Source organism: Paraburkholderia dipogonis (genome assembly GCF_042680985.1).
GTDB classification, from domain to species: domain Bacteria; phylum Pseudomonadota; class Gammaproteobacteria; order Burkholderiales; family Burkholderiaceae; genus Paraburkholderia; species Paraburkholderia phytofirmans.
Genome location: NZ_JBHUFR010000011.1, coordinates 344,668 through 385,753, shown reverse-complemented (window position 1 = coordinate 385,753; position 41,086 = coordinate 344,668). Strand labels below are relative to the sequence as shown.

At 63.8% G+C, this 41,086-nt stretch carries 33 protein-coding genes; 13 read left to right on the top strand and 20 right to left on the bottom strand.

The features are described from left to right. Positions 1 to 345: 345 nt before the first annotated feature. From ACFSNN_RS17165 to ACFSNN_RS17145, 5 genes are all read right to left on the bottom strand, one after another. Entirely contained in the window at positions 346 to 1,218 is an 873-nt protein-coding gene (locus ACFSNN_RS17165; RefSeq protein ID WP_166799239.1) for a tyrosine-type recombinase/integrase, read from the bottom strand. A gap of 1 nt (position 1,219) precedes the next feature. Further along, a complete protein-coding gene (locus ACFSNN_RS17160) occupies positions 1,220 to 1,411 on the bottom strand; it encodes a hypothetical protein (RefSeq protein WP_166799240.1) in 192 nt (63 codons plus the stop codon). Positions 1,412 to 1,552: 141 nt separating this feature from the next. After that, positions 1,553 to 2,080, bottom strand: coding sequence for an Arm DNA-binding domain-containing protein (locus ACFSNN_RS17155; RefSeq protein WP_134456720.1), 528 nt, complete (start codon positions 2,078 to 2,080; stop codon positions 1,553 to 1,555). 215 nt (positions 2,081 to 2,295) lie between these two features. Beyond that, positions 2,296 to 3,705 (bottom strand): HdeD family acid-resistance protein, encoded by a 1,410-nt coding sequence (locus ACFSNN_RS17150; RefSeq protein ID WP_134456721.1) that lies wholly within the window; start codon positions 3,703 to 3,705, stop codon positions 2,296 to 2,298. 207 nt (positions 3,706 to 3,912) lie between these two features. Next, positions 3,913 to 4,839, bottom strand: coding sequence for a recombination-associated protein RdgC (locus tag ACFSNN_RS17145; RefSeq protein ID WP_134456722.1), 927 nt, complete (start codon positions 4,837 to 4,839; stop codon positions 3,913 to 3,915). 220 nt (positions 4,840 to 5,059) lie between these two features. On the opposite strand from ACFSNN_RS17145, the gene ACFSNN_RS17140 reads away from it, so the two are divergent. Next, positions 5,060 to 5,608 carry an ester cyclase gene (locus tag ACFSNN_RS17140; RefSeq protein WP_134456723.1) on the top strand — a complete coding sequence of 183 codons (549 nt, stop codon included), beginning with the start codon at positions 5,060 to 5,062 and terminating at the stop codon, positions 5,606 to 5,608. Positions 5,609 to 5,693: 85 nt separating this feature from the next. Then, entirely contained in the window at positions 5,694 to 6,014 is a 321-nt protein-coding gene (locus tag ACFSNN_RS17135) for a hypothetical protein (protein WP_134456724.1), read from the top strand. Between the two features lie 16 nt (positions 6,015 to 6,030). On the opposite strand, the gene ACFSNN_RS17130 is transcribed toward ACFSNN_RS17135, so the two are convergent. The 5 genes from ACFSNN_RS17130 to msbA form a co-directional block, all read right to left on the bottom strand. Then, positions 6,031 to 7,290 carry a glycosyltransferase gene (locus ACFSNN_RS17130; protein WP_134456725.1) on the bottom strand — a complete coding sequence of 420 codons (1,260 nt, stop codon included), beginning with the start codon at positions 7,288 to 7,290 and terminating at the stop codon, positions 6,031 to 6,033. A 5-nt stretch (positions 7,291 to 7,295) separates the two neighbouring features. Next, a complete protein-coding gene (locus ACFSNN_RS17125; RefSeq protein ID WP_134456726.1) occupies positions 7,296 to 8,642 on the bottom strand; it encodes an O-antigen ligase family protein in 1,347 nt (448 codons plus the stop codon). Next, positions 8,642 to 9,769, bottom strand: coding sequence for a glycosyltransferase family 9 protein (locus ACFSNN_RS17120; RefSeq protein WP_134456727.1), 1,128 nt, complete (start codon positions 9,767 to 9,769; stop codon positions 8,642 to 8,644). Before ACFSNN_RS17120 ends, ACFSNN_RS17125 begins: the two co-directional genes overlap by 1 nt. A gap of 344 nt (positions 9,770 to 10,113) precedes the next feature. Continuing rightward, positions 10,114 to 11,190 (bottom strand): glycosyltransferase family 4 protein, encoded by a 1,077-nt coding sequence (locus tag ACFSNN_RS17115; RefSeq protein WP_134456728.1) that lies wholly within the window; start codon positions 11,188 to 11,190, stop codon positions 10,114 to 10,116. A gap of 114 nt (positions 11,191 to 11,304) precedes the next feature. Further along, positions 11,305 to 13,098, bottom strand: a complete 1,794-nt coding sequence (gene msbA, locus ACFSNN_RS17110) for a lipid A export permease/ATP-binding protein MsbA (protein ID WP_134456729.1) — start codon at positions 13,096 to 13,098, stop codon at positions 11,305 to 11,307. 200 nt (positions 13,099 to 13,298) lie between these two features. Here msbA and ACFSNN_RS17105 point away from each other — a divergent pair, with 200 nt between their 5' ends. After that, positions 13,299 to 14,060 (top strand): glycosyltransferase family 2 protein, encoded by a 762-nt coding sequence (locus ACFSNN_RS17105; RefSeq protein WP_134456730.1) that lies wholly within the window; start codon positions 13,299 to 13,301, stop codon positions 14,058 to 14,060. A 36-nt stretch (positions 14,061 to 14,096) separates the two neighbouring features. On the opposite strand, the gene dnaE is transcribed toward ACFSNN_RS17105, so the two are convergent. Further along, a complete protein-coding gene (gene dnaE / locus ACFSNN_RS17100) occupies positions 14,097 to 17,675 on the bottom strand; it encodes a DNA polymerase III subunit alpha (RefSeq protein WP_134456731.1) in 3,579 nt (1,192 codons plus the stop codon). Between the two features lie 331 nt (positions 17,676 to 18,006). On the opposite strand from dnaE, the gene ACFSNN_RS17095 reads away from it, so the two are divergent. Together ACFSNN_RS17095 and gluQRS are read left to right on the top strand one after the other, a co-directional pair. Continuing rightward, positions 18,007 to 18,870, top strand: coding sequence for a sulfurtransferase (locus ACFSNN_RS17095; protein ID WP_134456732.1), 864 nt, complete (start codon positions 18,007 to 18,009; stop codon positions 18,868 to 18,870). A 31-nt stretch (positions 18,871 to 18,901) separates the two neighbouring features. Next, positions 18,902 to 19,792, top strand: a complete 891-nt coding sequence (gene gluQRS / locus ACFSNN_RS17090) for a tRNA glutamyl-Q(34) synthetase GluQRS (protein ID WP_134456733.1) — start codon at positions 18,902 to 18,904, stop codon at positions 19,790 to 19,792. A 214-nt stretch (positions 19,793 to 20,006) separates the two neighbouring features. Here gluQRS and ACFSNN_RS17085 read toward each other — a convergent pair whose 3' ends face one another. From ACFSNN_RS17085 to ACFSNN_RS17075, 3 genes are all read right to left on the bottom strand, one after another. Further along, complete coding sequence (locus ACFSNN_RS17085; protein WP_134456734.1) at positions 20,007 to 21,476, bottom strand: DEAD/DEAH box helicase; 1,470 nt, start codon at positions 21,474 to 21,476, stop codon at positions 20,007 to 20,009. 348 nt (positions 21,477 to 21,824) lie between these two features. After that, complete coding sequence (locus tag ACFSNN_RS17080; protein WP_134456735.1) at positions 21,825 to 23,261, bottom strand: aldehyde dehydrogenase family protein; 1,437 nt, start codon at positions 23,259 to 23,261, stop codon at positions 21,825 to 21,827. Between the two features lie 26 nt (positions 23,262 to 23,287). After that, entirely contained in the window at positions 23,288 to 24,940 is a 1,653-nt protein-coding gene (locus ACFSNN_RS17075; RefSeq protein ID WP_134456736.1) for an acetolactate synthase large subunit, read from the bottom strand. Between the two features lie 33 nt (positions 24,941 to 24,973). On the opposite strand from ACFSNN_RS17075, the gene ACFSNN_RS17070 reads away from it, so the two are divergent. Beyond that, positions 24,974 to 25,216 carry a hypothetical protein gene (locus ACFSNN_RS17070; protein ID WP_134456737.1) on the top strand — a complete coding sequence of 81 codons (243 nt, stop codon included), beginning with the start codon at positions 24,974 to 24,976 and terminating at the stop codon, positions 25,214 to 25,216. On the opposite strand, the gene ACFSNN_RS17065 is transcribed toward ACFSNN_RS17070, so the two are convergent. The 3 genes from ACFSNN_RS17065 to purT all read right to left on the bottom strand — a co-directional run bounded on the left by ACFSNN_RS17065 (position 25,206) and on the right by purT (position 27,228). After that, entirely contained in the window at positions 25,206 to 25,574 is a 369-nt protein-coding gene (locus ACFSNN_RS17065) for an MliC family protein (RefSeq protein ID WP_106306566.1), read from the bottom strand. The genes ACFSNN_RS17070 and ACFSNN_RS17065 overlap by 11 nt on opposite strands. A gap of 91 nt (positions 25,575 to 25,665) precedes the next feature. Next, the gene (locus ACFSNN_RS17060) at positions 25,666 to 25,878 is read right to left on the bottom strand and encodes a DUF6726 family protein (protein ID WP_116119374.1); all 213 of its coding nucleotides are present in this window, start codon (positions 25,876 to 25,878) and stop codon (positions 25,666 to 25,668) included. A 135-nt stretch (positions 25,879 to 26,013) separates the two neighbouring features. After that, a complete protein-coding gene (gene purT, locus ACFSNN_RS17055) occupies positions 26,014 to 27,228 on the bottom strand; it encodes a formate-dependent phosphoribosylglycinamide formyltransferase (protein WP_134456738.1) in 1,215 nt (404 codons plus the stop codon). A gap of 253 nt (positions 27,229 to 27,481) precedes the next feature. Between purT and ACFSNN_RS17050 the strand changes: the two genes are divergently transcribed. Beyond that, complete coding sequence (locus ACFSNN_RS17050; protein ID WP_134456739.1) at positions 27,482 to 28,033, top strand: META domain-containing protein; 552 nt, start codon at positions 27,482 to 27,484, stop codon at positions 28,031 to 28,033. A gap of 264 nt (positions 28,034 to 28,297) precedes the next feature. Then, on the top strand, positions 28,298 to 32,629 hold the full coding sequence (locus ACFSNN_RS17045; RefSeq protein ID WP_134456740.1) for a DNA translocase FtsK: 4,332 nt from the start codon (positions 28,298 to 28,300) through the stop codon (positions 32,627 to 32,629). A 208-nt stretch (positions 32,630 to 32,837) separates the two neighbouring features. Here ACFSNN_RS17045 and ACFSNN_RS17040 read toward each other — a convergent pair whose 3' ends face one another. Then, entirely contained in the window at positions 32,838 to 34,133 is a 1,296-nt protein-coding gene (locus ACFSNN_RS17040; protein WP_134456741.1) for a lactonase family protein, read from the bottom strand. 239 nt (positions 34,134 to 34,372) lie between these two features. Here ACFSNN_RS17040 and ACFSNN_RS17035 point away from each other — a divergent pair, with 239 nt between their 5' ends. Continuing rightward, complete coding sequence (locus ACFSNN_RS17035) at positions 34,373 to 34,525, top strand: DUF3096 domain-containing protein (RefSeq protein WP_007175701.1); 153 nt, start codon at positions 34,373 to 34,375, stop codon at positions 34,523 to 34,525. A 256-nt stretch (positions 34,526 to 34,781) separates the two neighbouring features. On the opposite strand, the gene ACFSNN_RS17030 is transcribed toward ACFSNN_RS17035, so the two are convergent. Further along, the gene (locus tag ACFSNN_RS17030; protein ID WP_134456742.1) at positions 34,782 to 35,027 is read right to left on the bottom strand and encodes a hypothetical protein; all 246 of its coding nucleotides are present in this window, start codon (positions 35,025 to 35,027) and stop codon (positions 34,782 to 34,784) included. 240 nt (positions 35,028 to 35,267) lie between these two features. Between ACFSNN_RS17030 and ACFSNN_RS17025 the strand changes: the two genes are divergently transcribed. Together ACFSNN_RS17025 and ACFSNN_RS17020 are read left to right on the top strand one after the other, a co-directional pair. Next, on the top strand, positions 35,268 to 37,148 hold the full coding sequence (locus tag ACFSNN_RS17025) for a glycoside hydrolase family 15 protein (RefSeq protein ID WP_134456743.1): 1,881 nt from the start codon (positions 35,268 to 35,270) through the stop codon (positions 37,146 to 37,148). A 180-nt stretch (positions 37,149 to 37,328) separates the two neighbouring features. Next, positions 37,329 to 38,606, top strand: coding sequence for a polyhydroxyalkanoate depolymerase (locus ACFSNN_RS17020; RefSeq protein ID WP_134456744.1), 1,278 nt, complete (start codon positions 37,329 to 37,331; stop codon positions 38,604 to 38,606). Between the two features lie 92 nt (positions 38,607 to 38,698). On the opposite strand, the gene ACFSNN_RS17015 is transcribed toward ACFSNN_RS17020, so the two are convergent. Beyond that, positions 38,699 to 39,331 carry a TetR/AcrR family transcriptional regulator gene (locus ACFSNN_RS17015; RefSeq protein WP_012432273.1) on the bottom strand — a complete coding sequence of 211 codons (633 nt, stop codon included), beginning with the start codon at positions 39,329 to 39,331 and terminating at the stop codon, positions 38,699 to 38,701. 242 nt (positions 39,332 to 39,573) lie between these two features. Between ACFSNN_RS17015 and rsxB the strand changes: the two genes are divergently transcribed. Both rsxB and nth read left to right on the top strand, forming a co-directional pair. Next, a complete protein-coding gene (rsxB, locus tag ACFSNN_RS17010; protein ID WP_134458946.1) occupies positions 39,574 to 40,407 on the top strand; it encodes an electron transport complex subunit RsxB in 834 nt (277 codons plus the stop codon). Between the two features lie 19 nt (positions 40,408 to 40,426). After that, a complete protein-coding gene (gene nth, locus ACFSNN_RS17005; protein WP_134140550.1) occupies positions 40,427 to 41,071 on the top strand; it encodes an endonuclease III in 645 nt (214 codons plus the stop codon). The last annotated feature ends 15 nt before the right edge of the window (positions 41,072 to 41,086 follow it).

Below are 41,086 nucleotides of genomic sequence, written 5' to 3'. Positions count from 1 at the left end.
GCGGCACCGCTGAACGTGAGGGTGCGCGTCTGGGTGGTCCACCGGGTCATGCATGCCTCGCGTCAGCGGGTCGGGAAAAAGGGGAAAGCGGTTTGGACAACCATTGCGTCCGCGCATCGCCGGTAACTTCCGGCGTACGCGGCTGGATAACCCACGACATTGGCTGTCCCTCGGAAAGTTATGGTTCTAAGTCTTACCGGGCCTCGGTATTACGGAATCCTACAAAATATCCAGAGATGCACTCCATGCTCGCAGTGTCGGCGTGCCTATGCATTATCAAATCGGCTCAAGCCGGTGTACAGCTAAAAACAGTCACAGATTCGTAAAACAAAATCCAGATAGGTATTACGCATAGCCACGCAACGGCTTGATTGACGCAGGACAAATCCCGACAGACAGTGAGGTATGGCAAGGCGTGAAAAAAAGCCCCCGCGAGGCGGGTGAAAGCAGCGACCGCCGGGGAAGGCAGACGCTGCAGAGAGTTGGAAAGGCAGTGCAGACACTGTAGCTGTACGCGCGGCAGAGAAGGAGGGACGATAGGACGACTCCGGGAAAAAGGAACAAGTGACTTGCAAACAGAAAGGGGCGATCGTAGCCGCCCCTCGGGTTCATGCAGTGCATGACACGCGCACAGCTGCCGGTGATAGGGCCGCGGAAATCACACCCTATGATTTGCCTGTGTCGTACCACCGCACGCCCTGTTCGTCGCGATCCATCTGCGCGAGCCTTCAGAAGCCGGGGGTCCACCCGCTTGTTGCGTGCCATTGTGGAGTGCGAGTGATTCAGGCAACGGTCGACAAGCGACTCGTCAATACCGCAGGCCTGCATCAACGTTGCACCCGTCCGACGCAGGTCATGCCAGCTCCACGGACCACCGTAGAGCACCAGCGGGAGCGCGGTCATTTCTGCGTACTGGAACTTCCCCGTCCACTTCTTCCCATGGCTTTGCCGCGAGCCGATTTCACACTTCAAGATCGCGGTCGTCAATGGCTTGTCGCCATGTTTCGTGTGCGGGAGCATGTACGCCGTGTGACCGGTCAGCTTACGCAGCAGCCGCAGCGCGAATGCAGACAAGTGGATGGTGAATGCGTTGCGGTTCTTCGACTGAGAGGCTGGTTTAAACCACGTGGCTTTTTCAAAGTTGATGTGCGCCCGCCATTGTGCTGTGCAGATTTCGTTGATACGCACGAGTGTTGCCAGCGTGATCCAGACGGCCAATTCATGTTCGCGCGGAATCGCGCCTGGCGATATTCCCACGGCGAGGCCCCGGCATGGAGTTCCACGTGCTGCGGATGACCTGAAAGCGGTTACGCAGTTCAACGATCTCGTCATCTTCGAGAACGCGATCACACCAGTCCTGGTATCCCGCAGGCAACATGCGCTTGACGTCCACCTCCTCAACGGGGTTCATTCCAAAAACAGCCTCCACGGCTTGCGTCTGGCCGCCCACACGAACATCGCGTTCGCGTACACGCGCAGCGATAAGCTAGTCGAAATTTTCCCTGTGTCGATAAGTCTGCGAACTGGATGGCAAATATTGCCTGACGTGATATCAATAACCCGCGTATTGCCTGATCCGGCAACAGATGCAGTTCAATGAGACGGCGAACCCAATGTGCCCCCTCGGTGTGTTGTCCACCATCGCCTCGGGACGCCACGCTTCGAACATGGCCTTCACCGTCAGTTGTGACTGCGCATGCTCGCGATCCCGTTCGAGCAGTTCCGGCTGCTGCTGTACAACCCGTGCCTTCTCGACTTTCAACTTTTCCGCGACCAGCTTGCGCTGGCCTGCCGGATTGCCGCCGCGCTCCACACGCAGCTTCGTTTCATCGACTTTCAGCCGGATCGCGGCAAGCGCCACGCGGGGCCACGCGCCAAGCGGCATTTTCCGGAACTCCCCCTCGAAGTGGTACCGATAGCGGAAATGGACGCTAATCCCTTTCGCACCGGCATGCGCCCGACCGGACAGGCCGGTGCCGTCGTTCACGACGCGGCCGTGATCGGCGACATTGAGTTTAAGGAGCGACCCTTCGCTGATTGATTGCGACCGATTTTCCCCACCAAACACCTGCGGTGTCACGATGATACGGACAACCGGAGGCCGTGCGCCAACAACCAAGCTGTTAGATCTAAACGGAACAGATGTTGCGCACCTTGTGCGTCGCGGGAAGAATTTATCCACAGAATCTGTTCGCAAATCTGTGCATAACCATTCGGCAAAAACTGCAACCCGTTGATGCGATTGCCATTTCCACCGCAACGCCGAAGTTGGTCAGCACGCGTGTCTGGCGCGCGTCATTCGCGCACCGTGCCGCACGCCGCGTCGTCGGCAACGTGTGCGTGACGGGCCTCTTCACGCCATTGCTGACGCGAGCGAACCATTCTGCGCACCGCGAGCCGCGCCATCTTGACCCAGCCCGAAGGCCGCGGGTCGGCCAGCATGCTCAGCGCCCGCGCGTAGTCGAGCGTGAGGCCGGGTGTCCATGCCATCGTCGCGGCGCGCTTGCGCACTTGCGCGGCGACCCACAGTTCCGGCGTGGAGATCACGCGCAGAAACGGCTGCCAGCCGCCGAGATTGCCCCACACGCGCGACGAGGCGCCTTCGATCGCCGCTTCCAATGCGCGCGAGACACTACTGGAACAGTTGCGATGCGTGAGGTTGTAGGTCGTGTCCTGTCGATAGGTGTCCCAGAAGCGGGCGAGGCGTACCGGATCGTAGTTGCGGATGCGCACCTGAACCGTCGACGGACACCACGCCTTCGATTCGGTCGGGTAATCGGGCTGAAATAGCCCCGGCACGTCGTTCTCACGCGTGGCACGCAGAAGCCGCGCGAAATCGTCCGGCGACCGATCGATCTCGACGCCCGGATACAGGCTGATATAGACGCCCTCGGGCGATTCAAGCGCGGCATGGCCGGTCGATATCACGCCGTTGCGATCCACCGCCGCGATATAGCGGTCCACGATCAATTGCCGGCGCGCTTCGCCCCTGGCAGAGCCGACCGGCGTCCATACGTGCACGGTCAACGCGGCTTCGTCGGCGGCGGGCGGCCCGTCCCACTCGTGCGCAATCACACGGCTCGCGGCCAGCGCGCTCGCGGCGGCAATGCCGGCCTCCGCCGCGGAATCGCCCGCGGCAACAGCGGGGTTCGACGCGAGCCGCCGCACCCGCGCGCTCAGCAGGATCATGTTCCATCCGCCAAAGATCAGGCCGAGTCCGACACAGTACGGCACCGTGCCAACGTAGTGCGTCGGATAGGGTTGATAGAAGAAAATCGCCAGCGCGATTTCGACGGCGCCGCCGATCATCGCAAGCCGCCACGTGCGAAAGCGGACCACTTTCGCCGCGACGATCTGCAGGAGGCCATCGGCGAAAAAGAGCGTGCCGAAGATCATCGACAGAATGAAATTGCCGTGCTCGTGGCCGATCAGAATCAGCGCCGCCGCGGTGGTGAACGCAAGGCCCTTCACATAGCGCAGCGTGCGTTGCCCGCCCATGCCGGTCCAGGCGACGGCCAGCGTGGCAAGGCCTTCGAGCAGCAGCAACGAGACGAACGGGGTGATGGGAAAATAGAGCGCGCTATCGAGCGCGTCGATGAAGACGAAGACACCGAGCAGAAAACTGATGCAACCGACGATCCGCAACGATCGCCAGCGCGTGCGCAGATAATCGACGCCCAACAGAATCATGACCAGACGAACCATTGCAAGTCCTCCGTGACAGATGCGTTCTGCTGAGCGCCATCTTAACCAGTTTCGCGCTGCGGGCGCGCGAGGCTCCGGCATGATCCGCGAAGAGGCAAAGCATATTTGCCACGCCTCGCTCGCGCCAGACCGATCGGCCATGAAAAAGGCCGGCGCGGAGTGACTTCAACGCGCCGGCCTGCAACGAACCTTAAAACCAGAAGCTGCTTACGCCGCCTTGGCTTGCGGCATGGCTTCACCACCCTGCTCGCCACCCAATGCATCGAGCAGATCGCTCAGCATGCGGTCGAGTTCAGCCGTCATCAGCGTGACGTCGGAGTCGAAGCGTTCGTCGTCGTTTTGCGCGGTGGGATCGCTCGCTTCCTTCAGCACGTCGAGCGGCGCGATACGCTTGATCGTCAGCGAAGGCGTCAGCACGAACGACACGCGATCGTTCCACGTCATGGCGAGCCGCATGCATTGCTTGCCGGCTTCGATATGACGGCGCATATCTTCGGCATCCAAAGTATGTCCGACATAGCGCACGGTCGCGTTGCCTTCGGTGGGCGAGCGCAATTCGGTGTCCTGGTCGAGCGTGAAGCCGGCGGGGCCTTCGCCCGAGAGCAGCCATTCGGTCATGGCCGCGACCGGCGAGTGCGTGACGCGCACGGTGCCGAGCGGCAATTGATCGATCGACTTGACCAGCAGGCCGCGCACTTCATCGGCGACCGCTTGCGAAGCGGCGTCGATCACGAGCCAGCCGTTCTTGCAATCGATCCACACGCGCGTGTCGCGGCGAATGCTGAAAGCGCGCGGCAACAGTTCGTCGGTGACCTGTTCCTTGAGTTCGCGCATCTGCTTGCGGCCGGGTTTGAAGCCCTGCTGATCTTCGAGTTCGAGCGCGCGTTCCTTGGTCACCTGCGTGACGACCGAGGCCGGCAGCAGTTTCTTTTCGGCGCGAAACACCAGCAACATCTGGCCGTTGAGCGCATACACCAGCGAGTCGTTATCGCGCGGCGACGCCCAGCCATGGCTTTGCATCTCGACGCTGTTGCCTGGCGCGAACGCGTGCGGCGCGAGCCACTTTTGCATCTGTTCCGGGGTGACGGACCACGGAGCGGGAAGACGGTGAAGCTGAAGGTTTTTGAACCACATGGGCAGTGTCGGTACGGGCAAAGCGCACCATTCTATCTGACGATAGACGTCGCGCGGGCAGCTGGAAGGACTCTGTTACTTCGTCGCTAGGGCGTTCACGGCGCGGTGGGCATTTTCAAATAAAAGCCGAAAATCCTTTAAGCAACAGACCGATTATCAAATGCGGGTCTGCGCTGGAGAATGCGCTTCATCCCCTTCAACTCTTTGTCTGGAGCGCGCCATGTCCACCTCTTCTCTCTCCCGGATCACCCGTCATATGCTGGTCGCCGCAAGCTTCGCCGGCGCCTTGAGCGCCCACGCAGCAAACGACGCCGACCTGCCCGTACCGCACCACGTCGCTGTCGCGTCGAACTCGGCGCAGAGCGCCGAAGTCGTGCTGACCGCCCGCCGCTACGCCGCCTTCTGGAACACCGGCGACGAGGCCTACGCGAAGCTCGCACTGTCGCCCGCCTTCATCGACCGCACCTTGCCGGATGGACGCCCGCAAGGTCCTGACGGTCCGCTGCAGGCATCGAAGGGTTTTCGCGCGGCGGTGCCGGACCTGCACGCGGAAATCGACGACCTCGTGGTAGCCGGCGATCGCGCCTCGGTTCATCTGCATTTCCATGGCCATTTCACCGGGCAGTTCCAGGACCTGAAAGGCAGCGGCCAGACCGTCGACTTCCAGGCCTTCGATCTGTATCGCGTGAAAGACGGCCGCATCGTCGAAAACTGGCACCTCGAAGACAACCTGACGCTGCTCAAGCAACTCGGCGCCATCAAGCCGTAGTGGTTTAGCCGTAGCCGTTTTGAGCGCGCTTCACGTTGAAATCGCCTAGACTTTTTGACAAGCGCGTGACTAGACGGAGGCGGCCATGGCCGATCAAACCGCAGCCTGGCAGATGGTGGAATACGAGGGATTCGAGATTCACGTAGCGCCGTTTCTGAAAAACCCACCGAGCGAAGGGCACCCGCCGACCGCGGCGAATCAGCGCTACACGTATATCGGCTACGTTTGTCATCCGGGCGCGGACCCGGCCATTCCCGGCCATGCGGTGCCGTTTCACCCCGACGGCGAAGAGAGCTTCGCGGGCGAGGACGAAGCCGTCTACGAAGCCGTGCACGTGGGCCGCAGCATCGTGGAAGGCACGCATCCGGACTTGACGGTATTGCCGCTGGTGACCGGCGGCGTATGAATCCGGGGCTTGCGCTTCAGCGAGGCTCCAGCACGCCCGACGGCGAGCCCTGCTTCGCCAGCAGACGCAACGCCAGTTCCAGCATCCGCTGATTGGCGCGCGGAGGCGTGAAGGTCTCCACTTTTTGCAGCGCGGCCTGGGCGACGCTGCGGCGCAGTTCGGTGTCCGTAAGCAGGCGTTCCATGGCGAGCGCCATGGCGTCCACGTCGCCGATCGGCACCAGCAGGCCGGCCTTGCCACCTTCCAGCATATCTCGCGGGCCGGTCGGGCAATCCGTCGACAGCACCGGCGTGCCGAGCGCCATCGCCTCGCCGAGCACCACAGCGCAACCCTCGTAGCGGCTGCTCAGGACGAGCATTTCCGCCTGCCGGATATAGGGCAGCGGATTCGCACAGAAGCCGAGAAACTGCACCGATGCACCGATCCCCAGTTGGTCGGCGAGTTGCTCGAGCTCGCCCCGGTCGCGCCCGTCGCCGATCAGGACGAGCGCCGCCTCGCAGCGGCCGCGCTCGCGCAACTGGGCGTAGGCTCGCAACAAGGTCTTGTGGTCCTTCTGACCTTCGTCCAGACGCGCCACGGAAACGATGAACGACTCAGCCGGACGTTTGATCTCCGCGCGCGCCGCGGAGCGCAGCGCGTCGACGTCGATCACATTCGGCAACTCGACGATGTCCATGTCCACGCCGGTTGTCGAAAAGAGCTCCCGCGCCTCGTGCAGCATGGCGGGGATCAGCACGGTGATCGCCGAGTAACGCGCGTAATGCCGCACACGCCGGGCGATGTATCGCGCGCTCTTGCTGCCGAGCCGTGCCGCGAGGCTGAAATGGTTCACGCCGAACCAGGGCACATTGCAACTGCCCGCCATATGGCGCAGCGAAAAATCGAAATCGCAGACCAGATCGTGTTGCCTGACGAGATGCCGCATACGCAACGCCAGCAGCGGCCGGATCGCGCCGTAGGTCAACAGCTTGTGCAATAACTTCTCGCCGGTGCCCAGCTTGCGCACGCGCGCCGCCTGATGCAGCGCATACATCCATTTCGACGAAGCGAGTACGTGAACGGGAACGTCTTCGGGAATCGACTGTGCGCGCCAGAATGTCAGATCGTCGGTCGGATACGCTACCGAAAGGCTCGGCGCGAACTGGCGCCGGTCGAGCGTCTTCAGCCAGGAAAGCAACGCGGTCTCGGTGCCGCCTTTGCCGAAATCGTTGATATGAAACAGGATGCGCAGCGGAGTGCGGTCGGCTTCGACAGAGGGGGGGTGCACGTTCGTCATCTCGGTTATTCGCCCAGCTCGGCCGTTGGCGCTTCGCGCCGCTGTTCACTGCGTGCCGCCGTGGATTGCCCACGTGCAGTCCCGCTCGACGCCGCGCCCGGCGCGCGCGCCTGTTCCGCGCAACCTAGCAGCAGGCCTGCAAAAGCCCAGAATGCGAGCATGGTGGTCTGCCACATGAAATCATCCGTCGAATTTTTCGCGATCATGCCGGCCACCAGCGCGACGCCCGCGGCGCACAGCCAGGGCTTGACTCGCCGCAAGCGCCAGAAACGCAGGACGAGGCACAGCAGCAGCACGGTCTGCAGCACCACGCCGACGAATCCCGTCTGCAACCACGTGTTGATGAACAGATTGTGCGCATGCGTCAGTGCTTGCGGTTCGACCGCCAGCAAACTGGCCGGCATTTCGCTGCGATAGACGATACCGGGCAGCGGCTTGCCGAAGCCCACGCCGACCCACGCGTGGCGCTCGGCCTCGCGGATATAGAACGCCCAGAGCTTCGGACGCGTGTCGGCGGATACCGTGTCACCGATCGCGGACAGCGAACCCGGCACGTACACCTGATGACCTTCGATCGCCAGATCATGCGGCTGCTGCACCGCGGGAGGCAGCGCGGCCGAGCGCAGACGCGAACTCAGCTCGAGCGTGCCGACGCCGGCCGCGCCCACTACGACGACGACCAGCAACGCCAGCGGCAGGCGCCGCCGGTACAGCGGGAACAGCGCGACCAGCAGCGTCGCCGCGGCCGCAGGCCAGAAGAACCGGTTGAGCGTTGCGAGGCCAATGAAGAGACACAGCACGATGCCGCTCGCGCCGATCACGCGCCAGCGCGGCCGCAGCAAGAAACCCGCGAACAGCGCCATGGAAAATACCGCGAGCGTGCTGGTGTGGCCGACGCGGTTATAGAAATGCATGGGGAAAGTATTGGCGGTGGGCGGCTGCAAATGCCCCCAGTTGAGCGCGCTGATCACGGCGACCGCCAGGCAGGCGATCCAGTTGACGGCCACCACGGGCTCGGGCCGCCGCAGTTGCGTGCCGAATAGCCAGAAGCCCCAGAACGACACCAGCGGATAGAGCACTTCGTCGCACCACGCGTGCAGACTGATCATCGGATACATGGACCACGCGACCGAGGCGAGGCTCCAGCCGGCCCAGCCCGCGATGGGCAGCGCCAGCGGCCAGCGCCACAGCGAGGGCCGCTCCGGCGACCGGGCCGCCGCCGCCACGCCGAGCGCCATCAGGGCGAGCGCATTGAAGACGATCGCCGTCATGTGGCCGAACATCACCACGAACAGAATGACCGGACAGGCAACCCAGAACACGCGCTCCACTCGCGCAGCCGTGTGAGTCATTACACTTTCACCAGAACATTTTGCAATGCGTTGTATACCGACTCGACCGACAGCCGGCCCATACAGTCGGCATGGTCGCCGCGCCACGCGACGCAGGTCGTCTCGTTGCGATCACAGCGTCGCACCCATGCTACCTCCCGGCGGAAAATAAAAGGCTGATCGCGGCACGGCATATCGGCGATCGTAATCGGCACGAAGGGCACCTCGCGCCAATAGCGGCCCGCGCCGTGAATCAGCGCGTTGCCCGGCCCGAACAGCGCGAGGGTGGGCACCCCAATCAGACGCCCCAGATGCGCGACGCCGGTATCGGGACAAACCACGGCTTGCGCGCCGGCAAACAGATGCCATAACTCGCCGAGACCGAGCCGCGCGGCCAGATTCGGATGATGCGGGTCCGGGTCGATCGCGCGAATCAGTTCCGCTTCACCCGGGCCGCCGGTCCATACCGGCAGATAGCCGAGTGCTTCAACGCGTTGCGCAAGCTCGCGCCAGCGCGCGTTGGGCCAGCGTTTGACGCTCGTGCTCGCGCCCGGATGCAGCACGACGTAAGGCTTTGTTAGCAGCGACGGCTCGGGCAGCGCCGCGTGTTGCGGCGCGCTCCAGTCGGCTGGGCGATAAGCGCGCGGCGGCGGCCCGTCAATCAGTTCCGTGGCGAGGTCGGCCCAGGCCGCCGCCGTGTCGGGATACGGCAGGCTGCGGTTGAGCGGCCAGTTTTTCCAGGCCGGGCGGTCGCCCGCGTGCCCGATGATCCAGCGGCAGCCCGCGCCCAACGCGAGCCAACTGTGACGGTTGTCGCCGAGCACCATGCCGAGGTCGTAAGGTCCGGAAAGCAGAACGTTGCGCACGGACTTGAAATCACGCGGATCGAACGGCAAGGCCGTGACGTCGAAAGGCCGGCCGGCATACAACGGCACGATCGCCTTTGGACAGGCAAGGACGATCTGCGCCTGAGGGTATTGTTCGCGCAGTTTGGCGAGCAACGGCGTGAGCAGCAGCGTGTCGCCCAGCAATAGATGATGCGCAATCAGGATACGACGCGGGTGCCGTGGCTCGCGGCGCAATGGCTTGATCAGCAGTCGCGGAATGGCCCGCGCAAAAATACGAAGACGCCCGGCAAGCCGACTCATAGGCTCATCGGCGCGTGGGTTCCCGCCGCGATCTTGCTGTACGCCGATACCCGGCGTGAGGTCGCGTTCGCCATGCACAATCTCCAGCGGTATTCTTTCCGAAGGCCTCCAGTGCAGCGGCGACGGCCCCGTCACGGCGGGCTGGCGCGGCTCGGACGCGGCGCCTCTCGCCCGCCGCCTGTCCAGGCCGGCATGGAAGCTCGATGAAATAAAAGGGGTGTTCGGCTCGAATTGAGTTCGAGCGTTGATAGCACAAAATTATAACATGTGGCCCTGCCGCCGAACGACGCAAAACCGCGCCAGCAGGGCCGCCCGCGCCTTACGCGGCAACGCTGCGGCGTGTCCTAACGCGCGGCGTCGATCTGCCGCGCCAGCGTCAGCAGCGCGCTTGCGTGAGCGGCCACGCTTGCGTCGTAAAGCACCGCATCGCGGGCAAGCTCGGACGGCGCGCGACGCGTGCCGTCGCGATGCGCGCGCACCGCCCGCTCAAGGGTGGCACGCAGGTCGGCGAGGTCGTGCGGCGCGAAAACGAACTTCGCGTGCGGTGCGATCGCATCGCAGCAGCCGATGCTCGACGGAAAAATAACCGGCGTGCCGCACATCACCGATTCGATGCCGACCAGGCCGAACGGCTCGTACGTCGATGCGAGGATCGTGAAGTCCGCGGCCTGGTAGCACTCGGCGAGCTCTTTCACATAGCCGATGTAGCGCAGCCGTTCGGACGTGCGCGCAGGCGGCCGCCCGGCCACGGCCACCACCACGGGCAGCGACGTGTCACTGAGCGCGGCTTCGATGAGCGGCAAGCCCTTGCGCTCATGGCTGCTTGACGGAAACAGCAGGACGATTTCGTGGTCGGCGAAACCATATTTATGGCGCAACGCGGCGCGTGTGACGGCGTTGGTGGGCGCGAAGCGAGTGGCATCGACGGGCGGATACAGCACGCGGATCTTCGCTTCGTCGACGCCGTATAGTTCGCGCAGTTCGTCGTGCATCAACTGTGAATGCGCCACCACGACTTTCGAGCGCGCGTACTGGCGGCGCTCCAGCGCGATCTGCCAATCGTCCGAGCGCTTCCGCTCGCGGTCCGTGGCCCGTAAGAAGCCGAGATGCGTGCCGCCGCAAATCGCCATCTCCGATGAATCGACGCGGTTGCAGCCGATCAGCACATCGACCTGCGCCGCGCGCCGCGCCGCGCGCAAGCGCCACGAAAACCAGCGATCGCGCAGCTTGCCCGGCAGGAACGAGACGTTGATACGGTGCGGCTCGACCAGTTTGAATTCGGGCAGCGACGCGTCGAAACGGCGCGCGAAGAAAGCCGGCTCCACGCCGAGCGCGGCGAAGCCACGCACCAGATCCATGGCGTAGCGCTCGAGCCCGCCGCTGTGCCGCAGGGCGTTACTGGAGAGTCCAAGTTTCTTCATTCAGACAGCGCGCGCCTGCGCCTCGTCAAATATTAAAGAGGGAAATCATGCGCGGTCCGGGTTGGCGGACCGCGTGAATGGAAACCCGAATGGCGGATCGACGTGCCGTGCGCTTCAGGCCGCGGTCTGCTGGAACTGGATGCGGTGCAGATGCGCGTACAGCCCGTCTTGCGCCAGCAGTTCCCGATGGCTCCCGCTCTCGACGATCCGCCCCGCTTCCATGACCAGGATCCGGCTGGCGCGCTCGATGGTCGACAGGCGGTGCGCGATGACGAGTGTCGTGCGGCCCTTCATCAAGGTTTCCAGCGCGGCCTGCACGTGGCGCTCGGACTCGGAATCCAGCGCCGAGGTGGCCTCGTCGAGGATCAGGATCGGCGCGTCCTTGTAGATCGCGCGCGCAATCGCCAGACGCTGCCGCTGGCCGCCCGAGAGCATCAAGCCGTTGTCGCCGACCAGTGTGTCGATGCCTTTCGGCATGGCCTCGACGGTGTCCCACAGGTTGGCCGCGCGCAGCGCAGCCTTGACCTTGGCGGGATCGGCGGTCTGGCCGTAGGCGACGTTATTGGCGACCGTGTCGTTGAACAGCACCACGTCCTGGCTCACCATCGCGATCTGGCTGCGCAGCGCGTGCAGATCGTATTCGGGGATCGCCACGCCGTCGACCAGAATCTGGCCGGCCGTCGGATCGAAAAAGCGCGGCAGCAGATTCACCAGCGTGGTCTTGCCGCTGCCCGACGGGCCCGCGAGCGCGACCATTTCGCCCGGTGCCACCTTGAACGACACCTGGTCGAGCGTGTGGCGGTTGTGCGTGGCGTTGGCGCTGTAGTTGAACGAGACGCCGCGGAATTCCACTTCGCCGCGCGCGCGTTCGAGCGGCTTGCCGCCGCCTGCCGGCTCGGACGGCTCGTCGATCAGACCGAAGATCAGTTCGCACGCCGTCATGCCGCGTTGCAGCGGCTGGTTCACGTCCATCAGGTGCTTGAGCGGCGAGATGATCAGCAGCATCGACGTGACGAAGGCGACGAAGCCGCCGACCGTGGTCTGATCCGACGACGACTGCACCACCGCGATCGTAATCACGACGGCGAGCGCGATCGACGCGAGGAACTGCGTCAACGGCTGCGCGAGGCCGCCGGACACGGTCATGCGCATGGCGTAGCCGCGCAGACGCTTGCTCATCGACTCGAAGCGGTCCATCTCGTACTGCTCGCCGTTGTGCACCTTGACGACCTTGTAGCCGCCCACGGATTCTTCGACGATGTACGAAAGCTCATTGGTCAGCAGTTGATGCTCGCGGTTCAGACGGCGCAAGCGGCGGTTGATTTTGCCGACCAGCCAGCCGATGGCCGGCAGCAGCACCGCGACGATCAGCGTCAGACGCCAGTTCAGATAGAACAGATAGCCGAGCAGGAAGACCACAGTGAGCGAATCGCGCACCAGCGTGACCAGCACGCTCAGCAGCACGTTGAGAATCTGGTTCACCTCGAAGACGATCGCATTGATGACCGTACTCGCGGTTTCGCGCTGGAAGAACGCGACGCTCGTGTGAATCATGCGGCTGAACATCTTCAGGCGCAGGTCGAGCAGGATCTTGTTCGTCACGTAGGCGAGCAGATACCCGGACGCGTATTGCGACAAGCTGCGCACCAGCGCGAGGCCGATCACGGCGGCCGGCACGAACCACTTGGTCTTGTCGTTGGCGTGCGCGCCGAAGCCCTTGTCCAGCAGAGGCTTGAGCAAGGCCGGGATCGCCGCGTCGGTGGCGGCGCTCACTGCCATTGCGACGATTGCGCCGAGGAGAACCCAGATCAGCGGCTGGATATACGGCCAGAGCCGTTTAAAGACGACGGCGGCCGACGACGCCTCGCCTGCACCGATGGGTTTGCTTAACGTTGGCTTCGCGCTCAAGGAATCCTCTGAGAAGGCGGAACGGCTGCCGCGCGGCGGACGGAATGCCGGCCGGGCGGAATATCGAAAAGGAGCATTGTAAACGCTTGGGAGTGAGCGTCGGCGGTTAGAAACCGGCTGTGTATACTCCCGGTGCGACTCGTTTCACGCGGCTTGCCTGCGCGCCTCGCTCCGTCACTCCGCCCTCACGCTACTCACGTATGCAAGAAACCACCCTCGGCGTCGCCATCATCACTAAAAACGCGGCGGCGCGGCTGGCGGAATGCCTGCAAGCCGTGTCTTTCGCCGATCAGATCGTCGTGATCGACGGCGGCAGCACCGACGGCACCGCCGAGATCGCCCGCACGCACGGCGCTCGCGTAATCGAACAGACCGATTGGCCGGGCTTCGGCCCGCAAAAGAATCGCGCGGTCGACGCGCTCGGCACGAGCTGGATTCTGTCGATCGACGCCGATGAAATCGTCTCGCCGGAACTGGCGTCGGCGATTCGCGCGGTGCTGGTGGCCCCCACCGCCGATGTCTACGCGGTAGACCGTTTGTCGAGCTTTTGCGGCCACTGGATTCATCACAGCGGCTGGTATCCGGACTGGATTCCGCGCCTCTTCAAACGCGGCGCCGCGCGATTCTCCGACGACCTCGTGCACGAGCGGCTGGTGTTCGACACGCCGGCGCAGCGGCTCACCGGCAAGCTGATGCATTACTCCTACGAGGACTTCGAAGGCGTGTTGCGCAAGCTCGACGCGTATTCGACAGCAGGCGCCCAGCAACGTCATGCGGCAGGTCAGCGCGGCAGCTTCGGCAAGGCGCTTGGGCGCGGCGCGTGGGCATTCGTGCGGACTTACTTGTTGCGGCGCGGTTTTCTGGACGGCCGCGCCGGTTTCATGATCGCGATGTTCAATGCGGAGACGGTGTACTACCGGTTTTTGAAGCTGGCACGGCTGGGCGAGAAGGCGCGGCGATAGGTCGTGGAACGCAAGCCGCGCCGGCCTCCTGACCGATCAATAGACGATCTCGATCGAACTTCCCGCGAACTCACCGCGCAACGCCGCGAGCAGTTCGTCGGTCGGCTTCACGCGCCATGCGTCGCCCAGACGCATTTCGCCTTCCGCATTCTGGCTGCGATAGACCACCTGCACGGCTAGCCCGTTCGGGATCTGTACCGCCTGACGCTGGCCACCTCCGCCATAGCCGCCGCCATTACGGCCGCCGCCATTTCCACCATTTCCGCCTCGCGATGAAGCCGTCGGCGCCGCGACTGCTTGCGGTTCGTCCTTACCCGCGCTGTGCGCTTCGAGCACGCGACGCAACGCCAGCGCGTCCGCATTGCCGTTCATCTGCACCTTGACCGCTTCCGCGTAACGGCAGCGCGCACGGCCGAGGTCCATGACCGTGTCGACGGTGAAGCGGATGCCGCCCGTGAACGCGTCGTTACGCGCCTGCCCCTGCACGACCAGCAGTTCGTCTTCCTTGAACAGCTGCTTGTGCGCTTCGAACGTCTCGTTGAACACCGTGACTTCGCACTGGCCGGTGCCGTCGTCGAGCAGCGCGATCAGCATCTTGCCGCGCTGGGTCATCTGCGTGCGCAGCGATGCGATCACACCCGCGACCAGCTTGTCGCGCCCTTCCTTCAGTTCGCCGATCTTCTGACGCACGAAGCGGCGCACTTCGTTCTTGTAGGCGTCAAACAGATGGCCCGACAGGTAGAAGCCCAGCGCGGCCTTCTCTTCCTGCAGCTTTTTCTTTTCCGGCCACTCCGGTTCGTCGACCAGTTCATGTCCTTGCGAGGGTGCGTCGCCCATGTCGAACAGACCCGCCTGCAATGCGTTGGCGCTCGCCTGCTCGGCGGCTTCCATGGCGAGTGAGACCGAAGCGATCAGTTGCGCGCGATTCGCATGCAAGGTGTCGAACGCGCCGGCGCGGATCAAAGCTTCGATCGTGCGGCGATTGACGATGCGGCGATCGACCCGGTTGCAAAAATCGAAAATGTCGATGAACGGACCTTCTTCGCGCGCGCGCAGGATTTCCTCGATCGCGTTCTGGCCGCTGCCCTTGATGGCACCGAGGCCGTAGCGGATCGTTTTGGAACGCTTGCCGTCAGGCTCGGCAACCGGTTCGAAGCGGTACGCGGACAAATTCACGTCGGGCGGCAGCACCGCCATCTTGTTCGTGAGACAGTCTTCGAACAGGATCTTGACCTTGTCCGTGTCGTCCATGGCGAGCGACATATTCGCCGCCATGAATTCCGCCGGATGGTGCGCCTTCAGCCACGCGGTGTAGTACGCGAGCAGCGCATACGCCGCCGCGTGCGACTTGTTGAAGCCATAGCCCGCGAACTTCTCCATCAAGTCGAAGATTTCGTCCGCTTTTTCCGCGGTCAGACCGTTCTTCGCAGCGCCCTGGCGGAACAGCTCGCGATGCTCGGCCATTTCCTCGGCCTTCTTCTTACCCATCGCGCGACGCAGCAAGTCGGCGCCGCCCAGCGAATAGCCGCCGATGATCTGCGCCATCTGCATGACCTGCTCCTGGTAGACCATGATGCCGTAGGTCTCTTTCAGAACAGATTCGACACGCGGATCCGGATACTCGACCACTTCGCGGCCGTGCTTACGCGCGCAGAAGCTCGGGATCAGGTCCATCGGGCCCGGACGATACAGCGCGACCAGCGCGATGATGTCCTCGAAGCGGTCAGGCTGCGCGTCTTTGAGCATGCCTTGCATGCCGCGGCTTTCCAGCTGGAACACGGCGACCGTATTCGCTTTCTTCAGGATCGAGAACGACGCCGGGTCGTCGAGCGGCACCTGCCCGAGCGACCAGTCCTGCTTGGACGGATCGAGACGGCGGATATAGCGCTCGGCCCAATCCAGAATCGTCAGCGTGGTCAGACCCAAAAAGTCGAACTTCACGAGGCCGACGGCTTCGACGTCGTCCTTGTCGTACTGGCTCACGACGCCGCTTTCATCGCCCTGCGTATACAGCGGGCAGAAATCGGTCAGCTTGCCGGGCGCGATCAGCACGCCGCCCGCGTGCATGCCGACGTTACGCGTCAGCCCTTCCACGCGCTGCGCGAGTTCGAGCAGCTGATGCACTTCGTCTTCGTTGTCGAAGCGCTCCTGCAGGAGCGGCTCTTCCTTCATCGCGTCGGCGATGGTGACGTGCTTGCCCGGTTTGAACGGAATCAGCTTGGCGATGCCGTCCGTGAACATGTAGCCAAGGTCGAGCACCCGGCCGATGTCGCGCACCGCCGCCTTCGCCGCCATCGTGCCGAAGGTGGCGATCTGCGACACCGCGTCCGCACCGTACTTTTCCTTCACGTACTGGATCACGCGATCGCGGCCGTGCTGGCAGAAGTCGATGTCGAAGTCGGGCATGGACACCCGCTCCGGATTCAGGAAACGTTCGAACAGCAGGTTGTAGCGCAGCGGATCGAGGTCGGTCACGCCGAGCGCGTACGCGACCAGCGAACCCGCGCCCGAACCGCGGCCCGGACCGACCGGCACACCGTTGTTCTTCGCCCAGTTGATGAAGTCCGCCACGATCAGGAAGTAGCCGGGAAAGCCCATCTTGATGATCGTGCCGCACTCGAATTCGAGGCGCGCGTAATACGTTTCGCGTTGCGCTTCGCGCTCGGCCGCGTCTGGATATAACTGCTCGAGACGCTTTTCGAGGCCCTCCTTCGACAACTGCACGAGGTAGTCGTCGAGCGACATGCCGTCGGGCGTGGGGAACAGCGGCAGCTTGGGCTTGCCGAGTTCGAGCGTGAGGTTGCAACGCTTGGCGATTTCGACCGAGTTGGCGAGCGCCGACGGAATGTCCGCGAACAGCGCCGCCATCTCTTCCTGAGTGCGGAAGTACTGCTCTGACGTAAAGCGCTTCGAGCGGCGCGGATTCGCCAGAATGTCGCCTTCGGAAATGCACACGCGCGCTTCGTGCGCGGTGAAGTCGTCCGGCGTCATGAACTGCATGGGATGCGTGGCGACCACCGGCAATTTCAGCGACGCCGCGAGCGCGACCGCCTGCTGCACGTACTGCTCGCCGCCCGGCTGGCCGCTGCGCTGCAACTCGATATAGAAGCCGCCTGGGAACACCTTCGCCCAGTGCAACGCGTTGCGTTTGGCCGCTTCCTCGTTACCCGCCGCAAGCGCGAGGCCGACGTCGCCCTGCTGCGCGCCTGATAGTGCGAGCAAGCCCTCGCCGAGACCGGATTCGAGCCAGCCGGCTTCGACCTCCGCGCGACCGCGATACTGATTGGTGAGCGACGCCTTGCTGAGCAGTTCGCACAGATTCAGATAGCCGCGCCGGTCTTTGACGAGCAGCAACAAACGGGAAGGCTTGTCGCGGTCGTCCGGATTGGTGATCCAGACGTCGCAGCCGGCAATGGGTTTGACCCCTTTGCCGCGGGCTTCCTTGTAAAAACGGACGAGGCCGAATGCGTTGCCGAGATCGGTGAGGGCGAGCGCGCCCTGACCGTCTTTGGCCGCGGCCTTGACGATGTCGTCAAGACGCACGATGCCGTCGGCAATCGAGAATTCGGAGTGAACGCGGAGATGGACGAAGCGGGGATCTGACATGGGCGACATTGTAACGCCACCCGTCCGGACTTTTCAGGCCGAAACAACGCGTTGGCCGATCGGCTTAGGACACCATTGCGCAAGCCGCGCGCACAGCCGCTTCTACGTTGGCCGAGCACGCGAGCGGACGCTCGTGCAGAGCAAATCGACAGCAAGTTGACGAACGATTTGCGCTACCGCAACCCGTTGATCATTCGGCCGAGTCAGGGAAAGCGCCGGGTTGAGGGATAATACCGGTTTCGCTCTATTCGACGTGACCGCGCCGTATGGCGTTTGAAGGCGGGCAGCCCAATGCGCCCCCGTTTTCCGCGAGGCCGTCACTTCTTACTGCTGGACACTCATGAGTATCGTCAATCTCTCTTCGTATCATTTCGCGACTATCGAAGACACCGTCGCATGGCGCCCGTTCGTCACGGAGCGTTGCAACGCGCTTGGCCTGAAGGGCACCATTCTGCTCGCGCCGGAAGGCATCAATCTGTTCGTCGCCGGCACGCGCGAAAACACCGATGCCTTCATCCACTACATCCGCCACGACCCGCTGTTCGAAGGCAAGTTCGTGAATCTGCAGTTCAAGGAAAGTCTGTCGGACAAGCAGCCGTTCACCCGCATGCTGGTCAAGCTCAAGCGCGAGATCATCACGATGAAAAAGCCGGCCATTCGTCCGGAGCTCGGCCGCGCGCCGTTCGTCGACGCGCCTACGCTCAAACATTGGCTGGACCGCGGGCACGACGACCAGGGCCGTCCGGTCGTGATGCTCGACACGCGCAACGCGTTCGAAGTCGACGTCGGCACGTTCGACAATGCGCTCGACTACCGCATTACGAAATTCAGCGAGTTTCCCGAGGTGATCGAGCAAAATCGCGCCGACCTGGAAGGCAAGACGGTGGTGTCGTTCTGCACGGGCGGGATTCGCTGCGAGAAGGCCGCGATCCACATGAAGGAAGTCGGCATCGAGAACGTGTACCAGCTCGAAGGCGGCATTCTGAAGTATTTCGAGGAAGTGGGCGGCGCGCATTATCACGGCGACTGCTTCGTATTCGACTACCGCACCGCGCTCAATCCGCAACTCGAGCCGAGCAAGACCACGCAATGCTTCGGCTGCCGCGCGGTGGTCCCGCCAGAAGCGCAAGAATCGCCGCTGTACGTAGCCGGCAAGACGTGTCCGGAATGCCATCCGGACAGCAAGGCGGCGCGCGCCGCGTGATGGTGGCGGCGCACCACGCCACCGCCCGGCCATGACCTATCGCGGACGTTTCGCGCCCTCGCCCACCGGGCCATTGCATTTCGGTTCGCTGGTCAGCGCGCTAGCCAGCTGGCTGGATGCGCGTGCGCATCGCGGCGCATGGCTCGTTCGCGTTGAAGACATCGACGGCCCGCGCACCGTGCCGGGCGCCGCCGAAGACATCCTCGCCACGCTCGAACGCTTCGGCATGCACGCGGACGAACCGCCTGTCTGGCAAAGCACGCGGATGCCGCGCTATCAGGAAGCGCTGGAGCAATTGAAAGCGAACGGCGTGATTTATCCATGCGGCTGCACGCGCAGGGAAATCGCCGACTCGCTGCTCGACGCACACACGCGCAATACGACCCTCGCCTATCCGGGCACCTGTCGCGACGGCCTGCACGGCAAACCGGCGCGCGCATGGCGCCTGCGCGTGCCCGACGGCAACGCGGCGATCATCACGTTCGAAGACCGCTGGCAAGGCAAACAGACGCAGAATCTGGCCACCGAGGTCGGCGACTTCGTGCTGAAGCGCGCGGACGACCAGTGGGCGTATCAACTGGCGGTGGTCGTCGACGACGCGGACGCGGGTATCACGCACATCGTGCGCGGCGCGGATTTGATGGATTCAACGGCACGACAGATCTATTTGCAGCGCTGCCTGGGTGTGCCGACACCTGAATATCTGCATGTGCCCGTCGTCACGAATGATACGGGCGAAAAACTCAGCAAGCAGAACGGAGCCACAGCACTAGATAGCGAGAAGCCGCTCGAAGCACTGAGCGCGGCGGCACGGCACCTCGGGCTCGATCTGGAAAACGCTGCGGCCCATACGACGCTAGACGGCTTTTACGCTGCCGCCACGGCGGCATGGGCAAAACGGATGGGGTTGCCAGCAGCGTGAACGCGATTCGCGTTTGAAAATGATCTCGCCGGGCGCGGCGCGCATTGCGCAGACTGGTTGCGGCAACCGGCGCGGTGTGTGGTACGTGGTGCGGTAACGTGCGGCGCGAGGTTTCGAAGCGCCCCAACAAATCTTGCCGCGCTTCAAGCGGCGCCCCGCTTGCGGCCAAGCCCGGTTCCTTGAGATAAACCGAGCCGCGCCAGCGAACTACAAATCAGGTAGACGAAGACGACTTCCGCGGCATCCCAAACCCGCCCAGCAGCGCTGCCAGCGGTTGCTTGGACGCCGGCTTTTGCGGCGCGGCCGAAGCAGCAGCTTCCTCGATCTTGCGAACCGAAGAAGGCGACGGCTCATAAGGCTTCAGGAAGAAATCATCCACGGGCTGCGCGCGATGATGATGCGGCCGGTCGTACGAACCCGACGACGCCCCAGTGCGACGACGGCTGCCACGATCCTCACGGCCCTCGCTGCTGCGCTCGCGACGCGGCGCGCGTTCTTCATGATGATGCCGCACCGGCGCTTCCACCGTCAGGCGCTGCACGTCCAGCGGACGCTTGATCAGCTTTTCGATATCGGCCAGCTGCTTGCGCTCGTTCGGGCTGCACAGCGACAACGCATCGCCCGAAGCACCCGCGCGGCCGGTGCGGCCGATCCGGTGCACGTAGTCTTCCGCGTTGAACGGCAGGTCGAAGTTGATCACCGCTGGCAGTTCGGCGATGTCCAGGCCGCGCGCGGCGACGTCCGTTGCCACCAGCGCTTCGATCTCGCCGCGCTTGAACGCGTCGAGCGCCTGCATCCGCTCATTCTGCGTGCGGTCGCCGTGAATCGCGGTCGCGACCACGCCGTCGCGCTCGAGGCTGCGCGCCAGACGGCTCGCGCCGATCTTGCTGTTGCAGAACACGATCACCTGCTTGAGGCCGCGTCCGCGAATCAGTTGCACCACGGCGCCGGTCTTGTCGCCCTCGGCGACTTCGTACACGACCTGCGTCACGTTGGTCGCGGTCGAGTTGCTGCGCGCGACTTCGATGGTCTGCGGGTTGCGCAGGTACGTGGCGGCCAGCTTCTTGATTTCGCCCGAGAACGTGGCCGAAAACAACAGCGTCTGACGCTCTTTCGGCAGCAGGTTCAGGATGCGCTGCAGATCCGGCAGGAAGCCCATGTCGAGCATCCGGTCAGCTTCGTCGAGCACGAGAATCTGCACCTGGCCGAGATTGGCCGTTTTCTGTTGCACGTGATCGAGCAGACGGCCCGGCGTGGCGATCAGAATCTCGACGCCGCGGCGCAGTTGCTCGGATTGCGGATTCATATCCACACCGCCGAACACCACTGCGCTGCGCAGCGCGGTGTGTTTCGCATACGCCTGCACGTTCGCGGCAACCTGGTCAGCCAGTTCGCGGGTCGGCGTGAGGATCAGCGCGCGCACCGGATGGCGCGCAGGCGAAGCGCTCGTGCTGGCCTGCGGCAGCAAACGCTGGATGATCGGCAGGGAGAAGCTCGCGGTCTTGCCGGTGCCGGTTTGCGCGGCGCCCATCATGTCACGGCCGGCCAGCACGACAGGGATCGCCTGCTCCTGGATCGGCGTGGGGACGGTGTAGCCCGACTCTTTGACGGCTTTGAGGATGTCGGGCGCGAGGCCGAATTGATCAAAAGTCGCAGTACTGGGCGTGACGGCTGTGTCGGACATGGTGGCTTTCGCTAAAAATGCGCTTCGCGCGTGCGCGCGGCAGCGGCCGGAACCGCAGAGGGCATTGTGATGAAGGCGGAGCCACGGCGTTCCGCACGGGACCCGTTGGTACTGTCGGTACGGCGGGAAAAATTGCGGCCGGCTCCGGCCGGCGGAAACACCCGCCGGAAAGGCCGGTATTGTAGCACTTCAGCAAAAACACTCATGGCGCATGTGCCGGCTTTCTGCTTACGTCCGCGAAAGGCGGGTGCCGGCAGGCGGCGCGCCCGCCGGCAAATCGCGGCAAAGCACCGGCGCGCCTCGCTCGCAGCGTAGTTCGTGGAGACGACAGTTGCGTGACAGCGCGTCTCACCACGTCTCGCGCATCACCATCAGCCGCAGTTCGGTCATATCCTCGATCGCGTAGCGCACGCCTTCGCGCCCCAGCCCCGAATCCTTCACGCCGCCATACGGCATGTTGTCGACCCGGAACGACGGCACGTCGTTGATCACCACGCCGCCCACGTCGAGTTCGTCCCAAGCGCGATGCGCGTGCGCGAGCGAATCCGTAAACACGCCCGCTTGCAGGCCAAAGTCGCTGTCGTTGACGGTTGCGAGCGCCGCGCCGAAATCGTCGAAGCGCTCCAGAATCGCCACCGGGCCGAAGGCTTCCTTGCGATACAGATCCGTGTCGCGCTTCACGCCTTCGAGCAGCGTAGCCTCGAACATCGCGCCGTCCACCTTGCCGCCCGCGACGATTTTCGCGCCCGCCTGCACCGCGCTGTCCATCCAGCCGGCAAGGCGTTTGGACTCGGATTCGGAGATCATCGGCCCGACAAAGGTCTTTTCGTCTTTCGGATCGCCCATCACCAGCGACTTCGTCTTCGCGATCAGCTTCTCGCGCAGCGCATCGTAGATTTTCGTGTGAACCAGAATCCGCTGCACGCCGATACAGCTCTGCCCCGATTGATAGAACGCGCCGAACGCGAGCCGGTCGACCACGTAGTCGAGCTTCTCGCCCTGATCGCCGTCGACGATCGCGGCCGCGCTGCCACCCAACTCCAGGATCACCTTCTTCTTGCCGGCTTTCTTTTTGAGGTCCCAGCCCACCGCGGGCGAGCCGGTGAAGGACAGCAATTTGAAGCGCTCGTCGGTGGTGAAGAGATCCGCGCCGTCGCGATGCGCGGGCAGAATCGAGAATGCGCCTTTCGGCAGGTCGGTCTCCGCCAGAATCTCGCCCATGATGAGCGCGCCGACCGGCGTGCGGCTCGCCGGCTTCAACACGAACGGCACGCCCGCCGCGATAGCCGGCGCGACTTTGTGCGCGGTCAGGTTCAGCGGGAAATTGAACGGCGAGATAAACGAACACGGGCCGATCGGCACACGCTTCACATAGCCGTGATAGCCCTTGGCGCGCGGCGAGATCTCCAGATTGACGATCTCGCCGTCGATGCGCACCGATTCCTCCGCCGCCACCTTGAACGTGTCGATCAGGCGCGTGACCTCGCCTTTCGAGTCGTTGATCGGCTTGCCGGCTTCGATGCACAGCGCCAGCGCTAGCTCGTCATAGCGCTCGCGAAAACGCTTCACGCAATGTTCGAGCACCGCCTGGCGCTTGAACGGGGGAAAGGCGCGCAAAGCGGGCATGGCGTCGACGGCATGGCCGATCGCTTTGTCGATCGCGGCGGCGTCGGCCATCGCGACGCGGGTGGCGACTTCGCCGCTGAATTTATCGGTGACTTCGAGATCGGTGTTGGCGGCCACCGCAACGTTCGCCAGGTAGTACGGGTAAGTCTTCTGCAACATGACGCGTCTCCTTGATTCCGATGCCTTCACAGTTGCGCCGAAAGCCGCTTGATTTCGCGATTCAGCACGCGCTCGTTGTCCGAATAGTCGATCGGCAGATCGATCACATGCACGCCGGGCGTCGCGAAACATTCGCGCAGCAACGGCGCGAACTCCGCCGCCGTTTCGATGCGATGCCCCTTCGCCCCGTAGCTCTCCGCATACGCGACAAAATCCGGATTGCGCAGCGTCATGCCGTAGTCCGGGAAGTTCATGTTTTCCTGCTTCCAGCGGATCATGCCGAAGGCGTCATCGCGCACAATCAGGATCACCAGATCCAGTTTTAGACGCACCGCCGTTTCCAGCTCCTGCGAATTCATCATGAAGCCGCCGTCGCCGCACACGGCCATGACCTTGCGGTCCGGGTGCACGATCTTGGTGGCGATCGCGGACGGCAGGCCCGCGCCCATGGACGCCAGCGCATTGTCGAGCAGCAGCGAATTCGGTTCGTGCGCGCGGTAGTAGCGGGCGAACCAGATCTTGTACATGCCGTTGTCCAGACACACGATGCCGTCCACCGGCGTGGTCTCGTACACGTCGTTGACGACGCGCACCGGATACATGGGAAAGCGGTCGTCGTGCTGGCCTTTGGCCAGATGCGCCTCGAAATGCTCCTTGATCTCCTTGAAGCGCGTGAAGTCCCAATGCTCCTGCCGCTCCTTGAGACTTTCCTTGAGTTGCCACACCGCGTTGGCGATATCGCCGACCACTTCGATCTGCGGGAAGTACACCGTATCCACTTCCGCGCCGAGAAAGTTGACGTGAATCACCGTTTTCTCGCCCGCGTCGCCGCTGCGCATAAAAAACGGCGGCTTCTCGATCACGTCGTGACCCACGTTGATGATGCAGTCCGCGTGATCGATCGCGCGGTGCACGAAGTCGCCGTCGGAAAGCGTCGCATTGCCGAGCCACATGGGATGCGATTCGTCGATCACGCCCTTGCCCATCTGCGTCGTGAAGAACGGAATGCCGATCTGGTCGACGAATTCGCGCAGCATTTTGGTGGTGGTCTTGCGATTGCCGCCCGCGCCGATCATCAATAACGGATGCTTCGCGCTGGTGATCGCCTCGACCGCGCGCGCCACGGCTTTTTCCTCGGCGACGGGACGGCGGCTGAAGCTCTTCGGAATCGGCTTGCCGTCGCCTTCTTCATGCGCGACGTCTTCGGGCAATTCGAGGTGCGTGGCGCCGGGCCGCTCTTCTTCCGCCTGACGAACCGCCTCACGCACCATCGCCGGGATATTGGCGATCGAGACGATCTGCCGCGTGTACTTGGTGAGCGGCTCCATCATGCGGACCACGTCCACGATCTGGAAATGCCCCTGCTTGCTCGACTTGATCGGCTTTTGCCCGGTGACCATCAGCATCGGCATGCCGCCGAGTTGCGCGTACGCCGCGGCGGTCACGAAGTTGGTCGCGCCCGGCCCAAGCGTGGCCAGACACACCCCCGTGCGCCCAGTGAGACGGCCGTACGTGGCAGCCATGAAGCCGGCCGCCTGTTCGTGACGCGTGAGGATCAGACGGATTTTCGAGCGGCGCAGCGATTCGAGCAGATCGAGATTTTCTTCACCGGGAATGCCGAACACGTACTCGACACCTTCGGCTTCCAGCGATTTGACGAACAGGTCCGATGCTTTCATTGAGGGTCTCGCTTGATGATACGGACGCGGGCCGTGAGCCCAACGCTCGGGCTCCGGAAACGGACGATCGAAAACGACGACGGCCACGCCGGCAGCACCCGGCATGACTGCGATGGCAGGACGCGGCGACACGGCGGCAATGCCATGCGGGACAGCTTACTACTCGAATGGAAACGGTGTGCGCCGGCGGGCAATGCCGCGAAGCGCAAGGCGGGGGTCGAAAGAAGAAGCGGCGGCATGGAAAGAGAAAGCCGCCGCATCGCGCTCAGCGATTGATGGTGATGCAGTCGGAGAGCATGGGCGGCGCGTTTTCGCCGGCCATGGCGTCATACAGGTCCGCGCGCGGGCCTTTGGTCCACCACGTATAGCTGCCGGCCTGATATTTCGCGCCGGAGGCCGACAACGTGTTGACGAACAGCAGTTGCTTGCCCTTCACCGGCACGAGCGCGAAGCTCTGGCCGTTCGCCGTGTTCCAGTAAGTGACGTGCAGGATCTTGCCGGTCGCGCAGGTGTATTTGTGCGTCTGACGGTTTTTGGTCTGAATCTCGGAGAACTGCAACGGCGCGGCCCACGCCTCGCCGCATAGCGCCGCGAAACCCGCCGCCGTGGTGACTGCAACAAGCCATTTCTTCATGAGATGCCTCGATCGTTGCTACCAATCAAACACGAGTGACGCGCCGCACATTGCGCGTGGCGTTGCGGCTAAACGACCGGCGACGGACCGGTTATGGATCGATCACGTCGGCGCACGCGTCGGTCGGCGCGGCGGCAACATGCCCGACCAGCGGCACGATCTTCAGGCCTGCCGAGGCGACCCGGCACGGCGCGGCCGCGAGGCCACATCCGGTCAAGCCGGCGCACAGCGCGAGCAGCACGCCGAGAGCGCCGAGACGGCCGGTCCAACCGCGCCGCGTGGTGTTGCGGATTTCCAGCGCCATACTTACCTCTACTCCGGCAGGCTCGACGAGCCCAAGCACTCAGATTGCACGCGCGGCGATGACGCCGGACACGCGAGTTGAACGGCGCACGGCGAATCGCTTCGGCTGCCGCGATTCGCTGCGTTGCGCCGTCATTTACTTCGCCGACACCGGCCGCACCGCCGCCGCGGCCTGCTTCGCGCGCGAACGGGCTTCGTCGGTGGTCTCGCCGGTGGCGAGCGCCACGCCCATGCGGCGTTTGGCGAAACTCTCCGGCTTGCCGAACAGCCGCAGGTCCGCGTTCGGCACCGCCAACGCCGCGGCCACGCCTTCGAAGGCAATGCCGGCCTCGTCAAGCCCGCCATAAATCACCGCCGACGCACCCGGCGCCCGCAGCGACGTGTCCACCGGCAAACCGAGGATCGCGCGCGCGTGCAATTCGAATTCCGAAAAGCGCTGCGAGCACAGCGTGACGAGACCCGTGTCATGCGGACGCGGACTCACTTCCGAAAACCATACGTCATCGCCGCGCACGAAAAGTTCCACGCCGAACAGGCCGCGGCCGCCGAGCGCGGCCGTCACCTTGTGCGCGACTTCGCGCGAACGTTCCAGCGCGAGCGGGCTCATGGGCTGCGGCTGCCACGATTCGACGTAGTCGCCCGCCACTTGCACGTGGCCGATCGGATCGCAGAAATACGTGCCGACCTCACCGCTTGCCGGGTCGATGGCGCGCACGGTCAGTTGCGTGATTTCGTATTCGAAGTCGATAAAGCCTTCGACGATCACGCGGCCGTGATTCACGCGGCCGCCGGCCAGCGCGTATTGCCATGCGGGTTCGACGTCGGCGTCGCTGCGCAGCACCGACTGCCCCTTGCCCGACGACGACATGACCGGCTTCACCACGCACGGATAGCCGACCTTGGCGATGCCCGCGCGCAGTTCGTCGAGCGAATCGGCGAAGGCGTACGGCGAGGTCGGCAAGCCGAGTTCCTCGGCGGCCAGACGGCGGATGCCCTCGCGATTCATGGTGAGCTGCGTGGCGCGCGCGGTCGGGATCACTTCGGCGAGACCGTCGCTTTCGATGGCGGCGAGCGCGTCGGTAGCGATCGCCTCGATCTCGGGGACGATCAGATGCGGCCGCTCCTGTTCGACCAGCGCGCGCAACGCGGCGCGGTCGGTCATGTCGATCACGTGCGCGCGGTGCGCCACCTGGTGACCCGGTGCATTCGGATAACGGTCGACGGCGATCACTTCGACGCCCAGTCGCTGCAGCGCGATGATCACTTCCTTGCCGAGTTCGCCGGCGCCGAGCAGCATGACGCGCGTGGCGGATTCAGAAAGGGGCGTGCCGATCCGTTGGCCGATCTGCATGAGGTCTCCAGATAAAAGTCGGATGAGGGTGGGATTGGATAGAGCACGATGTTAACATGCGGGCCCCTCGCCGCGCCTTGCTCGCGGCGGCCGCACCATGATTCGCGCGTGCAGGGCAACGGCGTGGCGCGAAGGCGGCGCGCAAGGGCGCCGCGGCGCTCCGAATCGGCGCTTTCGCGTGCCGTTGCTCTCGCGTGCGGCGAGCTTAGTGCGTTACCCTTACGCCTTCGCCAGTTTGAAGAGGAACGACGCCATGCTCCAAAGCTCCTCCGCGCGACGTGTTGCGCGCTTCACCCCTTGCTTCAACTCTTATCTGCGCACCGCCATTGCCGCGTTGAGCGTCGCCGCGCTGTTGAGCGCCTGTGCGATCCCGAAACATCCCGACGAGCAGGCCGCCGCGCCCGATCCATTCAACCCCGCCGCCGCGCAACTGCTCGACGACACCAGTTGGGTGCTGAGCGCCTGGAAACAGGCCGACGGCACGGCGCGCGCGATCCCGGCCGCCGATCAGGGCAAGCCGATCACGTTGACGCTCTCCACCTCGACCGGCCAACGCCACGCCAGCGGTTTTTCCGGCTGCAACCGTTATATGGGCTCGTACGCGCTGAAAGACGGCAAGCTGAGCTTCGGCACGCTCGGCGGCACGCGCATGGCATGCGCGGCGCCGGGCGGACAGATCGAAGGGGCATATCTCAATGCGCTCACGCACATCGACCGCACCGGCGTGCAGATGCGCGCGCCGCAGCAGATGCAACTGGTGCTCGACAACGGCGACACGCTGACCTTCGACAGCAGCACGAAATGAACGCGTCACGGATCGTCCCGCCGATACGCTGGCGCGCTGATGAGCGAAGCGGACCGCGCACTGCGGCGCCGCGTTCCGGACGGTCCGTATGACGGGTGAAGGCTGTCCCGACAGCCGTTGTTTTTCACCGACGGCAGACCGCGCGCCGGTCTGTTTTCCAATTGGACGCAAGCATACTTGCGTCTGCCTTCGAAGCATCGGGCTTCGCCGGTTTAAACTCGACGGATTGCGTTTTTGCGCGTCCGTCATTCGCTGATGTCTAGTATGCACACGGTAGTTTTCGGCTGGTTCGGCGGGTCAGCCGTCTGGTTCATTCCTCTTTTGTGGCGTCTCGTGAAGTCGGCTCTGCCGGGTGGCGCGGGTCTGCGCGGCCCCGGCACGATCCGGCTGTGGCTCGGCTTCGTCTGCGTGCTGGTGGCGAGCTGCACACTCGAGGCGTCGCTGATCGCGGTGGCCGGCGTGAATGGCTTCGGCCATGCGCTGGCGGCGAGCTTCGGCCATCTGCTTGGGCATATCGGCACGCCTCTCGCGGCGCTCGCGCTGTTTTTCATCAGCCTGCCCTGGCTGATCGATTTCCGCTGGCGCGATTTCGCCGCGTGGGCCGACGGCGCGTTCGGCCTCGGCCTGTCGCGCGGCCTCGCCAAACGCGACGAGGAAGCGCGCCGCCATCGCAGCGTCGACGATGGTTTGCCGTCGCATGTTTCGCCGGCTGCCAATACGATGGCGCCTAAAACCAATGGCCGTTATGCGCGCCCGACGGTCTGGCGTCCGCCGGCGCGCGGGCGCGACGCGGCTGCGGCTGGCGCTGCGGCAAGCGTGGCGGGCAAGGATGCGGCGGCGCGTGGCGCTGCGCCGAGCTGGCGCGCGGGCACGACAACGCCGCGCAGCCAGGCGAAGCAGGCCGAGCCGGTACTGCGCACGGGCGCGGCGACGACACCGCCGCGGCATGTGCCGATGCAGGCGCAACCACTCAAAGCGGAGAAGGCTGCGTGGATGCCGGCTGAGCCAGTTGCGCCAGCTGGTTGGTTGCGCGAGTCTGGGTCGCGCGCGGCTGTGCCGGGAGCGGGTTCGGGGGCTGGTTCGGTCTCGGGTTCGGCAGGTGGATCGGGGGTGGCGGGCGGGTCGGGGGCGGCAGGTGCTTCTGGTGCTTCCGCTCGCGTTGGCGCGTCGCAGGTTGGACGTCGTTCGGCCGGTGAGCAACGGCCCGTGGGATCGGCAGGAGCCGGCGCGGGTTTGGCGGCCGGGGGCGCTTTTGTTGCGAGTGCTGCGGGTGCTGCGGGTGCTGCGGGTGCTGCGGGTGCTGCGGGTGCTGCGGGTGCTGCGGGAAAGGTACCTCAGGCAGCAGTGCACGCGTCAGCGACGGCACGGACCCTGTCGGGCAGCGCGGGTTCTCATTCCGCCGTAGGTTCAGTTGGATCCGACGCGGCCGGTGCGAGCCGCCCTTCGACGATGGCCCAAGGCGCGACGGCCTCGGCGGCTTCCGTCAATCGCGCGCCAGTGCCCCGGCAAGCTTTCTCGCCTGCCCCGCGTTCGAACGACGCCACGCCGACGCCGGCAGCGAGCCGTCTGGCGCCCAGCTACACGCGCCCGATGCCGGCGACGCAGAAAGTCACGCCGCCTGCCAGCGTCCAGGAAACCCTTCGCAGCATCGCGGAAAACGCCGCACGTTGGACTGATATCGCGGGCGTGAGCCTCGCGCGCAGCACTGGATCGGAAAACGCGAAGCTGACGAGTGCGCCGAACGCAGCGCCGTCGTTCGAGCCTGAGCAGCCGATTGTCGATGTGCCGCGAATGGATGCGACTGAAGCGGCTTTGACGCCGGATGCGCATCGTCCTTCGCTCGGGGTTGCGGACAGCGCGCCGGTCGATGCACCGCGCGTGGAAGCCGCGTTCGAAGTGCCGCCCGAAGTCAGCCACGAGCCCGTCGTGCAGTGGCCGATCGAGCCGCCAGTTATTCAACCGCCGTTGACGGCGGCGCCAGTGGTTGAGCACGCGCCGGTTGCTGCCCCTGCGTCTGCGCCGTTCGTTGAGCACGCGCCGATTGCTGCACCTTCGCCTTCGCCGGCATCGCAGTATGTGCCGCCGGTCGCCACGCCGACGCCATTCCAGATTTTCGCTGCGCAGTTGCAAGCAAGCGAAGCGCACGAGAATGAACCGCCGTTCGAAGACGATCCGACCGCATCGACACCTCACGCCGACCATCACGCGAGCCCGAGCGCTGAAACGGCACAGGCGCTCAGCCAGCCAGCGCGCCCTTCAGAAGTCATCGCACCGCGCGTCGCCGAGCAGACCGCTGCGCCGGCAATTGCCGAACAAGTGAAAGAAGCCGCATCGTTGGTCGAGCCGCAAGCCGCCGCGCCTGCTTCGGCTGCCGAAGTCGTGATCGATAAGACACTCGCGCCGTGGGAAGCCGAACTCGATGCGGTGCTGGCGCAACACGCCGCTTCGTCATCGAGTGTGCCGGCTGTCAGCCGCGTCGTTGTGTCGAGCGGAACCGGCGCGACGCCTGACGCCGCCACGCCATCGCTGAGCATCGCTCGCGCTGGCGAGTCCGCCACGCCCGTCGAAACGGAAACGGCGGACACGCCTGCCCTGTCGGATATACCTGAAACATCGGACGCGCCGCACGTCCCGGAGACATCGGTCACCGCACAAGCGGCGAACATCTCGGAGACGCCGTCCACCGCAAACGCGACTAATATCACCACCACAGTGGCGCCGCAAGGCATTACGCAGCAGACCTCGGACTCGCTCGCTAACGCGCACGCGTCGAACCTGCCCATCGCGGTGCCGTCGCAGAGCCACGCGCCGCAAGCATCAAACGTGGTTCGCTTTCCGGGCTTCGCGATTCAGACTGCGCCCGCGACATCCGACGTCGCTGACAACGAATCTTTCGCCGATGAAGAACGCCCGAACGAAGCCGCCATGCCGCCGCTAACGCCGGCAACATCGACATCGCTCGCGGCGCCATTTAGCACCGAGAAGACCCCATCCGTAGAGGCAACCGCGGCAACCGCAGCCACCGAGCCCACCGAACCCGCCGTCCAACCGCGCCCTCCCCTGCGCGGCCACAGTCCCGCCAACGGCTTCGAGTTCCGCGCGCCCGCGGCATCGATGGTCGAATTGCCCACGCTCGACCTGCTCGCGCCCGCGGACATCGACGTCGAACCCGTCTCCGAAGAAAAGCTCATCGAAACCGGCCTGCTGATCGAACAGCGTCTGCAGGAATTCAAGGTGCCGGTGACCGTCGTCGGCGCGTCGGCCGGCCCGGTCATCACACGCTTCGAAGTCGAACCGGCGCTCGGCGTACGTGGCAGTCAGATCGTCGGCCTGATGAAGGATCTATCGCGCGGCCTCGGCCTCACGTCCATCCGCGTGGTCGAGACGATTCCCGGCAAGACCTGCATGGGCCTCGAATTGCCGAACGCCAAGCGCCAGACGATCCGCCTCTCCGAAATCCTCGAAGCCAGCGTCTACCAGAACTCGCATTCGCAGTTGACGCTCGCCATGGGCAAGGACATCACCGGCCATCCGGTCGTCGCCGATCTGGCCAAAGCGCCTCACATGCTGGTCGCGGGCACGACCGGTTCGGGCAAGTCGGTGGCAATCAACGCGATGATCTGCTCGCTGCTGTACAAGGCGACGCCGGAAGAAGTCCGTCTGATCATGATCGACCCGAAGATGCTGGAGTTGTCGGTCTACGAAGGCATTCCGCATCTGCTCGCGCCCGTCGTCACCGACATGAAGCTGGCGGCCAACGCGCTCAACTGGTGTGTCGGCGAGATGGAAAAACGCTACCGCCTGATGTCCGCGGTCGGCGTGCGCAACCTGGCCGGCTTCAACCAGAAAATCCGCGACACCGAAGCCAAGGGCAAGAAGCTCGGCAACCCGTTCTCGCTGACGCCGGAAGCGCCCGAACCGCTCGCGCCGCTGCCGCTGATCGTGGTCGTGATCGACGAACTCGCCGACCTGATGATGGTGGCCGGCAAGAAGATCGAAGAGCTGATCGCGCGGCTCGCGCAGAAGGCGCGCGCCGCCGGCATCCACCTGATTCTGGCCACGCAGCGTCCTTCTGTGGATGTGATCACCGGCCTCATCAAGGCGAACATTCCGACGCGCGTGGCGTTCCAGGTGTCGTCGAAGATCGACTCGCGCACAATTCTCGATCAGATGGGCGCGGAGTCGCTGCTCGGCCAGGGCGACATGCTGTTCCTGCCGCCCGGCACCGGCTATCCGCAGCGGGTGCACGGCGCGTTCGTCGCCGACGAGGAAGTGCATCGGATCGTCGAGTATCTGAAGCAGTTCGGCGAGCCGCAGTACGAGGAAGGCATTCTCGACGGCCCGGCCACCGACGGCGGCGCGGCGCAAGACCTGTTCGGCGAGTCGCCGGATGCGGAAGCCGATCCGCTCTACGACGAAGCGGTCGCCTTCGTGGTGCGCACGCGGCGCGCGTCGATCTCGTCGGTGCAGCGGCAGTTGCGCATCGGTTATAACCGCGCGGCGCGGCTCGTCGAGCAGATGGAAACCGCGGGCCTCGTGTCGGCGATGGGCATCAACGGCAGCCGCGAAGTGCTGGCGCCCGGGCCGGCGGAATAAGCGGCGAATGGCCGGTGAACACCGCTGATTGCAGTTGATTGCCGGCGCTTCCGAAAGGTGCAAGAAGCAAGCGCAAACAACCTCGCCGCAAAATCGACCACAAAAAAAGAATCGGGCCGCTTTACAAAAGCGGCCCGTTTTTTTCATCCCGGGCGCGGCGCGTCGACATCACCCGCCTCGTCTTTCACCGCGTCGTCGGCATCTCGTGTTACGACGGCGAGACCAGCTTGAAATCCACCGGCGCGCCGAGCTCGAAATGTTTCGGATTCGCTTCGAGCAAACCGCTCTGCTGATCGCGCTTGAACACATATACGGTATCGCTGTTCTGATTGCCGACGATCAGCCAGTTTCCCGTCGGGTCGATCGCGAATTCACGCGGCGACTTGCCCATGCTCGATTGATGGCCGATCTTCTTCAGGTGCCCATTAGTCGGGTCGACTGAAAAGATCACGATGTCGTTGGCGTCGCCGCGATTGGTGGCATACAGAAAGCGCCCGTCCGGCGACAGATGAATCGCCGCCGCGCCCACCGCGCCCTTGAAGCCAGCTTCGGTCAGCGGCAGCGTTTGCACCTGGGTGAGCTTGCCGTCGTTGTAGTCGAACGTGCTGACCGTGGCGGCCAGTTCGCTCGTCAGATACGCGTGTTTGCCATCGGCGCCGAACACCAGGTGGCGCGGACCGGAGCCGGCTTTTTCCTGGTTGTAGCGCCAGTCGGTTGGGCCGAACAGGCCGCGGCTGCCGTCAGGCGTGTAGCGATACGAGTACAGCTTGTCCGCGCCGAGATCCTGCGCGAACAGATAGTGGCCGTCCGGCGAGAACACGGTGGAGTGAACATGCGAGTTGTCCTGACGGCCCTTCACCGGACCGCCGCCTTCGTGGTGCACGGTGAGCACCGACGCGCCGACCTGGCCGTCGGCCTGCAACGGGAACACCGCGAAGCTGCCGCCGGGATCCGCGGCCACCGAATAGTTCGCGGTCAGCAAATATTTGCCGTCCGGCGAGAGGCTCAGATAGCAGGGATCGTTGCCGTCAGAGGAGACCTTGTTGAGAAACGTCAACTGGCCGCTCGCGGCGTCGAAACGAAACGCGCTGATGCCGCCGCGTTGCGTGGCCGGGCCATTGTCGCCGGGCATTTCGTTGACCGCGTAGACGAAGCGGCGGTCGCGGCTCACCACGAGGTAGGACGGGTTGACCGTCTGCGCGGCCGAGACGCGCGTCGCTTCACCCGTCTTCGTGTCGAAGCGATAGACGTACAGCCCTTCGCTCTTTGGGCCGGTATAAGTGCCGACCAGCATGTCATATACGCCGTCGGCGGGAGCCGGGCCGGAATCTTGCGCAAACGCATGCGAAGCAACAATCGAGACCATGAGCACGAAACCTTTTATTATCGAGCGGGCAGAGCGCAATGGAGCATGCGCGACGCGCCATGAAGTGGAATCAGCAGCAGAAGGCAAGCGGGAATCCGCAACGGCACGCATCGCGGCGGCTCGGTGACGACGAAGCATATGACCTCCTCGGACAGCGGTTATTTGGTTGAAGCGGTTGTCATGGTGTCGCTGGTCTGCCGCGCAATCGGTCGAGCGTTGTTCTTATCGAAAGAAGTATAAAAGCGTTGTGCCGGATCATGCAGCGATTCCGTCGACCCGCGCCGGGTCAGCCGGCAATCGACAATCGGCAGCATGAATAGCAATTGTCCCGCCTGACGGGTCGTTTTTTCAATCGCGTCTCACACTACGGAGTCTTCATGAACGTCACACTCAGCCTGGGCCCGCTGGTTTCGTTGATCGCCGGTATTCTGATTCTTGTCATGCCGCGCCTGTTGAACTACATCGTCGCGCTCTATCTGATCATCATCGGCATCATTGGGATCTTCGGCGTGGGGTCGTCGCACTTCTGAGCGGCGGCGTTCCATGCTTACGCAAGGGTTACGCAAGCATGGAAAGTGCGACCGGGCGCCGTGCCGGCCCGGCTGCGCTCCGCATGGAGGCAAGACATAAGACGTGCGAAAGCTTCACGCGCCAATTGGCCGTGAAGCTCGAAGCAAGCGATAAACCCGGACTGCACGGCGAAGCAATGTTCGTTCGCCCGAAGCAGGGTGAGTTTTGCGCTCAGCGCTGTGAAGTCACCATCCGGTGCGCATGAAGCGCCGCAGCTTAACCGTTTGAAAGCTGGTCGAGACGCAGCCGTCCCTGCAACGACAGCGCACCGACAGCATAATGGCCGTCGCCTGCCTGATAACGGCGAAAGCACGCCCGTTCGACCAGAAAGGCTGCAGCGGTCAACAAGCCGTTGCGACTCAGGCCCAGGCGGCCATGATCGAGCGGCAACATCGAATCGTCGGCAAGTTGGCTGGCGGCCGAGAGAATCGTGATGCAATCAGATTTCGACGGGTTCAGCATAGCTTTGGTCCTCGGAAACGGCGTGTGTATGCGCCATGGGCGGGGCCGGTTCATAATCCGGAAAGCTCCTCCGGGCGTCGGCATGAAATCTGATTGTAGGCATTGATTTGACAATTACCAACCCGCGTTTTTGCGTCGCGTGATGAACCAAAACGCATCGCGCCAGTCGGGTAAAGGCAACGACACTTCAACGACACCTCGCGCGGCGCGACACGCCGCGCGCACTACTGACCCGCTCCCATGCCCGCACTCATCGAAGACTATGCGCTCATCGGCGACGGCCATACGGCCGCGCTAGTTTCCCGCGATGGATCCGTCGACTGGCTCTGCTGGCCGCGTTTCGATTCGGGCGCCTGCTTCGCCGCCCTGCTCGGCACGCCCGAAAACGGCCGCTGGCTGATCGCGCCGGTCTCGGACACGCCGCCGACCATCACCCGCCGCTATCGCGGCGAGACGCTGATCCTCGAAACCGACTTCGACACGCCCGAGGGCGCCGTCACGCTGATCGATTTCATGCCGCCGGGTAACGGCTGGTCGGAAATGGTGCGGCTCGTGGTCGGCAAACGCGGCACCGTGCGCATGAAAATGGAACTGGTGCTGCGCTTCGATTACGGCTTCTCGGTACCGTGGGTCGATCGGCTGAAGCACGACAGCGGCATCAAGGCGATCGTCGGACCGGACACCGCCGTGTTGCGCACGCCGGTCGAGTTGCGCGGCGAGGACATGAAGACGGTCGCCGAATTCACGGTCAGCGAAGGCGAACGGGTGCCGTTCTCGCTTGCTTATGCGGCCTCGCATCTGCGCATTCCGCCGGCGCGCGATCCGCACACCTCGCTGGCGCGCACCGAGAATCACTGGCTCGAATGGTCAGCGCGCAGCACGGTGGAAGGACGCTGGGCCGAACCGATCCGCCGTTCGCTGATCACGCTGAAGGCGCTCGCTTACGAGCCGACCGGCGGCATCGTCGCCGCGCCTACGACTTCGCTGCCAGAACAACTCGGCGGCACGCGCAATTGGGACTACCGCTACTGCTGGCTGCGCGACGCCACCATCACGCTGCTCGCGATGATGCGCGGCGGCTACTACGACGAAGCGCGCGCGTGGCGCAGCTGGCTCGGGCGCGTCATGGCCGGGGCCCCGGATCAGTTGCAGATCATGTACGGCATCGCCGGCGAGCGCCGTCTGCCTGAATTCGAAATCGACTGGCTGCCGGGCTATCAGGACGCGAAACCGGTGCGGATCGGCAATAACGCGGTCGGCCAGCGCCAGCTCGACGTCTATGGCGAAGTGATGAATGCGCTGCATCTGGCGCGCGTCGGCGGCCTGCAGGCGGACGACACCGCATGGAACGTGCAACGCGCGCTGCTGAAGCACCTCGACACGATCTGGCAGGAGCCCGACGAAGGCATCTGGGAAACGCGCGGCGGCCGTCAGCATTTCACCTTCTCGAAAGTGATGGCGTGGGTCGCCTACGATCGCGCGATCAAGTCGGCGGAGATGTTCGAGCTCGAGGGCCCGCTCGACGAATGGCGCGCCACCCGCGCGCAGATCCACGCGGAAGTTTGCGAGAAGGCCTGGAATCCAGCGCTCAACGCGTTCTCGCAGTGCTACGGCACCGACCAGCTCGACGCGAGTGTGCTGCTGATGCCGCTGGTCGCCTTCCTGCCGCCGAACGATCCGCGCGTGAAAGGCACCGTGGCCGCGATCGAACGCGACCTGATGCACGACGGCTTCGTGATGCGCTATCGCACGACCGAATACGACGACGGCCTGCCGCCGGGAGAAGGGACGTTTCTGGCGTGCTCGTTCTGGATGGTGGACAACCTGGCGCTGCAAGGGCGCCTCGACGAAGCGATCGCAATGTACGAACGGCTGCTCGCGCTCTGCAACGATGTCGGTTTGCTCGCGGAGGAGTACGATCCCGCTGCGAAGCGTCTTGTCGGCAATTTTCCGCAGGCGTTTTCGCACGTGGCGCTTGTCCACACCGGCCTGAACCTGATGAAACATGAACAGGCCATGGCGCAGGCGACCGGGCAACCGCCCCATAACGGCAGCGGAGCGACGGAACTTGATGCTGCTGCAACCCCGGATAGCGGCGCGGCAACATCGCCAGTAGCATGATTTAATGACAGTTTGCGTGCTAGCCGCGCGCAAAATGCTGCATTGCACAAGTACGCTTTGTTCGATATGATCGACGAGACTGTCGGCCGAAAAACAATGTGCCTACAACCAGAATGGCCTGCCGCAGCGCCACACGCGTGTTTGCGAAGCCTCATGCGAACCGCTTAAAACGGAGCACCCATGCTCTACCAACTGCACGAATTCCAACGGGCGATGTTGAGCCCGCTCACCGCCTGGGCTCAGGCCGCGTCGAAATCTTTCGCGAATCCCGCCAGCCCCTTGGCCTACGTGCCCGGCGCCACGCGCCTCTCAGCCGGTTACGAACTGCTCTACCGGCTTGGTAAAGATTACGAAAAGCCCGAGTTCAATCTCCATCAGATTGTCAAAGACGGCCACAACATTCCGATCATCGAACAAACGATCATCGAGAAGCCGTTTTGCCGCCTGATGCGCTTCAAGCGTTTCGCGGACGACAGCGACGCTGTCATCCAATTGAAAGACGAGCCGGTCGTGCTGGTGTGCGCACCGTTGTCAGGACACCACGCCACGCTGCTACGCGACACCGTTAAAACGCTGTTGCAGGATCACAAGGTCTACCTCACCGACTGGATCGACGCCCGCATGGTGCCGCTCGAAGCCGGCCAGTTTCGTCTGGACGACTACGTCGCCTACATTCAGGAATTCATCCGTCACATTGGCGCGAAGAATCTGCACGTGATCTCGGTGTGTCAGCCGACCGTGCCGGTGCTCGCCGCCATTTCGCTGATGGCGAGCCGCGGCGAAGACACGCCGCGCACCATGACGATGATGGGCGGCCCGATCGACGCGCGCAAGAGCCCGACCTCGGTCAACTCGCTCGCCACGCAGCACTCGTACGAGTGGTTCGAGAACAACGTGATCTTCACGGTGCCGCCGAATTATCCGGGCGTGGGCCGTAAGGTTTACCCGGGCTTTTTGCAGCACACCGGTTTCGTGGCCATGAATCCGGAACGCCACGCGGCGTCGCACTGGGATTACTACCAGAGCCTGCTGCGCGGCGACGAAGACGACGCGGAAGCGCACCGCCGCTTCTACGACGAGTACAACGCCGTGCTCGACATGGACGCGGACTATTACCTCGATACGATCCGCGTGGTCTTCCAGGAATTCAGCCTTGCCGAAGGCACGTGGGACGTCTCCGGCGAACGGGTGAAACCGCAGGACATCACGAAGACCGCGCTCTTCACGATCGAAGGCGAACTGGACGATATCTCCGGCGACGGCCAGACCTACGCCGCGCACGAGTTGTGCACCGGCATTCCGGCAGAGCACAAGCAACACTTCACAGCGGAAAAGTGCGGGCACTACGGCATTTTCTCGGGACGCCGCTGGCGCACCATCATCTACCCGCAGTTGCGCGACTTTATCCTCGCGCACAACAAGGCGCCGAAGGTAGCGAAGGAAAAAGTCGAAGCCTGAGCTTCGCACGCATAGTCGATAGACAACGGCCTCTTCGGAGGCCGTTTTCGTTTATGAAGATCCCGAAGCCTCGATGCGCGGGCGACGCGAGCTTACTTCCGCAACAGATAGGCGAGCAGCAACTCGGTGTTCATCTGAATCACTTCACTGCGCTCGCTCGCACTGCTGAAATCGCGGCCGAGGGTGGCTTCGAGCGTGAAGCGGTTCGACACGATGTAATAGCCCATGCCGGACAGCGTGACATAGAAGCGAAGCGGGTCGACATTGGTGCGAAACAGCCCCGCGCGTTGACCGCGCTCAAGAATGCCGCCTAGCGTGGCGACAATCGGCGAAATCATTTCGCGGATGCGCGTGGACTTCTGCATATAGCGTGCTTCATGCAGATTCTCGTTATTGATGAGACGCAGCAACTCGGGATGATCGCGGTAGTAATCCCAAACAAAATGCGCGAGACGCGTGATGGCCTCGACCGGGGCAATGCCATTGAGTTCGAGCGTGCGCTCCGCTTCGTTGAGCGCGCTGAACGCGTGCTCGAGTACCGCGGTGAAAAGCTGCTCCTTGCTACCGAAGTAGTAATAGAGCATGCGCTCATTCGTTTCCGCGCGGCGAGCGATCTGATCGACGCGCGCGCCGAATAGCCCACCATTTGCAAACTCTTCGGCCGCCGCGAGCAGAATGCGGCGCCGTGTGCCTTCAGGATCTCTTTTGATTTTCGGCTGATTCATGGTGGCATCGTCTTCGTGAGCCGCGTTATCCGGATCGCGCCGCCGGCCTCTCCTCGGGCCTTGCACCGACAGCACTGAACGGGCTGGTTGGGGGAATACCCTTCTGCGGTCTTTCGAAAAAGCGCTTCGATTATGGCACATGGATTGCGGATGGCAATTGGGGAAATCGGCGATAATGTGCTATTTAGTTCAAGCTGTGCGGCCGCAAGCCAAAGCACCAGCCAGAGCCCCACGCCGTGACCGTGACAGATACCAGAACACTCGCAGACCGCATCGAAGGTCTGCTTCCCCAGACGCAATGCACCAAGTGCGGTTACCCCGCATGTCGTCCCTATGCCGAAGCCGTTGCAAGCGGCGAGGCCAATTACAACCAATGCCCGCCGGGCGGCGCCGAAGGTGTCGCGCGACTCGCTGCGTTGCTCGGCAAGCCGGTGATTCCGCTCAATTCCGCCAACGGCATCGAAAGGCCGCGCCCGTTGGCGGTTATCGACGAACAAGTTTGCATCGGCTGCACGTTGTGCATGCAGGCCTGTCCGGTCGATGCAATAGTTGGCGCACCGAAACAGATGCATACGGTGATCGTCGAGCTTTGCACCGGTTGCGATTTGTGCGTGCCGCCTTGCCCCGTCGACTGCATTGCCTTGCCGCCGGTCACAGGTGAAGCAACCGGTTGGGACGCGTGGAGCGAGGCGCAGGCCGACGCCGCGCGCGCACGCCACGACCGGCGCGAAGCGCGTCTCGCACGCGAGCGCGAGGCTGCCGAAGCGCGTGCTGCAGCGCGGCGAGCAGGCACCACTGTCACTGCTCAGGTTACCGAAACAACTGCGGCCGCCAGCGCCGCGCCATCGGCCGCACCCGCCGCTGACGATGCCGAAGCCAAAAAACGCGCGATCATCCAGGCCGCGCTCGAACGTGCTCGCAAGAAAAAAGAGGAACTGGCCGCCAAGGGCCAAGGCCCGCTAAACACCGAGCGCGTGAGCGCGGATGTGCAGGCGCAGATCGACGCCGCCGAAGCACGCCGCCGCCGTCTCGGCCTCGCCGCGGACGACACCGGCACACCGTCCGACAAGCGCTAACCGCACCGTCACGCCCAGCATGAACGCGAACAAACGCCGCGCCATCTACGAGACGCTTCAGAGTCTCAATCCTCATCCGACAACCGAACTCGAGTACACCACTCCGTTCGAACTGCTGATCGCCGTGCTGCTGTCGGCGCAGGCCACTGACGTGTCGGTCAACAAGGCCATGCGCAAGATGTTCCCGGTCGCGAACACACCGCAGAAGGTTTTCGATCTCGGCGAAGAAGGCGTGACCGGCTACATCAAGACCATCGGCCTCTATCGCACCAAGGCGAAGAACGTCATCGCGACTTGCCGCATTCTGCTCGATCAGTACGGCGGCGAAGTGCCCGAGGATCGCGAAGCGCTCGAAAGTCTGCCGGGCGTCGGCCGGAAAACGGCCAATGTGATTCTGAACACGGCATTCGGTCATCCGACCATTGCGGTCGACACGCACATCTTTCGGGTTGCGAATCGAACCGGTCTTGCGCCCGGCAAGGACGTTCGCGCGGTCGAAGTGGCACTGGAGAAATTCACGCCTGCCGAGTTCAAGCAGGACGCGCACCACTGGCTGATCCTGCACGGCCGTTACGTGTGCAAAGCGCGCCGGCCGGAATGCTGGCATTGCGTGATCGAGCCGCTGTGCGAGTTCCGGCCGAAAACGCCGCCGCCGGATCTGTAAGCGCAACCGGCGCCG

Bases quoted from the DNA above. Each gene is read 5' to 3' on its own strand.
- ACFSNN_RS17160 (WP_166799240.1), bottom strand. From the start codon at position 1,411: ATGAACCCCGTTGAGGAGGTGGACGTCAAGCGCATGTTGCCTGCGGGA.
- ACFSNN_RS17150 (WP_134456721.1), bottom strand. From the start codon at position 3,705: ATGGTTCGTCTGGTCATGATTCTGTTGGGCGTCGATTATCTGCGCACG.
- ACFSNN_RS17145 (WP_134456722.1), bottom strand. From the start codon at position 4,839: ATGTGGTTCAAAAACCTTCAGCTTCACCGTCTTCCCGCTCCGTGGTCC.
- ACFSNN_RS17140 (WP_134456723.1), top strand. From the start codon at position 5,060: ATGTCCACCTCTTCTCTCTCCCGGATCACCCGTCATATGCTGGTCGCC.
- ACFSNN_RS17135 (WP_134456724.1), top strand. From the start codon at position 5,694: ATGGCCGATCAAACCGCAGCCTGGCAGATGGTGGAATACGAGGGATTC.
- ACFSNN_RS17130 (WP_134456725.1), bottom strand. From the start codon at position 7,290: ATGACGAACGTGCACCCCCCCTCTGTCGAAGCCGACCGCACTCCGCTG.
- ACFSNN_RS17125 (WP_134456726.1), bottom strand. From the start codon at position 8,642: ATGACTCACACGGCTGCGCGAGTGGAGCGCGTGTTCTGGGTTGCCTGT.
- ACFSNN_RS17120 (WP_134456727.1), bottom strand. From the start codon at position 9,769: ATGAGTCGGCTTGCCGGGCGTCTTCGTATTTTTGCGCGGGCCATTCCG.
- ACFSNN_RS17115 (WP_134456728.1), bottom strand. From the start codon at position 11,190: ATGAAGAAACTTGGACTCTCCAGTAACGCCCTGCGGCACAGCGGCGGG.
- ACFSNN_RS17105 (WP_134456730.1), top strand. From the start codon at position 13,299: ATGCAAGAAACCACCCTCGGCGTCGCCATCATCACTAAAAACGCGGCG.
- dnaE (WP_134456731.1), bottom strand. From the start codon at position 17,675: ATGTCGCCCATGTCAGATCCCCGCTTCGTCCATCTCCGCGTTCACTCC.
- ACFSNN_RS17095 (WP_134456732.1), top strand. From the start codon at position 18,007: ATGAGTATCGTCAATCTCTCTTCGTATCATTTCGCGACTATCGAAGAC.
- gluQRS (WP_134456733.1), top strand. From the start codon at position 18,902: ATGACCTATCGCGGACGTTTCGCGCCCTCGCCCACCGGGCCATTGCAT.
- ACFSNN_RS17085 (WP_134456734.1), bottom strand. From the start codon at position 21,476: ATGTCCGACACAGCCGTCACGCCCAGTACTGCGACTTTTGATCAATTC.
- ACFSNN_RS17080 (WP_134456735.1), bottom strand. From the start codon at position 23,261: ATGTTGCAGAAGACTTACCCGTACTACCTGGCGAACGTTGCGGTGGCC.
- ACFSNN_RS17075 (WP_134456736.1), bottom strand. From the start codon at position 24,940: ATGAAAGCATCGGACCTGTTCGTCAAATCGCTGGAAGCCGAAGGTGTC.
- ACFSNN_RS17065 (WP_106306566.1), bottom strand. From the start codon at position 25,574: ATGAAGAAATGGCTTGTTGCAGTCACCACGGCGGCGGGTTTCGCGGCG.
- ACFSNN_RS17060 (WP_116119374.1), bottom strand. From the start codon at position 25,878: ATGGCGCTGGAAATCCGCAACACCACGCGGCGCGGTTGGACCGGCCGT.
- purT (WP_134456738.1), bottom strand. From the start codon at position 27,228: ATGCAGATCGGCCAACGGATCGGCACGCCCCTTTCTGAATCCGCCACG.
- ACFSNN_RS17050 (WP_134456739.1), top strand. From the start codon at position 27,482: ATGCTCCAAAGCTCCTCCGCGCGACGTGTTGCGCGCTTCACCCCTTGC.
- ACFSNN_RS17045 (WP_134456740.1), top strand. From the start codon at position 28,298: ATGCACACGGTAGTTTTCGGCTGGTTCGGCGGGTCAGCCGTCTGGTTC.
- ACFSNN_RS17040 (WP_134456741.1), bottom strand. From the start codon at position 34,133: ATGCTTCGTCGTCACCGAGCCGCCGCGATGCGTGCCGTTGCGGATTCC.
- ACFSNN_RS17035 (WP_007175701.1), top strand. From the start codon at position 34,373: ATGAACGTCACACTCAGCCTGGGCCCGCTGGTTTCGTTGATCGCCGGT.
- ACFSNN_RS17030 (WP_134456742.1), bottom strand. From the start codon at position 35,027: ATGCTGAACCCGTCGAAATCTGATTGCATCACGATTCTCTCGGCCGCC.
- ACFSNN_RS17025 (WP_134456743.1), top strand. From the start codon at position 35,268: ATGCCCGCACTCATCGAAGACTATGCGCTCATCGGCGACGGCCATACG.
- ACFSNN_RS17020 (WP_134456744.1), top strand. From the start codon at position 37,329: ATGCTCTACCAACTGCACGAATTCCAACGGGCGATGTTGAGCCCGCTC.
- ACFSNN_RS17015 (WP_012432273.1), bottom strand. From the start codon at position 39,331: ATGAATCAGCCGAAAATCAAAAGAGATCCTGAAGGCACACGGCGCCGC.
- nth (WP_134140550.1), top strand. From the start codon at position 40,427: ATGAACGCGAACAAACGCCGCGCCATCTACGAGACGCTTCAGAGTCTC.